General features: G+C 67.8%; 47 protein-coding genes and 1 pseudogene (2 of these 48 cut by a window edge). 29 read left to right on the plus strand and 19 right to left on the minus strand.

Going from position 1 to position 56590, the window contains the following annotated elements:
* The 3 genes in view from G495_RS0115885 to G495_RS0115895 are tightly spaced (at most 5 nt apart) and all read right to left on the minus strand, a layout consistent with a single transcriptional unit that may run on beyond the window.
* Window positions 1–663, minus strand: partial view of an ABC transporter ATP-binding protein gene (locus G495_RS0115885; RefSeq protein ID WP_028588558.1) — the 5' portion only. The gene continues 126 nt to the left of window position 1, outside the view; the window shows 663 of its 789 coding nt (coding positions 1–663); it begins with the start codon at window positions 661–663; its stop codon lies beyond the left edge, outside the window.
* The gene (locus G495_RS0115890) at window positions 660–1733 is read right to left on the minus strand and encodes a FecCD family ABC transporter permease (protein WP_028588559.1); all 1074 of its coding nucleotides are present in this window, start codon (window positions 1731–1733) and stop codon (window positions 660–662) included. The genes G495_RS0115885 and G495_RS0115890 overlap by 4 nt, the downstream gene beginning before the upstream one ends.
* A gap of 5 nt (window positions 1734–1738) precedes the next feature.
* Window positions 1739–2887: an iron ABC transporter substrate-binding protein gene (locus G495_RS0115895; RefSeq protein WP_084458386.1), complete on the minus strand. Its 1149-nt coding sequence runs from the start codon at window positions 2885–2887 to the stop codon at window positions 1739–1741.
* A 186-nt stretch (window positions 2888–3073) separates the two neighbouring features.
* On the opposite strand from G495_RS0115895, the gene G495_RS0115900 reads away from it, so the two are divergent.
* From G495_RS0115900 to G495_RS0115915, 4 genes are all read left to right on the plus strand, one after another.
* Entirely contained in the window at window positions 3074–3847 is a 774-nt protein-coding gene (locus G495_RS0115900) for a substrate-binding periplasmic protein (RefSeq protein ID WP_084458388.1), read from the plus strand.
* Window positions 3848–3922: 75 nt separating this feature from the next.
* Window positions 3923–4693, plus strand: a complete 771-nt coding sequence (locus G495_RS0115905; protein WP_084458390.1) for a substrate-binding periplasmic protein — start codon at window positions 3923–3925, stop codon at window positions 4691–4693.
* A gap of 129 nt (window positions 4694–4822) precedes the next feature.
* Window positions 4823–5761 (plus strand): DMT family transporter, encoded by a 939-nt coding sequence (locus tag G495_RS0115910; protein ID WP_051445474.1) that lies wholly within the window; start codon window positions 4823–4825, stop codon window positions 5759–5761.
* Between the two features lie 46 nt (window positions 5762–5807).
* Window positions 5808–7070, plus strand: coding sequence for a GGDEF domain-containing protein (locus G495_RS0115915; RefSeq protein ID WP_028588564.1), 1263 nt, complete (start codon window positions 5808–5810; stop codon window positions 7068–7070).
* A 100-nt stretch (window positions 7071–7170) separates the two neighbouring features.
* On the opposite strand, the gene G495_RS0115920 is transcribed toward G495_RS0115915, so the two are convergent.
* From G495_RS0115920 to G495_RS19840, 5 genes are all read right to left on the minus strand, one after another.
* The gene (locus G495_RS0115920; RefSeq protein ID WP_156939743.1) at window positions 7171–8106 is read right to left on the minus strand and encodes a hypothetical protein; all 936 of its coding nucleotides are present in this window, start codon (window positions 8104–8106) and stop codon (window positions 7171–7173) included.
* A 93-nt stretch (window positions 8107–8199) separates the two neighbouring features.
* A complete protein-coding gene (locus tag G495_RS19830) occupies window positions 8200–9747 on the minus strand; it encodes a methyl-accepting chemotaxis protein (protein ID WP_051445476.1) in 1548 nt (515 codons plus the stop codon).
* 382 nt (window positions 9748–10129) lie between these two features.
* Entirely contained in the window at window positions 10130–10972 is an 843-nt protein-coding gene (locus tag G495_RS0115930; protein WP_028588566.1) for an AMIN domain-containing protein, read from the minus strand.
* Window positions 10973–10988: 16 nt separating this feature from the next.
* Window positions 10989–12911 carry an ArnT family glycosyltransferase gene (locus G495_RS19835; RefSeq protein WP_051445477.1) on the minus strand — a complete coding sequence of 641 codons (1923 nt, stop codon included), beginning with the start codon at window positions 12909–12911 and terminating at the stop codon, window positions 10989–10991.
* Window positions 12904–13536, minus strand: coding sequence for a phosphatase PAP2 family protein (locus tag G495_RS19840; RefSeq protein WP_051445478.1), 633 nt, complete (start codon window positions 13534–13536; stop codon window positions 12904–12906). The genes G495_RS19835 and G495_RS19840 overlap by 8 nt, the downstream gene beginning before the upstream one ends.
* A gap of 169 nt (window positions 13537–13705) precedes the next feature.
* Between G495_RS19840 and G495_RS21925 the strand changes: the two genes are divergently transcribed.
* Window positions 13706–14350: a 3D domain-containing protein gene (locus G495_RS21925; RefSeq protein ID WP_156939744.1), complete on the plus strand. Its 645-nt coding sequence runs from the start codon at window positions 13706–13708 to the stop codon at window positions 14348–14350.
* Window positions 14351–14611: 261 nt separating this feature from the next.
* Here the strand turns inward: G495_RS21925 and G495_RS21930 are convergent, their stop codons facing one another.
* Window positions 14612–15016 (minus strand): VanZ family protein, encoded by a 405-nt coding sequence (locus tag G495_RS21930; RefSeq protein ID WP_051445480.1) that lies wholly within the window; start codon window positions 15014–15016, stop codon window positions 14612–14614.
* 137 nt (window positions 15017–15153) lie between these two features.
* Entirely contained in the window at window positions 15154–16932 is a 1779-nt protein-coding gene (locus G495_RS0115955; RefSeq protein WP_028588567.1) for a motility associated factor glycosyltransferase family protein, read from the minus strand.
* A 158-nt stretch (window positions 16933–17090) separates the two neighbouring features.
* Between G495_RS0115955 and G495_RS0115960 the strand changes: the two genes are divergently transcribed.
* Window positions 17091–19418: a cysteine synthase gene (locus G495_RS0115960; RefSeq protein WP_028588568.1), complete on the plus strand. Its 2328-nt coding sequence runs from the start codon at window positions 17091–17093 to the stop codon at window positions 19416–19418.
* A gap of 98 nt (window positions 19419–19516) precedes the next feature.
* Window positions 19517–21937, plus strand: a complete 2421-nt coding sequence (locus tag G495_RS0115965; protein WP_169734407.1) for a hypothetical protein — start codon at window positions 19517–19519, stop codon at window positions 21935–21937.
* 105 nt (window positions 21938–22042) lie between these two features.
* Here the strand turns inward: G495_RS0115965 and G495_RS0115970 are convergent, their stop codons facing one another.
* Genes G495_RS0115970 through G495_RS22920 form a run of 4 tightly spaced genes read right to left on the minus strand, consistent with a single transcriptional unit; the run spans window position 22043 to window position 26782 of the window.
* Complete coding sequence (locus G495_RS0115970; protein WP_028588570.1) at window positions 22043–23623, minus strand: sigma-54-dependent Fis family transcriptional regulator; 1581 nt, start codon at window positions 23621–23623, stop codon at window positions 22043–22045.
* Between the two features lie 23 nt (window positions 23624–23646).
* On the minus strand, window positions 23647–24240 hold the full coding sequence (locus G495_RS0115975) for an indolepyruvate oxidoreductase subunit beta (RefSeq protein WP_028588571.1): 594 nt from the start codon (window positions 24238–24240) through the stop codon (window positions 23647–23649).
* Window positions 24240–26084: an indolepyruvate ferredoxin oxidoreductase subunit alpha gene (gene iorA, locus G495_RS0115980; protein WP_028588572.1), complete on the minus strand. Its 1845-nt coding sequence runs from the start codon at window positions 26082–26084 to the stop codon at window positions 24240–24242. The genes G495_RS0115975 and iorA overlap by 1 nt, the downstream gene beginning before the upstream one ends.
* Before the next feature lie 35 nt (window positions 26085–26119).
* Window positions 26120–26782 (minus strand): hypothetical protein, encoded by a 663-nt coding sequence (locus tag G495_RS22920; RefSeq protein WP_028588573.1) that lies wholly within the window; start codon window positions 26780–26782, stop codon window positions 26120–26122.
* A gap of 225 nt (window positions 26783–27007) precedes the next feature.
* On the opposite strand from G495_RS22920, the gene G495_RS0115990 reads away from it, so the two are divergent.
* The 3 genes from G495_RS0115990 to G495_RS0116000 all read left to right on the plus strand — a co-directional run bounded on the left by G495_RS0115990 (window position 27008) and on the right by G495_RS0116000 (window position 29900).
* Window positions 27008–28267, plus strand: coding sequence for a glutamate-5-semialdehyde dehydrogenase (locus G495_RS0115990; protein WP_028588574.1), 1260 nt, complete (start codon window positions 27008–27010; stop codon window positions 28265–28267).
* Window positions 28268–28966, plus strand: coding sequence for a nicotinate (nicotinamide) nucleotide adenylyltransferase (gene nadD, locus G495_RS0115995; RefSeq protein ID WP_051445481.1), 699 nt, complete (start codon window positions 28268–28270; stop codon window positions 28964–28966).
* A gap of 103 nt (window positions 28967–29069) precedes the next feature.
* Window positions 29070–29900 (plus strand): tetratricopeptide repeat protein, encoded by an 831-nt coding sequence (locus tag G495_RS0116000; RefSeq protein WP_028588576.1) that lies wholly within the window; start codon window positions 29070–29072, stop codon window positions 29898–29900.
* A 101-nt stretch (window positions 29901–30001) separates the two neighbouring features.
* Here the strand turns inward: G495_RS0116000 and G495_RS0116005 are convergent, their stop codons facing one another.
* The gene (locus G495_RS0116005; protein ID WP_028588577.1) at window positions 30002–30946 is read right to left on the minus strand and encodes a chromate resistance protein ChrB domain-containing protein; all 945 of its coding nucleotides are present in this window, start codon (window positions 30944–30946) and stop codon (window positions 30002–30004) included.
* Window positions 30947–31066: 120 nt separating this feature from the next.
* On the opposite strand from G495_RS0116005, the gene G495_RS0116010 reads away from it, so the two are divergent.
* From G495_RS0116010 to G495_RS0116020, 3 genes are read left to right on the plus strand one after another with little or no spacing between them, the layout of a single operon-like run.
* Window positions 31067–31615: a DUF2148 domain-containing protein gene (locus G495_RS0116010; RefSeq protein WP_028588578.1), complete on the plus strand. Its 549-nt coding sequence runs from the start codon at window positions 31067–31069 to the stop codon at window positions 31613–31615.
* A 45-nt stretch (window positions 31616–31660) separates the two neighbouring features.
* Window positions 31661–32872 carry an MFS transporter gene (locus G495_RS0116015; protein WP_028588579.1) on the plus strand — a complete coding sequence of 404 codons (1212 nt, stop codon included), beginning with the start codon at window positions 31661–31663 and terminating at the stop codon, window positions 32870–32872.
* Between the two features lie 20 nt (window positions 32873–32892).
* The gene (locus G495_RS0116020; protein WP_028588580.1) at window positions 32893–33453 is read left to right on the plus strand and encodes an HD domain-containing protein; all 561 of its coding nucleotides are present in this window, start codon (window positions 32893–32895) and stop codon (window positions 33451–33453) included.
* An 82-nt stretch (window positions 33454–33535) separates the two neighbouring features.
* Here the strand turns inward: G495_RS0116020 and ettA are convergent, their stop codons facing one another.
* Window positions 33536–35218, minus strand: a complete 1683-nt coding sequence (gene ettA, locus G495_RS0116025) for an energy-dependent translational throttle protein EttA (RefSeq protein WP_028588581.1) — start codon at window positions 35216–35218, stop codon at window positions 33536–33538.
* Window positions 35219–35419: 201 nt separating this feature from the next.
* On the minus strand, window positions 35420–35998 hold the full coding sequence (locus G495_RS0116030) for a manganese efflux pump MntP (RefSeq protein WP_028588582.1): 579 nt from the start codon (window positions 35996–35998) through the stop codon (window positions 35420–35422).
* A 276-nt stretch (window positions 35999–36274) separates the two neighbouring features.
* On the opposite strand from G495_RS0116030, the gene G495_RS0116035 reads away from it, so the two are divergent.
* From G495_RS0116035 to G495_RS22135, 5 genes are all read left to right on the plus strand, one after another.
* A complete protein-coding gene (locus G495_RS0116035) occupies window positions 36275–37786 on the plus strand; it encodes a catalase (protein ID WP_028588583.1) in 1512 nt (503 codons plus the stop codon).
* Window positions 37787–38243: 457 nt separating this feature from the next.
* Window positions 38244–38540: a helix-turn-helix transcriptional regulator gene (locus G495_RS21440; protein ID WP_156939746.1), complete on the plus strand. Its 297-nt coding sequence runs from the start codon at window positions 38244–38246 to the stop codon at window positions 38538–38540.
* A gap of 497 nt (window positions 38541–39037) precedes the next feature.
* Complete coding sequence (locus G495_RS21445; protein WP_084458394.1) at window positions 39038–39289, plus strand: helix-turn-helix domain-containing protein; 252 nt, start codon at window positions 39038–39040, stop codon at window positions 39287–39289.
* Entirely contained in the window at window positions 39282–40493 is a 1212-nt protein-coding gene (locus G495_RS0116040; protein WP_028588584.1) for a type II toxin-antitoxin system HipA family toxin, read from the plus strand. The genes G495_RS21445 and G495_RS0116040 overlap by 8 nt, the downstream gene beginning before the upstream one ends.
* Before the next feature lie 149 nt (window positions 40494–40642).
* Window positions 40643–40825, plus strand: a complete 183-nt coding sequence (locus tag G495_RS22135; RefSeq protein WP_169734408.1) for a hypothetical protein — start codon at window positions 40643–40645, stop codon at window positions 40823–40825.
* A gap of 629 nt (window positions 40826–41454) precedes the next feature.
* Here the strand turns inward: G495_RS22135 and G495_RS0116045 are convergent.
* A complete protein-coding gene (locus G495_RS0116045) occupies window positions 41455–42453 on the minus strand; it encodes a helix-turn-helix transcriptional regulator (protein WP_028588585.1) in 999 nt (332 codons plus the stop codon).
* 172 nt (window positions 42454–42625) lie between these two features.
* Here G495_RS0116045 and G495_RS0116050 point away from each other — a divergent pair, with 172 nt between their 5' ends.
* From G495_RS0116050 to G495_RS22670, 5 genes and pseudogenes are all read left to right on the plus strand, one after another.
* Window positions 42626–43030 carry an HIRAN domain-containing protein gene (locus tag G495_RS0116050; protein ID WP_035252611.1) on the plus strand — a complete coding sequence of 135 codons (405 nt, stop codon included), beginning with the start codon at window positions 42626–42628 and terminating at the stop codon, window positions 43028–43030.
* Window positions 43024–45378, plus strand: coding sequence for a hypothetical protein (locus G495_RS0116055; RefSeq protein ID WP_028588587.1), 2355 nt, complete (start codon window positions 43024–43026; stop codon window positions 45376–45378). Before G495_RS0116050 ends, G495_RS0116055 begins: the two co-directional genes overlap by 7 nt.
* Before the next feature lie 152 nt (window positions 45379–45530).
* A complete protein-coding gene (locus G495_RS21935; protein ID WP_169734409.1) occupies window positions 45531–48674 on the plus strand; it encodes an SNF2-related protein in 3144 nt (1047 codons plus the stop codon).
* Window positions 48675–48687: 13 nt separating this feature from the next.
* The gene (locus tag G495_RS21940) at window positions 48688–50238 is read left to right on the plus strand and encodes a hypothetical protein (RefSeq protein WP_156939748.1); all 1551 of its coding nucleotides are present in this window, start codon (window positions 48688–48690) and stop codon (window positions 50236–50238) included.
* A gap of 81 nt (window positions 50239–50319) precedes the next feature.
* Window positions 50320–50787: pseudogene (locus G495_RS22670) on the plus strand (CRISPR-associated endonuclease Cas3''); the annotation flags it as partial.
* Here the strand turns inward: G495_RS22670 and G495_RS22675 are convergent.
* Window positions 50749–50931 carry a hypothetical protein gene (locus G495_RS22675; protein WP_245588472.1) on the minus strand — a complete coding sequence of 61 codons (183 nt, stop codon included), beginning with the start codon at window positions 50929–50931 and terminating at the stop codon, window positions 50749–50751. The pseudogene G495_RS22670 and the gene G495_RS22675 overlap by 39 nt on opposite strands.
* Window positions 50932–51039: 108 nt before the next feature.
* Here G495_RS22675 and cas3 point away from each other — a divergent pair, with 108 nt between their 5' ends.
* The 6 genes in view from cas3 to cas1c are tightly spaced (at most 26 nt apart) and all read left to right on the plus strand, a layout consistent with a single transcriptional unit that may run on beyond the window.
* The gene (gene cas3, locus G495_RS19865; RefSeq protein ID WP_245588471.1) at window positions 51040–52512 is read left to right on the plus strand and encodes a CRISPR-associated helicase Cas3'; all 1473 of its coding nucleotides are present in this window, start codon (window positions 51040–51042) and stop codon (window positions 52510–52512) included.
* Between the two features lie 26 nt (window positions 52513–52538).
* Window positions 52539–53186 carry a type I-C CRISPR-associated protein Cas5c gene (gene cas5c / locus G495_RS0116065; protein ID WP_028588588.1) on the plus strand — a complete coding sequence of 216 codons (648 nt, stop codon included), beginning with the start codon at window positions 52539–52541 and terminating at the stop codon, window positions 53184–53186.
* Window positions 53183–54955 carry a type I-C CRISPR-associated protein Cas8c/Csd1 gene (gene cas8c, locus G495_RS0116070; RefSeq protein WP_028588589.1) on the plus strand — a complete coding sequence of 591 codons (1773 nt, stop codon included), beginning with the start codon at window positions 53183–53185 and terminating at the stop codon, window positions 54953–54955. Before cas5c ends, cas8c begins: the two co-directional genes overlap by 4 nt.
* Before the next feature lie 3 nt (window positions 54956–54958).
* Window positions 54959–55846 carry a type I-C CRISPR-associated protein Cas7/Csd2 gene (gene cas7c, locus G495_RS0116075; RefSeq protein ID WP_028588590.1) on the plus strand — a complete coding sequence of 296 codons (888 nt, stop codon included), beginning with the start codon at window positions 54959–54961 and terminating at the stop codon, window positions 55844–55846.
* A 3-nt stretch (window positions 55847–55849) separates the two neighbouring features.
* Window positions 55850–56494, plus strand: a complete 645-nt coding sequence (gene cas4, locus G495_RS0116080) for a CRISPR-associated protein Cas4 (protein WP_245588466.1) — start codon at window positions 55850–55852, stop codon at window positions 56492–56494.
* Window positions 56491–56590, plus strand: partial view of a type I-C CRISPR-associated endonuclease Cas1c gene (gene cas1c, locus G495_RS0116085; protein WP_028588592.1) — the beginning only. Its footprint extends 932 nt past the window's final position; 100 of the gene's 1032 nt are visible here — the first part of the coding sequence; its start codon is at window positions 56491–56493; its stop codon lies off the right edge, out of view. The genes cas4 and cas1c overlap by 4 nt, the downstream gene beginning before the upstream one ends.

Raw genomic sequence — 56590 nt, forward strand, 5'->3', positions numbered from 1 at the left:
GTCCCGGCGGCAGTTGGCGAACACTTCGCCGTCCTTGAGGAAAAGGAATCTGTCGCCGAAGCGCAGGGCGGTGTTCAGGTCGTGCATGGTCATGACCACGGCCACGCCGTGGCCGTGCGCCACGTCGCGCACGGTGCGCAGCACCTCGATCTGGTTTTTGAGGTCCAGGGCGCTGGTGGGCTCGTCCAGGAGCATCACCGCCGGTTCCTGGACCAGGGCCCGGGCGATGCAGACCCGTTGCAGCTCGCCGCCGCTCATGCGGTCGATGGGCCGCATGGCCAGGTGCGCCACGCCCACCCGCGCGAGGGCCGCGCCGACCAGACGCAGATCGGCCTCGCCCGCGCGCCAGGTGATGTGCGGCAGCCGCCCCAGGAGCACGGCGTCGAAGGCCGTCATGCGGCAGACCTCGCCGCGCTGGGGCACGTAGCCCAGGGTGCGGGCGATCTTGGCGGCGTCCATGCGCAGCACCTCGGCGCTGTCCACCGTCACCACGCCCCGGGCCGGGCGGTGCACGGCGTTCAGGCAGCGCAGCAGCGTGGTCTTGCCCACGCCGTTGGGCCCGAGCACGGCCAGCACCTCGCCCGCCGCCACGTCGAACTCCACGGCGCGCAGCACCGGGGCGCCGTTGTAGGCGTAATGCAGATCGCGGACGGCGAGTTTCACCGGCGCCTCCTGCGCAGCAACAGCCAGATGAAGCCCGGCGCGCCGATGAAGGCCGTGAGCACCGACACGGGCAGGGCGTGGGGCGCCAGCACCAGCCGCGCGGCGGTGTCCGCCGCCAGGAGCAGCGCCCCGCCCGCGAGGCAGCTGGCGGGCATCAGGTAGCGGTGGTCGTCGCCGATGACCCGGCGCACCATGTGCGGGCAGATCAGGCCCACGAAGCCGATGACGCCCAGCGCCGCGACGATGACCGCCGTGACCAGCGAGGAGACGAGCATCCCCACCATGCGCACGCGCTCCACGCGCACGCCCAGGCCTCGGGCCGTCTCGTCGCCCGCGTCCATGGCGTTGTAGTTCCAGGCGTTGGCCATGAAGAACGCCGCGCCGCCCAGGGCCACGGCGCCCAGGGCCCAGACCTCGCGCCAGCCCGCGCGGGCCACGTCGCCGAAGGTCCAGAAGACCATGGCCGCGAGCTGCACGTCGTCGGCGAAATATTGCAGGACCATGGTCCCCGCCGTGCAGAAAGCGCCCAGGGCCACGCCCGTGAGGACCATGACCTCGGGCGAGGCGCCCCGGTAGCGGGCCATGGCGATGACCAGCCCGGCGGCCAGCAGGGAGCAGGCAAAGGCGCTGGCCGTGGTCAGCAGCGGGTTGGAGATGGTCACGGCGCCCACGCTGGAGCTTTGCATGACCCCCGAGCCGAGGATCATCACCGCGAAGGAGGCCCCCAGGGCCGCGGCCTGGGAGATGCCCAGGGTGAAGGGCGAGCCCAGCGGGTTGCGCAGCACCGACTGCATGGCCGCCCCCGAGGCCGACAGGCCCAGGCCCGCGAACAGCGCCGCCAGGGCGTGGGGCAGGCGGATGTCGAGGATGATCACCGCGTCGCGCGCGGAGGCGGCCTGCCCCGCCAGGGTGCGCACCACGTCCCAGGCCGGAAGGGGCACCGCGCCCAGGGCCACGGCCATGACCAGCAGCGCGGCCACCAGCAGGACCAGCGCCAGCAGGAAAAGCATCTTGCGGGCCAGATAGGCCGTGTATGCCGCGGGGATTTCCCCGTGGGCGAGGTGGCTCATGGCGGCTACCGCAGGGGGATGCGGGCGAAGACCAGCCCGGGGAACCCCTGGCACATCTGCCCGAAAACCGGCTTGCCCACCAGGGCGGTGTAGATGGTGTCGGCCATGGCTGCGGGGTCCATGTCCGCAAAGCGCCCCGGGTGCAGGGTCTTGCCCACGAAATAGGCGTTGGCGAAGATGGAGCCGTAGTTGGCGTTGTAGGAATTGTAGGGCAGCACGCCGTAGACCTCGCCCGCGCGCGCCGCGCGCAGCATGGACAGGGCCGGGTCGTTGCGCAGCTCGTGCAGCCCCCCGGCGCCCTCGCCCAGGGTGGTGGTGGACACATCCAGGAAAACCACCTGCGGGTCCCAGGCCACGATCTGTTCCTTGGGTACGCCCGTGCGCACCTGGTCGCGCCCTTCGCTGGCCTGGGTGTGTGCCACGTTGCGCGCACCGGCCATGCGGAAGGGCGGGTAGGTGGGCTCGGTGGACTGCATGCCGTGGGCGCCCTTCATGGCGATGCCGCCCACATAGCACGGGGGCATGTCCGCCTCGGGGAGGCCCGCCGTGCGCGCGGCCAGGTCCGCCTGCCAGGCCGTGAACAGCCCGATGACCTCCTCGGCGCGCTGCTGGCGGTGGACCACCTCGCCCATGAGCCGCAGGGCGGCGTCCAGGGCGGGCCGCCCGGCGCCCAGGTTGCCGTATTCCAGGACGACCACGGGGATGCCGGTCTTGGCCTGGAGCTGGTCCGGGTCGTAGCTTTCGCCGGCGACCATGACCTTGAGGATGACCTGGGGCGCGGGGTCCAGGGCGACGAGGAGCTCCGGGTTGTCGCGGCCGCGAAACTCCCCGAACAAGGGCAGGCTCTTGAACTGCGGGTTGGCTATGCTGTAGGGCCGGGTTTCGATGACCGTGCCCCGGCGTTCGATGCTGTCCACGGCCACGGCCAGATGCTGGGCCTGGAGGTAGGTCAGCAGGCGCAGGCAGCCCGACCCGGAGCAGACGACCCGCTCCACGCGGTCGGGGATGTCCACGCTGCGCCCGGCCATGTCGGTGACGGTGCGCGCCTGGGCGGGCAGGGCCCAGGCGGCCAGCAGCAGGGCCAGCAGCAGGGCCGCCAGGGCCGGGGCGCCGCCCCCGTGGCCGCGGGGAATGCGAAGTGCCGAGGCAGACATGTATTCTCCAAAAGTGCTTTAATATGAAAATCGTCACACCTTTCGGCTATCGATTTGTAGAGGATTGATGGGCTGTGTCAAGGGTTTTGGGTGGCGCCCCTGGCTGGCCGGGGCGTGGGGGGCGCGGCGGCGGGGCGCGGGGCGATTTGTGTTTGTCCTCTCGGTTCGACCGGGATACGGTGGGGCATGCTCGGAACTGCGTTCTCATTGCTGCGTCTGGTGGCGCTCGTGGCCCTGCTGGCGGCCGTGGGCCGCCACGCGGCGGCGCGCGACGCGCAGCTGCTGGTGGGCACCGACCAGTGGCCCCCCTACGAGTTCGTCCAGGACGACGCGGTGACGGGCCTGTGCACCCGGATCGTGTTCGCCGTGCTTGAGCGCATGGGTGAGCGGGCCGCGCCCCCCAGGGTGTATCCCTGGCAGCGTGGCCTGGAGATGCTCGCCCGGGGCGAGCTCGATATCCTGTATTCCGGGATTTTCGACGCGCAGCGGCTGGCCTTCGCCCGCTACGGCGCCGAGCCGCTGGTGGAGTCGCGCTGGGTGGTTCTGGGCCGCGCCGGGGAGGGCTCCGGGCGGTCCTTCGCCGGGCTGGAGGCGCTGGACGAGGGCCGGGTGGGCATGGTCATCGGCTACTCCTATACCCCGGAGGCCGACGCCTGGGCGGGCTCCAGCCCCCTGGTGCACCGCGTGGCGTCCAACGAGCGGCTGCTGGCCATGCTGGCCCAGGGCCGGGTGGACTATGCCGTGGGCGACGCGTTGAACCTGCGGTATCTCGCTCGGACCCGGGGCCTGGGGCGCGCGTTCGTGGAACTGGGCGCCCTGCCCGGGGGCACCTTCGGGCTCCTGCCCCTGTTCAGCCGCGCCCGCCTGGGCCAGGATTTCGTGGACCGCTTCGACGCGGCCCTGCGCGAGTTCAAGGCCAGCGCGGAATATGGCGCGGTCCTGGCCCGTTTCCTGCGCTGAACCCGCCGCGCCCTTGGCCCCGGCCCCCGGGGCGGCGCATTTGTCCTTTTGCCGAAGCGGGGTTATACAGGACCGATGAAACGACTTCGCCGCGCATGGTTGCCCCTGCTGGGGGCGTTGCTGGCCCTGGCCGCCCTGGGGCCGGTGCCCGACGCCCGGGGCCGCGAACTGCTGGTGGGCATGGACCAGCAGCCGCCCTACGAGTACGTCCAGAGCCGCGTCGCGGCGGGCCCGTGCACCCAGGTGCTGGCCGCCGTGCTCGAACGCATGGGCGAGCGCGCCGCGCCCCCCGCGCGCCATCCGTGGAAGCGCGGGCTGGACCTGCTGGCCCGGGGCCAGCTCGACATTCTCTACTCGGGGGTCCGCGACGAGGGGCTCGCGGAGTTCGTGCGCTACGGCACCGAGCCGCTGGTGGAATCGCGCTGGGTGGCCCTGGCCCGGGCCGGGGAGGCCCCCGAGCCGTTCACTGGCCTGGACACCCTGGCCGGGCACAAGGTCGGCCTGGTGCTCGACCAGACCTACAGCCCGCAGATCGACGCCTGGGCGCGCGCCAACCCCCTGGTGGAGCGCGTGGTGTCCTACGAGATACTGCTGTCCATGCTGCGCCGGGGGCGGGTGGACTACGTGCTGGGCGACGCCCTGGCCATGCGCCATCTGGCCCGGACCCAGGGCCGCGAGCGGGAGTACGTGGAGCTGTCCGCCCCGCCGCTGGAGGCCTTCGGGCTCTACCCCCTGTTCAGCCGCGCCCGCCTGGACCAGGACTTCGTGAACCGCTTCGATGCGGCTCTGCGCGAGTTCAAGGCCGGCACGCGCTACCGGGAAATCCTGGACAGCCTGCCGCACTGAGGCCCGGCCCGCCCCGCCCCGCGAGACGCCGTTTTTTTGGCTTTCCTGCGCCCCCGGGGCGTGATAGGCCGTGCTTCGCCGCCGACAGGCGCCCCGGGCAGCGGGGCGCGCGGCGCGAAGGGGGTGACGGTGCGGGAGCGTTCCGGCGGCCCGGGGCTCCTGCCCCTGGCCGCGCTGCTGGTCACGGTGTGCCTGTGGGCCAGTTCCTTTGCGGTGATGAAGGTCGCCATCGGCACCTTTGGCGCGGGGTTCGTGGTCTGGTCGCGCATGGCCGTGGCCGTGGCCGTGCTGCTGCCCGCAGCCCCGCGCATCCTGGCCCGCGCCGCCTGGCGCCCGGGCGACTGGAAATGGCTGGGCCTCATGGCCCTGCTCCAGCCCTGCCTGTACTTCCTGCTCGAAGCCAACGCCCTGCGCTACACCACCTCGTCCCAGGCGGGGATGATCTCGGCGCTGCTGCCGCTCATGGTCTGCGCCGGGGCCGGGCTGCTGCTGGGCGAGCGGACCACGGCCCGCACCTGGGCGGGTTGTGCCGTCTCGGCCCTGGGCGTGGCCTGGCTGACCTGGCTCTCGGCGCCCAGCGAGACGGCGTCCGACCCCGTGCTGGGCAACCTGCTGGAGGTGGGGGCCATGGCCAGCAGCGCGGGCTTCATGCTCCTGGTGCGCCGCCTCGCCGCACACTACGACGCGGACCTGCTGACTCTGGTGCAGTTCGGCACCGGGGCGCTGTTTTTCCTGCCCGGGGCGCTGGACGCTGCGCCCTGGCGGGCCCTGGCCTCGCCGTGGGCCGCGGCCTCGCTGCTCTACCTGGGGGTGTTCGTGACCCTGGGGGCCTTCGGGCTGTGGAACTGGGCCTCGCGGCGCGTGCCCGCCTCGCGGGCCTCGGCCCTGGTGAACCTGATGCCGGTCATCGCCGTGGGCCTGGGCCTGGGCTTCCTGGATGAGCGCCTGAGCCCCATGCAGGGGCTGGCCTGCGCCGTGGTGGTGGGCGGCGTGCTGATCAGCCAGTGGCGGGGGGCCGGGCCGGAAAAGCCCGCCCGGCAAGGGGTTTCCAGCCCGGCCCGTCCGTGATACGAAGCGGGCACGGCGGCTCCGGACAGCCGCCGGGGAGCCTTGCGTGATCCGATTGCTGTTCTTCGTGGCCGTGCCCCTGGCGGCCCTGGCCCTGGCCTGGGGGGCGCTGGTCTGGCTGCGGGTGGTGCCCTCGGGCGCCGCGCCCTGGGCGGCGTATGGGGCCATGCTCCTGGCCGGGCTGGCCTGCTGGCGTTTCCGGCGCACGCGGGTGGTGGTGCCCCTGGGGCTGCTGGCCCTGGCGCTGTGGGTCTGCGGACTGCTGGGCAGCGGCGGCCCGTCGGGGAGCCTGGGGCGGGTGGTGGCTCCGGCCCTGGCCCTGCTGCTGCCCGTGAACTGGCTGGCCGCCGCCCTGGCCGGAGACCGGGGGCTGCTGGCCCGCGTGCCCCTGACCCTGGCCTTCGTCGTGTCCTCGCAGGCCCTGGTGGTGCTGCTGGTGGCCACGGGCGTGCTCGACGGCTCCGTGCCCGGGCGCCCGGGCACGCTGCACGCCCTGGTGGCCGAGCTGGCCGCGTGGCGGCCCCTGCCGCTGACCCTGCCCACCCGCCTGCCCCAGACCGCGCTGCTGGGCGCGCTGTGCGCCGCGCTGTGGCTGCTGCTGCGCGCCGTGCGCGACGATTCGCCCATGGACGCCGGGCTGGCCGTGGCCCTGGCCGGGGCCATGGGCGCGCTGCATTTCGCCGATTCTCCGCTCCGCTCCGGGGCCCTGGCCGCCGGGGCGGCCCTGGCCTGCGCCGCGCCCCTGGTGCAGGACTCCTACCGCATGGCCTTTCTGGACGAGTTGACCCGCCTGCCCGGGCGCAGGCCGCTGCTGGCGGACATGCAGACCCTGGGCGGGCAGTACGCCATCGCCATGGCCGACGTGGACCACTTCAAGAAGTTCAACGATACCTACGGCCACGACACCGGCGACGAGGTGCTGCGCATGGTGGCGGCGCATCTGGGCCGCGTGGGCGGCGGGGGCCGGGCCTACCGCTACGGCGGGGAGGAGTTCGCCATCGTGTTCCCCCGGCGCTGTCCGCTGGAGGCGCTGGAGCACCTGGACGCCGTGCGCGAGGCCGTGGCCGGGGCGGGGTTCGTGGTCCGCTCGGGCAAGCCCGCGCCCCCCGCCGGGGGCGAGCGCCGCAAGGGCAAAGGCCCCAGGGCGGGCGGGGCCAAGGCCCCGGGCACGGTGTCGGTGACCATCTCCATGGGCGTGGCCGGGCCGGGCAGCGGCGGCGCCGCCAGCCCCGCCGAGGTCCTCAAGCAGGCCGACAAGGCCCTGTACAAGGCCAAGAAGAACGGGCGCAACCGGGTGGAGCGGGGCTGACGGCCCCTGCCCGGCGGCGCCCGCCGCTGTGCATCCTTCCTTCCCGCGCGGCCAGCCCGCCGCCCGTCCCGCAGGCTGGGGGCTTCCCGCACGCCGCGTTTCAGACGAACTGGCCCGTGCCCATCGGCGGGGGCTGCACCCCGGCCAGCCCCTGGAGCGCCGTGAGCAGGTCGGGCGGCAGCAGGACGTGCAGCCCGCCCCGGGGCACGGTGTGCTCCATGATCGGGTTCTCGGTGCTTCCGGTGTCGATGGTCTGTTCGAGCATCATCCACTGCCCCTGCTCGCGGACGAGCATGGCCGACCCCGCGCGGATCCTGCCGTCGCCGCCGCCCTGGGCGATGGTCTGGTAGTCGTTGCCCTGGGTGTAGACCGTTTCCGTGAACGCGTAGCCCGCCACGGTCTGGAGGTTTTCCATGACCATGAGCGCCAGGCCGCTACGCAGGTACTGCTGCGGGTCCTGGCCCTTGAGGTCCGTGACCTCCTGGTGCGGGTGCTGGTCGAGATAGGCGTCCACCAGGGGGGTCAGGGTCTGGTCCGGGTGCTGGGCGCGGATGGCGTCGGCCACGGTCATGAACGGGGCCAGGCGGGTGAGCAGCGGCTGGCCGGGCATCTGCTCCTGGACGTGGAACACCGTGTCCTGGCCGTTGATGGCGAGCATGAAGAAGCTGCACCCCGTGAACGGGTCGGTGAGCACGTAGTTTGTCTGCGGGTCGATGACGGCGTGCCCGTCGGTGGCCACGGCCTGGACGTTGTGCAGCGTCACGTCCGGCTGGGCGGGCAGGGGGGTGCCCTGGGGCACGAATTGGACGTTGAGATCGGTGCCTTGCTGGTTGCCCAGGGTGATGAACGCGCCGCCCTGCGCCGTTTGCCCCTGGAGCTGCTGCACCAGGGGGCGCTCGGCCATCAGCTCCAAAAGCTGCTGGGCCGTGGGGTTGGTGATGGTCTGGGGCTGGCCGCCCTGCTGGTTGGGGATGATCGGCGGCGGGCCGCCGACCGATGAGATGCCGTTGCCCATGGCGTCCTCCGGGGTGCGCATGCCCGGGGGCAGGGCGGGATGCCCCGCCCCCGGCAATGCGAAACGTATAGAGGATGCCCTATCCGGGGGCCGGTGTCGAGCCCGCCCGGGCGCTCAGGCGCCCACGGCGTGGATGACGTCCTTCAGGCGCCGGGCGGCTTCGGCCAGGCCCTGCACGCCCTGGGCCGCAGCGGCCATGTCGGCCTCGGCGCCCTGGGCGCTGGAGCGCACGTCCTCCACCACGGCGCTGATGTGCTCGCTGGTGGCCGACTGCTCCTCGGCGGCGGCGGCGATGGTCCGCACCTGGTCCGAGGTGTTCACGGCCAGCTCGACGATCCCGGCCAGGGCCCGGCCCGAGGCTTCGGCCAGCTCGTGGGCCTGGCCCACGGCGGCGGCGGCCTGGTCCATGCCTGCGGCGCTGGTGCGCGCGCCGTCCTGGATGGCCTTGATGGCCGAAGCGACCTCCTGGGTGGCGCCCATGGTCTTCTCGGCCAGCTTGCGCACCTCGTCGGCCACCACGGCGAAGCCCCGGCCCGCGTCGCCCGCGCGCGCGGCCTCGATGGCGGCGTTGAGCGCCAGGAGGTTGGTCTGGTCGGCGATGTCGGTGATCACGTCCATGATCCGCCCGATGCCCTCGGCCTGGGCGCCCAGGCGGGCCATGTCCTGCGTCACGGCCTGGGCGCGGCGGCTGACCTCGGCGATGGCCGCGGCCGCGTCGCGCACCACCCGGGCGCCGTCCTCGGCCTGCTGGCGGGTCTGCTGGGCGCGGCTGGCGGTGTCTGCCGCGCTTCTGGCCACGTCGAGCACGGCGGCGTTCATCTGCTCCATGGACGAGGCGGCGTCCTGGGCGCGGGCGGCCTGCTCGCGGGCGGCGGCGCTGGCTTCGAGCACCTGGGCCGCCAGTTCCCCGGCGCTGCCCGCCACGGCCTGGGAGATGTCCTCCGAGGTGCGCACGGCCTCGGCGATGCGCGCGTTCTGGGCCTCCAGCTCGGCCTCGCGGGCGCGCAGGGCCGTGCGGTCCTGGTAGATGCACAGCGCGCCCATGAGCGCGCCGTCTAGGTCGTACAGCGGCGAGGCGTGGATGTGGATGATGCGCTTGCCGCCCCGGCGGCCCGTGAGTTCCACCTCCTTGGCCGTGGTCACGCGGTGCTCCAGGCTGTCGCGCAGCACGGTGCGCCGTGAGGCGTCGCCATAGAAGAAATGGGCCACGTTCTGGCCGTAGTGGTCCTCGGGTTTGCCGCTCTGCTCCAGGATTTCGATGAGCCCCGCGTTGGTCATCACCAGGCGTTCCTGGGTGTCCACGACCACGAAGGGCGCCTGGATGCCCGCGAGCACCCCGCGCGCGAAGGACAGCTCGCGCTTGAGCCGGGCGTACATCTGGGCCAGCCCGGCCTCGGCGCGGCCCAGCTCGCAGGTGCCGCGCTCGTCGAAGGCACAGTCGTAGCGGCCCTGGGCCACGCGCCCGGCGGCGGCCTCCAGGCGCGTGGCGCAGCCGCGCACGCGCAGCACGAGCAGCCCCAGGGGCACGGCCCCCAGGGCCAGAAGCCCCAGCCCGGCGCCCCAGGCCGCCAGGGGCGAGGACAGCAGCGCCGCGGCCCCCACAGCCAGCAGCGCACAGCCGCCCTGGGTCGCGGCCAGGGCGGCGGTGGAAAAGGATCTCATGGCAACCTCCGCAAAAAGATGGCTCCGCAGGCATTCCCACCCATGCTACGCCGCGCGGGCCAAACGGCGCAAGGAGGACGCCAGCAAAATGCACACCAATTCCCTACAAATCGGGAAGTGTTTGGATTGTTGCGGATTCGTGGCGAAGGCCGGGAGCGGATGGGGCCGGGCGGCGCGGTGGGCGTCCGGGAAACCGGACGGACGGGGGGTGTGTCCGGAAATGCGGACGCGCAGGGCGGGGGGGGCGGCTCGGGCCGCAAGGGCAGACCTCAAGCCGGGGGCCGGGGGCAGACTGGGAGCCCGGGCCCCAAGGGCAGGTCGCAACCGGGCCGCAGCCGCAGGAGCAGGCCGCAGGCCCAGCCCGCGGAGCCAGGCCGCGCGGTCAGGGCCGCAGGGTCAGCACGGCCTGGCCCGGGGCGACGGTCAGGGCGTGGCGCGGCCCGCTGCGGGGCAGGTCGAGGACCACGCGCACGAAGGCGTCCTCGGGGTGCCAGCCCACGCGGATGCCCGAGGCCAGGGGGCTGTCCACGGCCTGGGCCTTGGGCAGGGCCGCCGGGGGCCGGGCGGCGTCCAGCACGTCGAGAACCACGCGCGGCGGCCCGTCCAGGGTGAACACGCGACAGCGCGGGGCCAGGGGGCCGGGCACGGCCACGCGCACCACCAGGGCCTCGCCCTCGGCGGCCCAGCGCACGGCGGTGACCGTGGCAGGCGCGGGCCGGGTTGCGTCCGCAGGCGGCTGCGGGGCGGGCACGGGCGTGTCCGGGATCGTCGGGGCCGCCTGGGCCGCCGGGGCGGGCGGGGCGGGCGCGGGAGACGCCTGTGCGGGGGCGTTCGGCTCCTTGGGCGCGGGCTCCGGAGCGGCGGGCGCGGCGGCCACCTTGTAGCGGATCTCATGCACGGCGTAGCCGCCTTCGGCCAGCAGGGCGTTGACGTGGCCGAGCTTGAGGCGCGCCTGGGCCAGGCGGCGGTCCAGGTATTCGTGGCTGGCGCCGGGGGTGCCCTGGGGCGCGGCGGGCAGCTCGGCGCGGTGCTCTTCCAGGCTCCTGATCTCGTCGGTCAGGGCCTGGCGCTCGCGCAGCAGCTGCGGCCCGCTCATGGCCTCGGTCCGGGCGCGGTATTCCTGGCCGGGGTCGCTGGTGACGCAGGCCGAGGCCAGCAGGGCGGCGGCCAGCAGGCCCGTGAGCAGGGCGAGGGCGGGGCGGAGCGATGGGGCCGGGCTGCGCATGGGGCGTCCTTGGGGGTCAGATGGTCTGTTCGGTGGCGTTGGCGGGCGCGGGGGCCGGGTCGCTTTCGCCGGGAGCCGTGCCCGTGTCCTTGTCCGGAGCCGGGGCGGGAGCCTGCTCCGGCTGCCCGTGGGGCGCGGCCTGCTGGTCCGGGCCCGGGGCGGCTTCGGGGGCGGGCCCGGGCATGGCCTGGGGCGCGGTTCCGGGCGCCGGGTCCGCGCCGGTGGCGTTGGCCGCAGCGCCCGGGGCCAGGGCGGCCCCGGCGTCGGCCCCGGCGTCCGGAGCCTGGGGCTGCGGCGCCGCAGGGCCGCCCTGCACGGCCAGCACGTAGGGCTGGTCCACGATCCACTGCTCGTGGATCACGTTCAGCGTGGCCGGGCGGTCCGTCCACTGGTCCCAGTAGCGGCGCTGCATCCCGAGCACGACCTTGGGCTCGGCGGCCAGCAGCGCGGCAATGCGCTCCAGGTCCTGGGTCTCCAGCACGTCGTGGCCGCTGTAGTAGGTGTAGACCCCCGAGTAGATCTTGTAGGCCGCCGGAACGTAGCCCTGGTCGGCGTAATCGCCCATGACCTGGGCCTGGGCCCTGGGGCTCATCACCGGGTCCAGGGAGGGCAGGGTCAGCATGGCCAGGGGCTGGACCCAGGCCGTGACCACCAGGGCCGCCAGCAGCAGCCCGGAGGCGGGCCCCAGGGCGCGCGCCGCCCACCACAGGAGCCCTGCGGCCAGGGCCGAGGCCAGGGCCATCCACCACAGCCCGGCCACGGCGAAGTCGGGCCAGGGGTGCAGCATGTTGCCGAAGGGCAGGGCCATGGCCACCACGGCGAACAGGCCGCAGAGCACGAGCCACAGGCGCCGGGTGCGCCGCGCGTCCAGCCCCAGCACGGCCCGGGCCGAGAGCACGGCCAGGGCCGGGAACAGCGGCAGCAGGTAGACGATGATCTTGGTGGACAGGGCCGAGAGCAGCACGAAGCCGGTGAGCACCATGCTCCACAGGTAGGCCTGGCCCTTGCGCTCCTCGTCGCGCCGGGCCTGCCACAGGCCGCGCCAGAAGCCCGCGCGGGCCACGGGGCCCAGGGGCAGGGCCGCCAGCAGCAGCGTCCAGGGCAGCCAGGCGGCGGGCAGGGTGGCCAGGTAGTGCCAGAAGGGCTGCCCGTGGTGCGAGGCGTTCACCGCGCGGCGGTAGATCTGCTTGTAGAAGATGTTTTCCACCAGCTCACGCTCGCCGCCGAGCCACGCCGCCAGCACCCAGGCCCCCAGCAGCCCCAGGCAGACGCCCAGGCCCACGGCCACGTCGCGCCGGAAGAAGCGGCGCAGGTTGCCCGTCCAGGCCAGGTAGGCCACGCTGGCCAGCAGGGGGAAGGCCAGCCCCAGGGGGCCCTTGGTCAGGGTGGCCACCCCGGCCAGGGCGAAGCCCGCCACGGCCCAGCCCATGGCCCGCTCGCGGCCCCAGGCCCGGAACAGGCAGATGTGGGCGGCGGTGATCAGCGTGGCGAAGAGCAGGTCCATGCGCGAGTAGTGCGCCAGTCCGACGACGTAGAAGCACGACACCAGCACCAGCCCCGCGCCCAGGGAGACCTCGCGCCCGGCGCGGGCCACCAGGCGCGACAGGGCCATGGTCGCCGTGAGCAGCAGCAGGGCCGAGAGGGCGGCCCCGGCCATGAACAGCGCGGGCGTGGCCGCCTTGAACACCGGCAGCAGCCCGGCCAGGAACCAGAAGTATACCGGCGGCTTGTCGGGGTAGGGCACGCCGTTCAGGTACATCACCAGCCATTTGCCGCCGTGGACCACGTTCTCGAACACGTTGGCGTAGCGGATTTCGTCGGAGAACCACAGCGCGCGCGAGTCCAGGACCGGGACGGTCTGCGCGGCGAGCAGGGCGGCGGGCAGGAGCAGGGGCGCCCAGGCCAGCAGCCGGTAGAGGCGCGTGAGGAGCTTATCCATGGCCGGGGGGTCCCTCCTTGGAGGTGCCGAAGGTGTAGGCCGCGAAACCGGAAACGGCGCCGAACATCCAGCCGAAGAACACGTCGCTGGGGTAGTGCTGGAACAGGTAGACCCGCGAGAAGCCCATGAGCGCGACGTACAGCCCCAGGGCCAGGGCCCAGCGCGCGCGCCCCAGCCACAGGGCCAGGGCCAGGCAGGAGCCGGTGATCTCCGCCGTGTGCCCCGAGGGCAGCGAGTGGAAGTAGGAGTCTAGGGTCATGGGCCGGTGCAGGGCGGTGAAAGCCTCGGGCCGCGGGCGGCCCAGGGCCATCTTGGTCAGATGCAGCAGGACCAGGCAGACGAGCACCTGGGCCACGACGTAGGCGATGACGAAGCGCCGGGAGCGGCGGTCCCGGTCGCGCAGGGCAAGCCCCAGGATGACCAGGAAGGGCAGGTACATGGCCTGGTTGCCCCAGTCGGTGAACAGGCGCACGGCCTTTTGCAGCACCAGGTGGGTGTTCTTGTGCTCCCGGAAGGCGAGCATGGCCTGGTCCTCGGAGCCGAAGATGCCCAGGACCAGGGCCAGCAGGCCCAGCAGGGGGAGGGAGACCAGCAGGAAATGCCCGGCCAGGGCGTTCGCGCGCATGGGGGGTCTATAGGATATTGGTATCCCCCTGGCAAGGGCGGCGCCCCGGGCGCTTTTTGCGGGCCGAAAACAGGGGCTGCCTTTGCGGGCCGGATGGGCTATGCTGCCCTTGGCGGGCGCCCGCCGCGCGGGGGCGGGGGAGGCGTGTGCGTCCGGCCAGGGAGGATGGATGGTCACAAGGATTCTTGCCGTGGCCCTGGCAGTTGCTGTTTTCTCCGGCCCGCAGGCCGGGGCCGAGCCCGTGGCCGCGCCCCGGGCCGGGCAGAGCGAGGTGCACAGGCCGCAGGGCGAGGAGCGCAAGCCGCAGAACGAGGTGCGCAAACGACGGGACGAGATGCGCAAGCAGAAGGGTGCCTCCGCCAAGGCTGACCGGGGTGTGGAGTGCATGACCAGGGCCCGCCCCGGGGCCCCCGCGCCGGTGACGGCCACGGTCTCGGCCTACAGTGCCGAGGAGACGGGCGGCGCGCGCACGGCCACGGGCCGCAAGCCGCGCCGGGGCATCGTGGCCGTCTCGCCCGACCTCTACGAGGCCGGATGGACCTTCGGGCGCGAGATCTGCGTGTCCGGCCACGGGGTCTTCGTCATCGGCGACCTCATGGGCGCGAAGAAGGCGAAGGCCGTGGACATCTTTATGGACACGCGCGCCAAGGCCGTGCGCTTCGGGCGGCGCCATCTCCAGATCCGCCTGCTGCCCGTGGCCGGCGAGGCGGCTCCTGCCGCGTCTCCCGCGCCTCCCGCCCCCGCCGCCCCCGCAGCTCCGGCCGCCCCTGGCGCCCTCGCCCCTGCCGCCCCCGAGGCCGCCGCCGTTCCCTAGCGGGTCGTCGAAGAGCGCCACCTCCCTGGCTGCGCAACACTGGTGCGCCGCCAGGCGCGAAAAAATCCAAGCCCGCGCGTGACAAGACAGACGCGCGGGCTTGGATTTTTTGAGCAATGCCGTGGTTTGCTTGTGGGGGCGGCCTGCCGGCGGGCTGCCGCAGGGGGTGCGCCCGGCGGCGCGCCAGGGGCCTGGGCCCGGCGCGCGGCGCGGCGGATGCGCGGGCCGTCCGGCGTCCCCCTTGCCGGGGCGGGCCGCCAGCTAGCGGCGGGGCGCTCCCCGCCCCAGGGCCTCGGCCATGCGCCGGTCGTGCTCGCGGATCTTGAGCTGGTGCCCGACCAGCACCCCCAGGCAGACCCCCAGCAGATTCACGCCGATGTCGCCCAGCGACGGCGCGCGCCCGGGCACCAGGGCCTGGGCCACCTCCAGCACCGCACCGTAGAGGATCATGCCCCAGGCCCAGGTGAAGGCCGGGCCGCGTTGCAAAAAGGCCCGCAGGGCCAGGGCCGCCAGCCAGGCGTAGGCCAGGCCCTGGGCCGCCAGGTCCGCCCCGGGCAGGAGCCGGGCCCCGGCCACGGCCTTGGGCCAGGGCAGCAGGGTGGCGGCGGCCACAAAGGCCAGGGAGGCGATCCACAGGGCCAGCAGGGCAGGTCGGACGGTGCGCATGAGCGGGTGGTACTCCTTCCGGCCCCCGGGTGCAAGGCCGGGCCCGGGCGGCGGCCATGGCCGCAAAACGCACCGGCCCGGGGCGCCACCTCGCCCCGGGCCGTGAAGGAAGGAAACCGGGAAAGCGTTTCGGGCCGTCAGGCCGCCCGCAGGGGCACGTCCGCGCCCAGGGCGCGGTCGATCTCGCGGACCTTGGCCAGGGCGCGTTCCAGGATGCGCCGCACCTGGGAGAACTCGCCCGGGGCGTGGCCCGTGCTCAGGCGCGCCAGGCCGGCCAGGTCAATGACTTCGTTGTAGAGATAGGGCGTGTACAGCGGATCCTGTTTGAGGAACAGCAGCACCTGCTCCAGGGTCTGGCGGATGTCGGCCTGCCGGGCGCCCGCCTTGGCGTAGAGCTTGCCCAGGCGCTTTTGCACCGCCCGCAGGGACGCGCCCCACTGCCGGGCCCGGGGCTGGAACACCGGCACGGGCCGGGGGCGGGCGGCGCGGTGCAGGGCGGCCTGGAAGCGCTCCAGGGCCCCGGGCTCGGAGTGCAGCAGCCCGCGCGCGGCCACCTCGTCCGGGCCGAGCACTTCGGCCCCGGCCAGGGGCAGGCCCCCGCCGTAGACGTTGTGCACCGGGATGCCCAGGCGGGCGATGTCGGCCTCCATGTCGCGCTGGGCCGTGATGTAGGACATGGTGGAGATGATTTCCTCGCCCGCGAGGTTCTTCAGGCGCATGTGGCGCTCGGGGTCGAAGGCGCGCACGGGCAGCTGGGCGTGGTGCCCGGCGACGTGCGAGCGCTGGCCGGACCACGCGAAATCCTGGCCGACCAGGGTCACCCGCGCCGCGCCGCACCAGGCCAGCAGGCGCAGCAGCGCCACACTGACGTTGCCGCCCGCGTCCAGCACGGGCTCGCGGTCGCGCATCAAAAAGGTCGCCAGCCCGCCCAGGGTCCACATGGGGATGGCCGGGCCCGGGTAGCGCTCCACCACCTCGGGGCGGACCTTGGTGGAATAGATGAACGGGATATTCGCGGCCCAGTCGCGGTCCAGGCGGTCGAAGACCTGGACGATGCCCGGGCTGTAGTCGATGGCCATGCACAGGTCGGGGGTGATGCCCAGGGCCCGGGCGGCGGGCAGGGTTTGCAGCGCGGTGACGGTCAGCGCGCCCTCGGCCAGGGGCGCCAGGCGCGGCCCCAGCTCGGCCAGGGACGGCCCGGCGCCCACCACCAGCCCGGCCACGCCCAGGGCCGCGCCCTGCAGGGGGGCGATGCTGCCCCGGGCGAAGGCCGCGCGGAAGTTGCCGATCTCGTTGCCGACCATCACATCCTGCATCCGGCGCAGGGTGGCCAGCTCGATGCTCACGTTTTCCACTGTCTTCTGGACGAGGCTGGCCGTGCGCGCGTATTCGGGGCCGAGCTGCTGGCTGGGCATGTCGGCGCGGAAATGGATGGCCCCGTGGATGAAGCGCAGGTCCTGGCGGCCTAGGGCCTCCCAGATGCTCTGGGCGTCGGGGGCCACGAATTCCAGGCGGCCCTGCTCGATGAACGGGCGGTAGTCGGTCATGCCCAGGCACAGGGCGAGCATCTCCGGGCGCGGCTCGACCACGGCCACGGCGTGCAGGGCGGGGTGCGTGGTCAGCACGTGGTTCAGCCCGTAGCCCAGGTTGCAGCCGACGATGACCGTGGCCCCGCGCGCCGGGCGCGCGCCGGGCGCCAGCTGCCAGGAGCGGTAGAACATCTGCGGCGGCACCGCGCCGAACAGCGTGCCCCCGCCGCCGGGCAGGGGCAGGTCGCGCAGGCCGAAGGCATTGACGCGCAGTTGCTTTTCCAGGGCGTTCAGGTCAAGATTCCGCCCGCCGAGCCAGGGCGCGGCGGAGTGCCCGCGCCGGGTCATCGCTTCCAGGTTCGGTCGCAGGAATTGCAGCAGTTCCATGCCGTGCTCCGGGCTGTGGTGGTGGCGTGCCGCCCCGCCTCCGAAGCGGGGCCCGCCGTGGAAATGCAAGGACCCTGCCACCCCGGCCCCGGCGTGCGCCGGGGGTGGGCCCCCGGGGTCGCCATGGCTCCATCTGGTTGCAATCCAAGGGAATCGCCATGATCTATTCGAGCGTTCTTGAGCTGTCCGGCAACACCCCGCTGGTGGCGCTGTCGCGCATCGGGGCCGGAAACGGCGTCAGGATTTTGGCCAAGATCGAGTCCGGCAATCCCGGCGGGTCCATCAAGGACCGCGTGGCCCTGGCCATGATCCGCGCCGCCGAGGCCAGCGGCGAGCTGACCCCGGACAAGACCATCATCGAGGCCACCAGCGGCAACACCGGCATCGGCCTGGCCATGGTCTGCGCCGTGCGCGGCTACCGCTTGAAGCTGCTCATGCCCGACACCGCCTCGCAGGAGCGCAGGCGCATCATGCGCGCCTACGGCGCCGAGATCGTGCTCACCGAGGGCCGCCTGGGCACCGACGGGGCCATCGAGGAGGCCTACCGCCTGGCCCGCGAGGAGCCGCAGCGCTACGTGCTCATGGACCAGTTCAACAACCCCGCCAGCATCCAGGCCCACTACGAGGGCACGGGCCGCGAAATCTGGGAGCAGACCGGCGGGGAAGTGACCCATGTCGTGGTCGCCCTGGGCACCTCGGGCACGGCCATGGGCTGCGTCAAGCGCCTCAAGGAGTGCTCGCGCCAGGTGGAGGTGGTGGCCGTGGAGCCCTATCCGCGCCACAAGATCCAGGGCCTGAAGAACATGCAGGAGTCCTACCCGCCGGGCATCTTCAACAAGCATCTCCTGGACCGCATCGTGCGCGTGGAGGACGAGGCGGCCTTCGCCATGTGCCGCAGGCTGGCCCGCGAGGAGGGCATCCTGGCGGGCATGAGCTCCGGCGCGGCCCTGGCCGGGGCCCTCAAGATCGCCGCCGAGCTGGACCAGGGGCTGGTGGTGGTCATCTTCCCCGACGGCGGCGAGCGCTACCTGTCCACGCCGCTGTTCGCCCCGCCCGCCGAGCGCGGGCCGCACCTGCGCTGCGTCGCGGGCGGCGAGGTGCGCCTGGCGCCCCAGGGCCGGCCCATGGGCCTGTACACCGTCGGCCCCAGCCTGGACCGCTGGGACGACCCCGAATTCTGGCGCCGCCTGGTGCTGCTGGACGTGCTGGGCCGCAGCCTGGAGGCCGATGGCGGGCAGGTGCGCCTGGGCGCCGGGCTGGCGGACATGGACGACCGGACCCTGGCCGGGGCCCGCGCCGCCGGGATGCGCCGGGCGGCCTTTGCCGCCGGGGTGCGCACGGCCATGCTGGCCCGCGCGGCGGACCTGGGCCTGGCCGGGCGCGTGGAGCTGCCCCTGGCCGGGGAGTGCGCCGAGGCCTGCACGGCCCTGGCCGAGCGCCTGCTCTCGCGCGGGCTGGCCTACGAGAAGCTGCGCAGCGTCTACTTCGACGTGCTGCGCGACCCGGACTACGGGCGCATGGGTCAGATGGACATGGACCACCTCTCCCTGGGCAAGACCGTGGACCTGGCCGACTACGTCAAGGCCAACCCCCAGGACTTCACCCTGCTCAAGCGCGCCACCCTGCAGGACATCAAGGAAGGCGAGTTCTGGCCCACGCGCTGGGGCAACGTGCGCCCGAGCTGGTTCATGCAGATGGCTGTGGCCGCCCTGGCCGCAGGGCCGGGCCCGGCGGTGTTCTGGGGCGGCGAGGCGCACCGCTTCCCGCACCTGGAAAACCTGCGGGCCATCTGGGCCAGCGGGGCCGACTGCGCGCCGCTGGCCTGGGTCGTGTCCCAGCCCGTGGGCGGGCCCGAGGGCGGGGCCGAGGGCGGCATCGGCGCGGCCAGCCTGGGCGCGCTGCTGGAGCGGGGCACCCCGGCGGCGGCCCTGCGCCTGTGGCTGTTGTCGGCCAGCTACCACAAGCCCCTGGATTTTTCGCGCGCCACCCTGGACATGTGGGCCCGCAACCAGCGCACGGTGCAGGACCTGGCCGCGTTGCTGGCCGCCCTGCCCGGGGACGCGCCGGGCGAGCCAGGCCCGGCAGTGGCCCAGCTGCTGGTGGAGGTCAAGGGCGCCCTGCGCGAGGCCCTGGACCAGGATCTGGCCCTGTACGCCTTCTGGCCGGTGCTGCTGCGCTTCTGCCGCGAGGTCAAGAAGCTTGCGGCCGCCGGGCGGCTGGCCCCCGCCGAGGCCGCAGCCTGCCGCGCGCGCCTGGACGAACTGGACGCCCGGCTGGGCATCCTCGACCGCGCGGCCCTGCCCCTGGCCCCGCAGCAGTGGCCTGCCGAGGCGGCGGACATGGTCGCCCGGCGCGAGGCCGCGCGGGCCGCGCGCGACTACGCCGGGGCCGACGCCCTGCGCGACGGGCTGGCGGCCCTGGGCTACACGGTGGAGGACGCCCCGGGCGGGCCGAGGCTCTACGCCGCGCCCCGGGCCCGGGGCTGAGGCGCCTCACCGGGGGGCATTGGGGTTCTTGCCCCGCGCCGCGTGCCGTGGGCGCCGCGCGGGGTTTGCCTTGCACGGGCAAGGCGCGTATGGGAAGGATGCGTCACCGCACCGCTGCCGGGGGTTCCATGGTCAAGGACGGATCGCGCGACATCATCAGGGCCCACGCCCTGTCCGATGCCCTGAGGGAGCTGGAGGAGGCCTGCCTTGCCGGAGACCTGGGGCCGGAGGAATTCCTGCACCGGGCCGACGGGGAGCTGACGCGCCTGCGCGAGCTGTTGGCCCAGGCCCCCGCGCCGGGGGCGTCCGGCTCCGGGGAGCGGGTCTGCCGGGCCCAGGCCCGGGAGCTGGACAGCTTCAGGAAGCAGCTGGCCGCCGAACTGGCGGTCATCCGCACCGCCTATGCCGAGGCCCAGCCCCTGCCGCCGCTGGGCGCCGACCCCCTGGCCCCCGGGCCGGACGTGCCGGGCGACGGCTTCGGGTCCGCCGCCGGGCGGCCCACGCGGGGCGCGGCTTCCGGCGGATTGGCGCCGGGCCTGGAGCTGGAAGACGACGACCGCCTGGGCCCCGCTGGGCCCGCAGCCGCGCCGGGGGCCGGGCCTGCCTTCGGCCCTGCCCTGGATTTTTCGCTGGAGCTGGAGCCGGACGCCGCCCCCGGCCCGGCCACGCCGCCCCCGGCCGCGCAACCCGCCCGCAGACTGGACGCCATCCCGGACCTGGGCCTGGAGCTGGAAACCGATCCGGGCGCCCATGCCAAGCCGATCCGCCGGGTCAGCCTGGATGACGACATCCCCGCACCCGCGCCCGCGTCCGCGCCGGGCCGTGCGCCTGAGCCCAGGCCGGAGCCCGGCCTGGGGTTCGGCCTGGAGCCGGACGCCGCCCCCGGGCCCGCGCCGTCACCGGGCGCCGCTGCGGACCGTGGGCCCGGTGCGGGCAGGGTGCCGGATGCGGAGCCGGACGCCTTCCCCGGCCCGGAGTCCCTTGCGGACCGGGAGCCGGAACCCGACCGCGATTTTGCCCCGGAGTTTGCCCCGCCTGCCTTCACCCCCGATTTCGCTCCGGACCTCGCGCCGGAGGCTGGCCCGGACGACGACCAGGACCTCGATCAGGATCTCGGCCCGGCCTTCGGCCTGCCGCCGCTCCCGGCCTGGGCGCCGCCGGAGCATGAGGCCCCTGGGGCCGCCGCGGCCCGGACCCTGGCCCCGGGGCCGCAGCCCGCAAGCCCGGCCTTCGGGTCGTGGGCCGGGGACGATGCGGCCCCCGCGCCCCTGGCGCCCGGCGGGTCCTGCCCGATCCCGGGGCTCAGGGCCGTCCTGGCGGACGACGAACCCGGCGACGACGAGGAGCCCCTGACTCTTGGGGCGCCCGTGGCCGCCGCCCCTGGCCCGGACCCGGACCAGGAGGTCAGCCGCCCGCCCCGGGGCCTGGACCTGCTGTGGGACGCGGACCTGCCGGACGGGCCGGACGGGCCGCAGCCCGGCTCGGTTTCTGGCCCAGCGTTTGGCCCGGACTCCGGCCTGGACGCGGAGGAGGCTTCCGGCCTTGTGCCGCCTTTGGGGCGCCGGGCGGGCGCCCGGCCCGCCGAGCAGGCCCCGGCCCCCGGCGGCACCCTGCCCCAGGGCATCCTGCGCGCCCTGCACCACGCCGGGGCGGAGCCCGGGCCCGCCCCGCAGGGCGGCTCCGGCCTGCTGCGGCCCCGGCCCGCGGGCACGGCGGGGATACCCAGCCTGCGCCGCCCGGCTTCCGAAGGCGCGGCGCCCCCGGCCCCGGGCCGCACGCCCGGCGCGGGCGTGCCCAGCCTGCGCCGTCCGGCCCCTGCGGATGCGGCGCCCCCGGCCCCCAGGCCGTCCGGTGCTCCGGCTCCCGGCCCGGCCAAGGGCCCGGCCACGAGCCCGGCCACAGGCCCGGCCAAGGGCCCGGCCAAAGGCCTGCGCCTGCCGCAGGACGACGCGCCCCCGCCCGCCCGGCGTGCGGCGCCGCTGGTCAAGGCCCCGGTCAAGTCCCGGGTCATCGTCACGGGCTCCGCCACCTGGGAGACCACCGACGACGACATGGCCCTGCAGATGTTCGTGCCCGGCAGCCAGCTGGACATGGCCCGGCCCGCCAGTGCGGCGGAGCAGCTGCTGGGCGCCGTGGGGCGGACCCCCGAGGGTGAGGTGGCCCGCCAACGCCTGGCGCGCATGACCCGCGACGCCCGCCAGCCGCGCAAGAGCCCCGGCGGGGCGGCGGTCATTTCGCTGTTCATGGCCGGGGCGGGGCTGCTCTATACGGGCAGCACCGTGCTGGGCGTGCTTTTGTCCCTGGTGCATGTGGTCTGCGCGGCGGTGGTCTTCCTGACCCAGAGCCCCCTGGCCGTGGGCGGCATGGGCGCCTCCAGCCTGCTGGGGGCCTGGCTGGCCTGGTGCCAGGCCCGGGAGCTCAACGCCCAGGAGCTGGCCCGGCGCGAGGCCGAGAGCCTGGCCCCGGTCATGGGCGCCTCCCGCGAGACCAGCCTCACCGAACGCGACCTGCACCTGTAGCCGGGCGTGTGGCCCAACGCGCGGGGCCCCGGGGGAATCGCTTCCCCCGGGGCCCCCTGGCGTCGGGCTCCTGGCCCGGCGCGCAGCCGCCGGCACCCGGCGCGGCTACTGGCCGTAGGGCCGCTTCTTGGCCCGGGCCACGGCGTACTTGCGCGAGTCGATGCGGTACTTCTTCACCTTGTAGTTGACGATGCGGTAGCTGGCCTTGAGGTCGCGCGCGGCCTGGAGCATATTGCCGCGCGACTTCTTCAGGGCGTCCACCAGCAGCTCCTGCTCGAAGCGGGCCACGGCCTCGCCGAAGGACAGGCTGGTGTCCGTGGCCGAGCTTTCGGCGGTTTGCAGGCTGGGCGGCAGGTGGTAGGTGCGGATGACCTCCTCGTCGCAGACCAGCACCGCGCGCTCCATGCAGTTGCCCAGCTCGCGGACGTTGCCGGGCCAGTGGTACTGGGCCAGCAGGTCGATGGCCGGGGTGGAGATGCGCTTGACGCTCTTGCCGTACTCCCCGGCGAAGTGGTCCATGAAATGCTCGGCCAGGGGCAGGATGTCCTGCCTGCGCTCGCGCAGCGGGGGGATGAAGATGGGAAACACGTTGATGCGGTAGAAGAGGTCTTCGCGGAAGGTGCCGTCCTCGAGCATCTTTTCCAGGGAGCGGTTGGTGGCGCAGATCAGCCGCACGTCCACGTTGATGACCTGCTCGCTGCCCAGGCGCTGGATCTCGCGCTCCTGCACGGCGCGCAGCACCTTGGCCTGGGCGTCCAGGGACAGCTCGCCGATTTCGTCCAGGAACAGCGTGCCCCCGTGGGCCAGCTCGAACATGCCCTTCTTGTTGGCCACCGCGCCGGTGAAGGCGCCCTTCTGGTGGCCGAAGAGTTCGGATTCCACGAGGTCGGCGGGCAGGGCCGCGCAGTTGAGCTTGATGAGCGGCTTGCCCGTGCGCGGGCTCACGCTGTGGATGGCCTCGGCCAGCAGCTCCTTGCCGGTGCCGGACTCGCCGCGCAAGAGCACCGTGGCCCGGCTGGGGCCCACCTGCGACACCTGCTGGAGCACCATGCGCATGGGCTTGGAGGCGGCCACGATGTTCGGGTGGGCGTAGCCGTCGCCACCCCCGCCGGGGGTCATGCCCTGGGCCAGCAGGTGGCGTTGCAGGGCCATTTCCTCCTGGAGGGAGGCGGCCTCCTTGGCGACCATGGCGGCCACCACCTCCAGGAAGTTCAGGTCCGGGAGCAGCTCCTCCTCGGGCCCGGCGGGCAGGTCCACCGACAGGGTGCCCAGGATTTCCTTGCCGCCCTCGGCCTCGTTCATCACCGGCACGCAGATGAAGCCCAGGCGGGCCATCTCCTCCTTGGTGCGCCCGAAGGCCAGGTTGAGGAAGGACTCGTGGTCCTTCATCACGGGCACCACCACGGGCTTGCCCGAGTCCATGACCTTGCCGGTGACGCCCTGGCCCGGGGTGTAGGACACCTGGGCGTACTTCTGGGAGCCGTGGGTCACCGACAGGCGCAGGGAGTTGGTCTCGGGGTCGAAGATGGTCAGCAGTGCCCGCTTGTACCCATGGTTTTCGCACAGGGTGCGCAGCAGGGCCTTGAGGCCCGTCTGCATGGCGCCCCTGGGGGCCATTTCCCTGGTCACCTGCTTCAAGGTGGCGAAATAGCCGACCAGGGCGTCGGTGGGGATGGTACGCGTCATGATCTGGGCTCCCGCTGTCCCGCTTATGCCGGGCGGACTTCCGCCACGCCGTATTCCACGGCCTTGAGGTTCATGTCCACGAGCTTGGGCTTCAGGGCCTTGCGCACGCTGGCCGCGAGGTCGGCGGGAGTCATGGGCACGGCCCCGGTGGCGCACAGCGCGCCGAGCAGGGCCAGGTTGCCGCATTGCAGGGCCCCGGCCCGCATACCCAGGGTCTGGCAGGGCAAAAACACGCTGCGCCCGGCGCAGGCCTGCACCCGGGCGCGGATCTCGTCCAGCCCGGGGGCGGTCTCGCGGCCCATGGTCACGCCGATGGCCGGGATGGACTCGGAGTTGCTGATCACCACCCCGCCCGGGGCGAGGTAGGGCAGGGCGCGCAGGGTTTCCAGGGGCTCGAAGCCGAGCAGGATGTCGGCCTCGCCCTTGGCGATGCGCGGGCTCTTGAACCCGCCGATGAGCAGGGTGGATTCCACCACGCCGCCGCGCTGGGCCATGCCGTGGACCTCTCCGGCGGTGACGGCCAGGCCCTTGTCCATGGCCGCCCGGGCCAGCATGATGGTCGCGGTGAGCGTTCCCTGGCCGCCGACGCCGGTAAGGAAGATGCGGACCTTGGGCATTACTCGCTCCTCTTGCGGGCCTTGATGTCCTTGCAGATCTGCAGGCAGAACATGCAACCCGTGCACTGGTGTTCGTTGATGCGCACCTGTCCGGCGGCGTCCACGGCGAAAGCCGGGCAGGCCAGGGTCGCCAGGCACTGGCGCACGGCCTCGCCCTGGCGGGCCACGGTGGCCACCATGGGCATGGTCTTTTTCATGGTGCGCTTGGCGAAGAGCACGCAGGGCTCCTCGGCGATGAGCACGCGCACGCCGGACTGGCCCTTCATCTCCTCGATGGCCGCTGCCGTGGCCTTGTAGTTGTAGGGCGTGACCTTCTTGACGTTGCACACGCCGCAGCCGCGCACGATGGTTTCGATGTCCACCTGGCAGGGGTTCTCGCCGTGGATGGTCAGCGAAACGCCGGGGTGCGGCTGGTGGCCGGTCATGGCCGTGGTGCGGTTGTCCAGCACCACCAGCAGGATGTCGTGGCGGTTGAACACGGCGTTGACCAGCCCGGTGATGCCCGAGTGGAAGAAGGTCGAATCGCCGATGAAGGCGACCACGGGCTTGGTCTGTGCCTTGGCGAAGCCCGACCCGGAGGAGACGGACGAGCCCATGCACAGCAGGAAATCCGCCGCCGACAGGGGCGGCAGGATGCCCAGGGTGTAGCAGCCGATGTCCGAGGAGTAGACGGCCTCGTCGCCGTAGGCCTGGCGCACGGCGTAGTACAGGGCGCGGTGCGAGCAGCCCGCGCACAGGTTCGGCGGGCGCATGGGCAGCGGCCCGGGGGCCTCGCAGGTCTTCGCCGCCGGGGGCCGCTTGCCCAGCACGCGGAACATGGCCGCGCGGACCTCGGCGGTGGAGTATTCGCCAAGGCGGGTCAGGTCGGGGCCCTTGCCGTGCACGGCCAGGGTCAGGTCCTTGTCGTGGGCCAGGGCGCGCACGGCCTGCTCCACCAGCGGCTCGCCCTCTTCGATGACCAGGACCTTGGTCAGGCCCTTGAGGAAGCGGGCGATCTTCTTTTCGGGCAGGGGGTAGGTCATGCCCAGGGCCAGCACCTTGAACTTGCCCTTGAAGGGCGCCTCGGCCAGCACGTCGGACACATAGGCCCGGGCCATGCCCGAGACGATGATGCCGACCTCGCCGCGCCCGCGCACGGTGTTCCAGGGCGACTTCTCGACCTCCAGGGCGATCTCGTCCATGGCCTTGAGCAGCGCGGCGTGGCGCACGCGGGCCACCGCCGGGATGGGCACGAAGCGCAGGGGATTCTTCTTGAACTCGGGGCCGTGCTGGGCGCCGGGCCGGTCGCCGAAGGCCACCGGGCCGCGCACGTGGGACACGCGGGTGGTGGTGCGCAGCATCACCGGCTGGCCGAAGCGCCGCGACAGCGCGAAGGCGTCGCGGGTCATGTCCTTGGCCTCCTGCGTGGTGCAGGGCTCGAACACGGGCAGCCCGCCCAGGCGGGCGTAGTAGCGGTTGTCCTGCTCGTTCTGGCTGGAGTGGCAGCCGGGGTCGTCCGCCGAGAGCAGCACCAGCCCGCCGGGGGTGCCGACATAGGTCATGGTCATCAGCGGGTCGGCCGCGACGTTGACGCCCACGTGCTTCATGGTCACCAGGGTCGGGGCCCCGGCCAGGGCGGCGCCGCCGCCCACTTCCAGGGCCACCTTCTCGTTGGTGGAATACTCGAAGTGGAAGTCGCCGTCGGGCGCGATGCGGAAGAACGTGTCGGGCACCTCGGAGGAGGGGGTGCCGGGGTAGCAGGAGACGAAGGCCACACCGGCCTCCAGGGCGCCGCGCACGATGGCTTCGTTGCCCAGGAGCAGGTGTGTTTCGCCGCCCTTATGGTCCAGCAGCGGATGGGCCATGATGTGTTTCTCCAGTCTTGCCGTGGTTGCGGGTGCTAGGAAGCGGGCTGCGCGGCCCGCAGGTCCTTGATCTTCGCGGTGATGAAGGCGGAGCTGCCGCCCTGGTTCTCGGCGAGCAGGGCCTCCCAGGCGGCGATGGCCGCGTTCGTGTCGCCCGCCTGTTCGGCCTCGTAGGCCAGGCGTTCGAGCAGCAGCATCTGGTAGGCCTTGGGCAGGCTCTGGCGCATCCCTTCCAGGACGGCCTGGGCCTCGGCGTGCTTGCCCGCGCGCGACAGCTCGGCGGCCTGGCCGAAGCCGGGCACGGCGCCCAGGTGGGCGGCGTCCATGGCGGCCCAGGCGGCGGCGGCCTCCTCGTGGCGCCCGGCGGCGGACAGGCTGGCGGCCAGCTCGAGTTGCGCCGTGGGGCGCAGGGTTTCGGGGGCCTTGGCGGCGAAGGCCGCCAGGGCCTCGGCGCGCGCCGCGGGGTCGGCCTCGGCCAGCAGGGCGGTCAGCTCGGCGCGCCGGTCGGCCAGGCGCGACTGCGACACGGCCTTGTAGGCGGCCAGCGAGCCGACGAGCAGCAGCAGGGCGGCGACGACGCCGACGATGAGCTTGATGTTCGCGACGATCCACTGCAGGGCGGGGTGCAGGGATTCCTCCACCCCGGCGCCCAGGGCGTCCAGCGGGGATTGCGGTTGGGCGGCGGTTTTCTCGGTCATTGCCAGGGCGACCTCCATGGTGGCGAGTTGACTTCGGGCGGAGTTTCCGCAACAAAAAACGGACCCCCGCAGGGGCTCCCTTCATGTACCCATACTTTACAGAAATGTCAAAAGAACTTTTGCCCCGGGAAAGGCTGGCGGCAGGGTCTTCATTTCTGTAAAAGACCGTCTTGTCATGCACGAGAAACGCGCCGCGCACAACCCCCCAGCGCGGCAGGAGGACGCATGGATTTCCACAAGGAGATGACCGCCCTGGGCCAGCGGGCCAAGGCCGCCGCGCGCGTCATGGCCGGGGCCGACACCCGGGCCAAGGACGCGGCCCTGCTGGCCCTGGCCGGGCTGCTGGAGGCCGAGGGCGCGACCATCGCCGCCGCCAACGCCCGCGACCTGGAGGCCGCCCAGGCCGCCGGGATGGACGCCCCGCGCCTGGACCGTCTGCGCCTGACGGACAAGGTCGTGGCCGCCATGGCCCAGGCCTGCCGCGAGATCGCCGCCCAGAACGACCCCGTGGGCGGCATCGACTCCATGTGGCGCCGCCCCAACGGGCTGCTGGTGGGCCGCATGCGCATCCCCCTGGGCGTCATCGCCATGATCTACGAGTCGCGGCCCAACGTCACCGTGGACTCGGGCGTGCTCTGCCTCAAGGCGGGCAACGCGGTCATCCTGCGCGGAGGCAGCGAGGCTTTTCACTCCAACCAGTGCCTGGCCGGGCTCATCCACCGCGCCCTGGCCGGGGCGGGCCTGCCCGCAGACGCCGTGCAGCTCGTGCCGACCACCGACCGCGCCGCCGTGTCGGCCATGCTCAAGCTCGACCAGTACATCGACGTGATCATCCCGCGCGGCGGCGAGGGGCTGATCCGCGCCGTGGTGGCCGAGGCGACCATGCCCGTGCTCAAGCACTACAAGGGCGTGTGCCACGCCTATGTGGACGCCGGGGCGGACCTGGAGCAGGCCCTGGAGGTGGTCTTCAACGCCAAGGTCCAGCGCCCGGGCGTGTGCAACGCCCTGGAGGGGCTGCTGGTCCACGCCGCCGAGGCTGCGGCCTTCCTGCCCCTGGTCGGCGCGCGCCTGGGCGGGGCGGGGGTGGAGCTGCGGGCCTGCCCCCGGGCCCTGCCGCTCTTGGGCGCCACGGCCACGCCCGCTGGGCCGGGCGACTTCGGCCAGGAATTCCACGCCCTGATCCTGGCCGTGCGCGTGGTGGACTCCATGGCCCAGGCCCTGGACCACATCGCCGAGTACGGCTCCAACCACACCGAGATCATCCTGACCCGCGACCATGGCCGGGCCATGCGCTTCCTGCGCGAGGCCGACGCCTCCATGGTCGCGGTCAACGCCTCGTCGCGCTTCAACGACGGCGGCGAACTGGGCCTGGGCGCGGAGATCGGCATCAGCACCTCCAAGCTGCACTCCTACGGGCCCATGGGCGCCCTGGAGCTGACCAGCACCAAGTTCGTGGTCTTCGGCGACGGGCAGGTGCGCGGCTAGATGGACGCGGCGGCGCAGGCGGCCCCCGGCGCGGGCGCGGCTTCGGGCCGGGGCGTGGGCATCCTGGGCGGGTGCTTCAACCCCGTGCACAACGGGCACCTGCGCCTGGCCATCGAGGTCCGCGAGCAGCTCGGCCTGGCGCGCGTGGAGCTGATGCCCGCGCACGTGCCGCCGCACAAGCCCGGCGAGGGCATGCTGCCCTTTGCCCTGCGCGCGGCCCTGGCCGAGGCCGCCGTGGCCGGGGTGCCGGGGCTTGCGGTGTCGCGCCTGGAAGCCGCGCGCCCCGGGCCGTCGTACACCGTGGACACCCTGGCCGCCCTGGGCGCGGCGTGGCCCGGGGTGCCGTTGTGGTTCATCCTGGGCGCGGGCGACCTGGCGGGGCTGCCCGGCTGGCACCGCGGCCTGGAGATTCCCGAATTGTGCAACCTGGCCGTGGCCGGGCGCGGCGGGGCCGGGCCCGAGGCCGTGGCCGCCTTCGTGGCCGCCCACTGGCCCGTGGCCGGGCCCGACGGCGCCGGGGGCTGGCGCCTGCCCGGGGGCAACTGCCTGCGCCCCGTGGCCCTGCAACGCCTGGACATCAGCGCCTCGGACGTGCGCGCGCGCTGGCTGGCCGGGCGCTGCCTGGCCGCCCTGGTGCCCCGCGAGGTGGAGCGCGCCCTGGGCGCCGGGGCCGACGCGGTGCGCGCGGCCTGGGCCTGAGCCGCCCGCAGGCCCGGGCCGGATTGAACACCCCGCCTGTTTGTGCCATAGTGGCACGGCAGAATCACCAAGAGCCCGCCCTGCGGGCCGGGACGCAGCCGCCATGTTCGAAACGCCAGCCAAGAAGATCCGCGAGAACCTCGCCCGGGCCAAGGCCGCCCTGCACAAGGGCGAGCTGACGCGCTCCATCGCCTGCGCCATTGAGGCTGCGCGCGACCTGGACGGCGCGCAGATCTTCGGGCGCGAGAAGTTCGAGGTGGAGGTGCATCTGCAGGAGTACCTCAAGGAGTTCAACCGCCACCCGGACGTGAAGAGCCATTTTTCCGCCAAGAACGTCCACGTCACGCCATACGTGAAGTACAAGCGCGGGGGCGAGGCCGAACTGACCCGGGCCCTGGGCGGGCTGCTGGACGAGCTGGAACACAAGGGCCGCACGCAGGAGCAGCACGCCGACGCGCAGCGCGCACGGCGCAAGGAGGACATGCTGGCCGGGGCCCAGGCCTCCCTGGACGCCAGGGAGCTGCCCAAGGCCAAGGCCCTGCTGCGCCGCGTGGCCGAGGAGTTCGGCCGCGAGCCCGGCGTGCTGGCCGACTGCGGGCAGCGCCTGTTGCAGGCCGAATTGTTCTATGAGGCCGGGGAATACCTGGAACAGGCCGTGGCGCTGGACCCGCGCGACAGCCGCGCCCTGGCCGGGGCCGTGCAGGCCTACACCGGCGCCCGCGAGTTCCCCAAGGTCGAGGCGCTTTACAAGCAGGCCCTGCAGACCTTCGGCATGCACCCGCGCACCCTGCTGCACATGGCCCGCATGTACCTGGACTGGCGCAAGAACGACGAGGCCTACGACTGCGCGCGCAAGGCCTTCGAGCTGGACCCGGCTCTGGACGAGGCCCAGGCCATCATGGAGCAGACGGGCAAGCGCATCTTCACCCGCTAAGGCCCGCCTCACCCCCCCCGCGCGCGGCGCGGAAAAGCAACAAGGCCCCGGACTCGTCCGGGGCCTTGTTGCGTCATGCCGTCCGCCGCTTCCCGCGCGCCTTACCGCCCGATCCGGAAGCGCTCGTACAGCAGGTTGAAGAGGACCGCCCCCTGTTCGACGCGTTGCGCGTCCTGCGGGACGGTCAGGGCCAGGGCCTCCAGGGCGGCTTGCAGCCCTGCGGTTTCCGGATGGGCGTAGCGCTCCTCCTTGAGGTCGATGTCGTGGACCATCTCGGCCAGCTTGCGCAGCGCCGGATCGTCGGCGCCCAGGCGTCCGGCGAGCACCTCGAAGGTGCACTTGTCGCCCTCATGGGTGAATTCGCCGCTGAACATGTCGAAGCGGAGTTCGTCCGGCTGGTGGGCATAGCTGGTTTCGTCCACGAACCGCAGCCGCGCGTCGGGGTCGATGAACCGGCGGATGAGCCAGGCCGAGGCGATGCGGTCCACATGCACGCAGCGGCGGGTGACCCAGGTCCGGCCGCGCAGGGTGGCCAGCGCGTCCGGCCGGGCGGGGTCGGCGGGCGGGCCGTCGTGCAGCCGCGCGCGCAATCCGGCGAGCAGGCCCTCGATGGTTTCGCGGCTGGGGGCGCCAAAATAGTCCAGCGCCAGGGCGGCGTTGAACTCCTTGGTGAAGGCGTCCAGGGCGGCCTGGAGGCGGTCATGGTCGTGGGGCGGCGGAGCGTCCAGCACGGGGCGCATGGCGGCGGCCAGGCGGGCGTATTCCCGCTCGCTGGCCGCGACGAACAGCGCACGCACCTGGGCGTCGTCCAGCCCGGCGACGAACGCCGCGTGGCAGACGAACGCCCGCCCGCCGCTGTCCTCGATCTCCCTGGCCAGCCAGGCCAGGTCTTCCTGCCGGGAGTCGCCCCCGGGCAGGGCGTAGACGGCGTTCTTGATGGCGACGGCCCCCAGGGCGGCCAGCCTGCGGCCCGCCTTGGCTCGCAGGTAGCCGGGCTTGGGCGGGATGTGGTGCACGAAGAGCAGCCAGGAAAGTTTTGCGGCCATGGTTCCTCCCGGTTTTGTTTCAGTTGACAGTTTAACGATCTTCTGTTGTATGTCAATTGACATACAAACGGGCAGCCTTATTCTTGTCCAGGACACCCGCCCAACGCAAGGAGGACGACCATGAAGGACGCCGCAATCACCGCCGCCCGGCTGCTGGCCGGGAGCATGCGCACCGCGCCCAAGGCCGGGGGCAAGGATTTTCTGGAAATCGTCGTCGTGGAGGATGACGCCACCCTGGCCAGGATTGCCGGGGCCATGCGCGAGTACGCCCCCCGGAGCACCAACGAGGCCTTCTGGCTGCGCGACGCGGACAACATCGCCAAAACCCAGGCCCTGGTCCTGGTGGGCCTCGCGGAGCCCAACCTCGCGGGCTACGACTGCGGGGCCTGCGGGTACGCCACCTGCAAGGATATGGCCGGGCAGCGGAAGCTGACGGCCCGGGAGATGGGCTACGGCGGCCCGCACTGCGTGATGCGCATGATCGACATCGGCAGCGCCCTGGCCTCTGCGGCCAAGACGGCGGCGCTGCTCAGCATCGACAGCCGCGTGCAGCAGCGGGTGGGCGCTGCGGCCCGCGCCCTGGGGGTCATCGATGCCGATGTCGTCATGGGCCTGCCCGTGGGCTACTACGGCAAGAGCATCTACCACGACCGCCAGGCCCGGAAATAGCGCCCGGGGGCGGGCGGCCTTGGCCGCCCGCAAAGGAGACAGGCGATGCAGACGACCGCACCCTTCACGCTGCTGTGCTCCGTGGGCTTTCTGGCCCGGTTTTCCTACGCCCTGGCCCGCAACCCCGTGCTGCCGCTGTTCGCCCTGGCCCTGGGCGCAGGGCCGCAGGCCATCGGCCTGGCCGTGGGCATCTCCACGGTCACGGGCATCCTCTTCAAGCTGCCCGCCGGGGCCCTTTCGGACATCGTCGGGCGCAGGCGGACCATGCTCGCCGGGCTGGTGGTCTTCGGGCTTGCCCCCCTGGCCTATTTGTTCGTCACCGACTACGGGCAGCTGGTGGCCGTGCGCTTCCTGCACGGGTTCGCCACGGCCATCTACGGGCCGGTGGCCATGGCCGTGGTGGCCGATGTCGCTGGGGCCCGCAAGGGGGAGCTGCTTTCCTGGTTCTCGTCGGTGGGCATCATCGGCGGGCTGCTGGGGGCGCCTGTGGGCGGGCTGGCGCTGTCGCTGGCGGCCCTGCCCGGGGGCGGCTACGCGCCCTGGGCGTTTCCGGCGGTCTACGGCCTGTGCGCCCTGACGGGCCTGGCCGCGCTGCTTCTGGGCCTGCGCACGCTGTTCGTGGACGAGGTCGCGCAGCAGGGCAGCTTCCGGGAGCGCCTGCGGACGTTTTGGTCCGGCATCCGCGAGGTGATTTCCGACCGGCGGGTGGTGGCGGTCTCCGCCGCCGAGGGCGTGCAGAACATGGCCATGGGCGCGCTGGAAGCCTTCCTGCCCATCTACGCGGTGACCGTGGCCGGATTGTCCGCCTTCCAGGCCGGCCTGCTCTGGGCGGCGCAGATCGTGGTGACCGTCCTGGCCAAGCCGTTGATGGGCAGGCTCTCCGACCGCATTGGCCGCCGGGTGCTTATCGTCGCGGGGCTGCTGTGCTGCGCGTTGCCCTTCGCCGCCATCCCCTGGCTCGCGGGGTTCACGGCGCTCATGGCCGCCTGCCTGGTCTTCGGCCTTGGCGAGGCGCTGGTGACCAGCTCCTCGGCGGCCATGGTCGCCGATCTGTGCAAGGCCCGCCGCTTCGGCACGGCCATGGGCGTGTTCGGAACCATCTTCGACGTGGGGCACGCGGCGGGGCCCATTGTTTCCGGCCTGCTCGTCGCTGCCCTGGGCTACGGGGCCGCCTTTGCCATCATTGCCGCCCTGCTGCTGCTGGCCGTGCCCTGGTTCCTGGCCGCAACGCGCCCGGGCGGGGCCCCGGCGGCATGACAAACCACAGGAGGGAAACCATGCGTTACGAAATCGCACCCCGGGATATCGCCCTGCTGCGGGCCAGCGGCCTGCCGCAGGAGGACGTGGGGCACAGCGTAGGCGTCGCCCGCATCGTCGCAACCCTGCTGGAGGAGATGCCTCCCGCCGCCCTGGCCGGGCTTGACGGGGAGCTGGCCGTGCGCGCCGCCCTGTTCCACGACCTGGGCAAGACCGTGACGACCGGCATCCTGCACGGCGAGGAAGGCGCGCGCATCGGCCGGGGCCTGGGGCTGCCGGAGGGAGTGCTGGCCGTCATGGTCAAGCATGTGCGCGCGGGTGTTCCTGCACAGCAGGCCGCGAGCTATGGCCTGCCCCCCGGCGACCGCCGGGTGACCCGCCTGGAGGAGGCCCTGGCCATCTACGCGGACAAGCTCGCGGACATTGTGGAGGAGCCCGGGCTGGCGGCGGGGCTGGCCGATGCGCGGCGCCGTTTCGCGGACATCCTGGCCACCCGGGCGGACCTGGCCAAGGACGCCGCCACCCGCGAGCGCTATCTGGCCCTGGCGCAAACCGTGGAGACGGCCATCCGGCCGGGGTAAGCCCCCGGGCGCGGCGCGGAAACGCAACAAGGCCCCGGACTGGTCCGGGGCCTTGTGCGTTGAAGCCTTGCGCGGGGCGCGCCTAGCGGGTCAGGCGGCGGTACTTCACGCGGTGGGGCTGGTCGGCCTCCTTGCCCAGGCGGCGCTTGCGGTCTTCCTCGTAGTCCGAGTAGTTGCCGTCGAACCAGACCACCTGGCTGTCGCCCTCGAAGGCCAGCATATGCGTGGCGATGCGGTCCAGGAACCAGCGGTCGTGGCTGATGACCATGGCGCAGCCGCCGAAGTTCAGCAGGGCCTCTTCCAGGGCGCGCAGGGTGTTCACGTCCAGGTCGTTGGTCGGCTCGTCCAGCAAGAGGACGTTGCCGCCCTCCTTGAGCATCCGCGCCAGGTGCACGCGGTTGCGCTCGCCGCCGGAGAGCACGCCGACCTTCTTCTGCTGGTCCGCGCCCGTCAGGTTGAAGCGCCCGATGTAGGCCCGGGAGTTGACCTCGCGCCCGCCCAGGTCGATGAGGTCGCGCCCGTCGGCGATGACCTCGAAGACGGTCTTGTCCGCGTCCAGGGCGTCGCGGCTCTGGTCCACGTAGGACAGCTTGACGCTCTCGCCGAGCTTCACGCTGCCCGCGTCGGGCTGCTCCTGGCCGGTGATCATGCGGAACAGGGTCGTCTTGCCCGCGCCGTTGCCACCGATGACGCCGACGATGGCGCCCGGGGGCACGGCCAGGGTCAGGCCGTCCATGAGCAGGCGGTCGCCGAAGCTCTTGGTCACGCCGTCCAGCTCGATGACGCTCTTGCCCAGGCGCGGCCCGGCGGGGATGTAGATTTCCAGGTCCTTGGCCAGCTTCTGGCGCTCCTGGGAGACCAGCTCGTCATAGCGGGCCACGCGGGCCTTGCTCTTGGCGTGGCGACCCTTGGGCGCGGTGCGGATCCACTCCAGCTCCTTTTGCAGGGTCTTGCGGCGCTGGTCCTCGCTTTTTTCCTCGTTGGCCAGGCGCTTTTCCTTCTGCTCCAGCCAGGAGGTGTAGTTGCCCTTCCAGGGGATACCCCGGCCGCGGTCCAGCTCCAGGATCCACCCGGCCACGTTGTCCAGGAAGTAGCGGTCGTGGGTCACGGCGATGACCGTGCCCGCGTAGCGCTGCAGGTGCTGCTCCAGCCAGGCCACGGACTCGGCGTCCAGGTGGTTGGTGGGCTCGTCCAGCAGCAGGATGTCCGGCGCGCGCAGCAACAGGCGGCACAGGGCCACGCGGCGCCGCTCGCCGCCGGAGATCACGCCCACGGGCGTGTCGGGTGGGGGGCAGCGCAGGGCGTCCATGGCCTGGTCCAGGCGCGAGTCCAGGTCCCACGCGCCGCAGGCGTCGAGCTTGTCCTGCACGGCGGCCTGCTTGTCCAGCAGCTTCTGCATCTGGTCGTCGTCCATGGGCTCGGCGAAGCGGGCGTTGATGGCCTCGAACTCGGCCAGCAGGTCCACGATCTCCTGCACGCCCTCGCGCACGACCTCAATGACGGTCTTGTCCTCGCCCACCAGGGGCTCCTGCTCCAGGTAGCCGATGGTGTAGCCGGGGACGATGTCGGTCTTGCCCTCGAAGTCCCTGTCCACCCCGGCCAGGATCTTGAGCAGCGAGCTCTTGCCCGAGCCGTTCAGGCCGAGCACGCCGATCTTGGCGCCGTAGAAGTAGGACAGGGAGATGTCCTTGAGCACGGGCCGCTGCTGGTGGTGCTTGCTGACCCGGTACATGGAATAGATGATCTTGTCAGGTGCGTCGCTCATGGTCTCGTGCCTCGCCGGGGGGCGGGTTCTGGTTTCTTATGGTGTATTGGGCGGGCGGCGCGCCCGCGAGGCCCTTATACCTCAGGTCCGGGCACAGTCAATGCCGGGGGCGGCGCCGCGAGCCGCGGCGCCCGGAGGGGCTGCGGCGGGGCCGGGCCGGAAGAAGGGCCGGGCCGGAAGAAGGCGGCCGGAAGAAGGCGGCTAGAAAAAGGGCAGGGCGCCGTGGTCGGCCAGGATCTTGACCCCGATGCCCACCAGGACCACCCCGCCGAGCACCTCGGCCAGCTGGCCGATGCTGCGCGCGCGGGCCACGGTCCGCCCCAGGCGCATGCCCAGGGCTGTGAAGGCCAGGGCCACCGCGCCGATAACCAGCGCCGGCCACCATACGGAGATGCCCAGCACCGACAGCGACAGACCCACGGCCAGGGCGTCGATGCTCGTGGCCACCGAGAGCAGGACCAGGGTCAGGCCCCGGGTGGGGTCGCAGGCGGCGCGGTCGTCGCCCTGGTCGCGCAGGGCCTCGACGATCATCTTCGAGCCGATGTAGGCCAAAAGCCCGAAGGCCAGCCAGTGCGCCCAGGCCTCGACCCAGTGGCGCACCGTGGCGCCCAGCAGCCAGCCGCAGATGGGCATCAGCGCCTGGAACAGCCCGAAGTGCCAGGCCAGGCGCAGGGTCTGGCGCAGGCTGGCGCAGCGCAGGGCCACCCCGGTGGCGATGGCCACGGCAAAGGCGTCCATGGCCAGGGCGATGGCGGTGAGCAGCAGTTCCAGGGGTTGCATGGCGGCGGTGCGGTCCGGTTGCGGGTGGCTGGGCGCGGGGGCGAGGGCCCTGTCTACCCCCGGGCGGGGCAGCTTGTCCAGCCCGGGGGGGCACAGGGCGCGGCCGGGCGGGGAGGGGCGGGATTTCCCGGTTGTGCTTCCCAAGGCTTCGCGCATGTGCTATGGGGAAGCCAGGATGAGGACCAGACCCCAACGCCAGGTGGCGGGGCGGAACGCGCGGACCGGCAGGCAGCCAGGGCGCGCGCGGGCCGCCGCCAGCCCCCCAAGGAGACCGCAATGACCAAGAAGGGCAAGACGCTTACGGGCGCCTTCGGAAGGCCCGTGGCCAACGATCTCAATTCCGAAACCGCCGGTGCCAAGGGCCCGGTGCTGATGCAGGACGTGCATCTGCTGGAAAAACTCTCGCACTTCGACCGCGAGCGCATCCCCGAGCGCGTGGTCCACGCCAAGGGTGCCGGGGCCTACGGGTACTTCGAGGTCACCGCCGACGTGACGCCGTATACCCGGGCGGCGTTCCTCTCCAAGGTCGGCAAGCGCACCGAGGTCTTCGCGCGCTTTTCCACCGTGGGCGGCGAGAAGGGCTCCGCCGACGCCGAGCGCGACCCGCGCGGCTTCGCCGTGAAGTTCTACACCGAGCAAGGCAACTACGACATGGTGGGCAACAACACCCCCGTGTTCTTCATCCGCGATCCGCTCAAATTCCCGGACTTCATCCACACCCAGAAGCGCAACCCCGGCACCAACCTCAAGGACCCTGACATGTTCTGGGACTTCCTGTCCCTGACGCCGGAGTCCATCCACCAGGTGACCATCCTGTTCTCCGACCGGGGCACCCCGGCCACCTACCGGCATATGAACGGCTATTCCAGCCACACCTACCGCTGGTACAACGCCAAGGGCGAGACCTTCTGGGTCCAGTACCACTTCAAGACCGACCAGGGCATCCGCAACCTGACCGGGCCCGAGGCCCACGCCATGTGCGGGGCCGACCCCGACCACGCCACCCGCGACCTGCACGCGGCCATCGCGCGCGGCGAGTTCCCCTCCTGGACCCTGGAAATGCAGATCCTGACCCCGGCCCAGGCCCGCGACCTGCGCTGGGACATCTTCGACATCACCAAGGTCTGGCCCCATGGCGAGGTGCCGCCCATGACCGTGGGCAAGCTGGTGCTCGACCGCAACCCGGTGAACTACTTCGCCGAGGTGGAGCAGGCGGCCTTCAACCCCAGCAACTTCGTGCCCGGCATCGGCCCCTCGCCGGACAAGATGCTCCAGGGCCGCCTGTTCTCGTACCACGACACGCACCTGCACCGCCTGGGGGGCAACTACCACCTCATCCCCGTGAACGCACCGAAGGCCGCACCCGAGGCCAGCTACCAGCGCGACGGCGCCATGCGCACCGACAACGGCGGCGGCGCGGGCCCCAACTACTGGCCCAACAGCTTCGGCGCCCCGGCGCCGGACCCGGCCATGGCCGAGCCGCCCCTGCCCATCGAGGGCCCGGCGGCGCGCCACGCCTACGAGCTGACGGATGACGACTTCGTCCAGGCGGGCACGCTGTACGCCACGGTCATGACCGAGGCGGACCGCGCGAGCCTCGTGGCCAATATCGTCGGCCACCTGGGCGGCGCCCAGAAGCGCCTGCAACTGCGCCAGGCCGCCCTGTTCCTCAAGGCCAACGAGGACTACGGCACCCGCGTGGCCAAGGGCCTGGGCCTGGACCTGGCCCAGGTGCGCAAGCTGGCCGCCATGACCCAGGACAAGCGCGTGGCCGCCACGGCCTCCTGACCCCCCGCGCCCCCGGCGGGCGGCTGACGCGACGAACCGGACACCAGGGCCGGGCCCCCAGGGGCCCGGCCTTTTGCATGGCGGACGCAAAAAAAGGACCCCGGCGGAACCGGAAGTCCTTGTATTTCTTGATGGCGCGCCAGCCAGGATTCGAACCCGGGGCCGTCGGCTTAGAAGGCGGTTGTTTTTCAGCCAATTTCTAAAATGTATTTTATAATAACTCATAAAATTAGATACTTAATGTGCAACAATTTCCCGGTGAACTTCGAAAATGGTCATCAATTTCCCACCGAGGTTCCCAAAATGTTCCCAAATCTTACCCATTACCCTCCATCTAGGGGCATCCGCGTTAGTTATTAACCCCCAAATAGCTAACACACCAACAAGATTTATAAAAATCGTTGACCAGCGATGAGCGGATGGTATGATGTCCTCAATTTCTCAGGAGGTGCATACCATGACCGCAACCACCCAGTGTATCAGCCCGCGAGATCTCGCTTCGATGCTCCAGGTGCCGCTCGGCACCGTGTATCGGCTGATCAAATCCGACGCCATGCGAGACGGCAAACTCCCACAAGGAATTCGAATAGGCCGCAGATGGGTCTGGAGGCTCTCGGACGTAGAGTCCTGGCTGGACTCTCGCGTCAAAGACCAAGATCGCCCCCGGGTGTATCAAAAGCGCAAGGGCTCCACCGATGGAAAGCGCACAGGACGCCCACGCAAGGCCGATCAGATTCGACAACGCGCGAACTAACTGGCCCGGCAGGATGCCTAAATCGCGCCAAACCAGTCATTAGGCGAGGAGCAGGTAACGCAAGGGGCATCCGTGTCCAACTCAGGTAAAAGAGACATTGGACTCTGAAAATGTGGCTCGCCGATTCAAAAACCAGGCTGGAGATCTTCTTGAACAGGGCGCAGTTCAATCTGCCAGAGCGCCCGTCATACGAGTAGTTGGAGACTTATACCCCGCCCCTCTACCGTTTCCCCGGCAGCCCCCTGCTTGCCGCTCCTCAGGAAAGCCCATGTCACCCTTGAGGCCTGGGCTCGAGGCCTGGCATAATCACACGACAACATGGCACTCTGGCCGAACGAAGCAGTCCTTTCCAATCGTACGATTTCCTTCTCTGTTTCCCTCTATGGCCTGGGCCAAGGTGTATCGTTGGCACTTTTTTCTCCCATTTGCACATGGAATTTTGCGTTAAATATAATTCAAATCTTGACTATGGCTAGAAATTGAGTGAAATATAACTCATGAAGGAAATCGGAGAAACTGTCGCCCGATTGCGGCGCGCTAAAAAATGGAGCCAGAGCGAACTCGCCGAGCGGGCGCAGGTTTCGCGTTCGTTTTTGAGCACCCTGGAGCGAGGCGTGGCGACCGATGCCGGGGTGCGAAAAGTCGATCGGATACTTGGGTTGTTCGGCTATTGCCTCGTGGCGAAGCCTCAGGCTGCACCTCCAACGTTGGAGGACTTGCAACGCGCCCAGGAGGACGAACATGCTTGAAGTTCGTAGCGCTGGGCGTTCTGCTGGCCGACTGAATCGGACGGCGCAGCAGAAGTTTGCGTTCACGTATCTGGCGGACGCCCCTGCCGAGGCCGCAGTGTCTCTCACAATGCCGGTGCGCCCCGAAAGCTGGCTTTCCATGTGGGGCATTCATCCCATTTTCCAAATGAACCTTCCCGAGGGTGCGTTGCGGCTTCACCTTGCAACACTCCTGGCGAAGGCTCTCCCAGATTTTGATGATCTGGAGCTTCTGCGTGTGACCGGCTGGTCTCAGATCGGCCGACTGAGCTACGGAACCCCAGGAGACAGCCCTGGAGAAGCCCCCCGGCCCGTCAGCGTGGAGGAGATTTTGACCTACGACGGGGCTGAAGATCTTTTTCGCGAACTGCTGGAGCGGTTTGCGCCCACATCAGGGATTTCTGGCGTGCAACCCAAGGTGCTTATTCGTTCAGAGGAGGGCCGAAAGCTCTCGCCGGATCACAAGGTGTCGCTGCTGGCACCTTCGCATGTGGTCAAGACATGGGACGCGACCTATCCCGAATTGGCGCTCAATGAACATTTCTGCCTTCTGGCCGCCGCTCACGCAGGCTTGGCGGTCCCGATCTGGGAGGTTTCGGAGAACAGTCGTTTCCTGGTCGTGGAGCGCTTCGATCTGGATGATGCGGGCAACTATTTGGGCTTCGAAGACCTCTGTGTGCTCAGTGGTGTCGGTACGGACGGGAAGTACAAAGGGAGCTATGAGCAAATCGCGAAGACCTTGAAGGATTTCATCGAGCCTGGGGCCCAGGGCCAAGCCTTGCGAGATTTTTTCAAGATGGTCGCCCTGGCGGTCGGGCTTCGTAACGGAGATGCCCACAGGAAGAATTTTGGATTGCTCTACGCCTCTCCAATCTCGCGGCAAGGAGTACTCGCACCGGCATTCGACCAGGTGACGACAACGGCGTACCTCCCCAACGACGTCATGGCCCTGACCCTGAAAGGATCGAAGAAATGGCCGAACCGTAAGTCCTTGATCGGCTTTGCCGTTGAGGCTTGCGGTCTGGCGCCTTCAATGGCTGTAAAGGCGCTGGAAGAAGTCGAGAATGGGATTCTGCATGCCCGTGAGGCCCTGCGCGAGAAGGTCCAGGCCGGAGATTCCTTTTCAACAGTCGGCCACTTGATGCTGGCGGCCTGGGACCAGGGGCTGGCAGCGCTGGCCGACTGACCTCGGACGGGGACCGCTTCTTTTACCTTGCCTCTGCGGATCCCCTAGATATCCGAAAATGTGCCCGGCGAAGCGTGGCGCATTTCCTTGCGGCCTACTCATTCTGCGTCGCGCTACAACTTATCTGCCTTCTGCAGCACTTCCAGGATATGCTCGAGCAACTCGCCGGGCTTGAATATCCTGGCCTGCCAACGTCTCGCCTGAACGACGACCACTTCCGCAGCAACGAGATGGCAACGTTAACACCTCACTCTCCCTGGAGCATGATGTATCAAAACCATATATTGCTAGGGAAAGGCTGTGCAACCGGTGCAGGATACCGCTTGCCCTGATGATTATTGCCAAAGAATCGCATTGGCCTTCGGGTGATATCCATCTGGTATTACAATGGTTTTTCAAGGCGTTTCTATGACGGTATGCATAGATTATCAGGGAGGGGGTCATAGTGTTTTTCAGAGGTCATCATAGCCTTGTTCATAGCCGTTCATAGCCGTGTTCATAGCCATATTCATAGGCGTTTTCAGAGATTGGCCGTAATTTTCTCCTGTATTTCTGTGCTGTTGCCAAACCTGTGTTCAGACTTGCGGGGATCACTATTCTTCACAGTGGGGTTCTCAATCGCCTCCCGCTACCGAGCGTTACAAACAATTCGAATGGAGGGGTTGTAACGCGGGGGTATCACTCAAAAGCCTTTTCAAGACATCACAAAAAAGCCCCTCATGCCGTTTACAATCCTCATGTTTTTTCGTCACGATTTCCGCAACTCGCTCAAAGCAATCCACCAAGACAACGCAACACCATTCCCAACCGACACAAGCCGTGTTTGGCCCTTAGATTTTGGGCTGAAGGACGACTCCGCGCGCCCTCCCGGGCTAGCCGATCCGACATCGCCCCTTGCCGCCATACCTCCCTCCTGACGGTGCGGCAGATCAGCATCTCCAGGATATGCCGCAAAGGCCTCTCATTCGTAAGTCTTGCCGAGTTCGCGAACCTCCTCGGTCACTTGGGCCACCAATTCCCTAGGGGCCAATGCCTTTGCCTTGGAACCGAAACTGAGCACCCAGGAGACCACTTCGGGCATGCTACGGGCGGTAAACTCCAACAACACCCTCCCGTTCTTGTATTTCGTAATCGCCTGATCCTCGCTCCACAGACGCTCCAATACGTAGGCGGCCACATCCTTCTCGAATTTCACCTTGCTCCGAAACGGCTCCTGTACCATCAGCCCGAACAATTCCGCCTTGCTCTCGGCATCGGGTTCGATGTCGAAAGCCCTGTTCTGCACCCGGACGCCCTGCAGCCGATGCACGGCGAGCATGATCGAACGCAGGGGATCGGCGGCGCCCCTGTCCGCTACACGCCATCCTGTCACATACAGGGCCTCCCGATACGAAACGAGCTGTCGCGGGGCGAAGGCGTAGGTTCTCGGCTCCGGGTTGTTTGGTGCGTGGTACGTGATTTCGCACGTCCGCTTGTCCTGGATGCCCCTTATGAGCGCCGTGATGTGCTCCTGATGCGGAGTGTAGTCGATGCGCCCCTTGAACTCAGCGACGGCCAAGGGGGTGAAGGCCTTGTCCCGTTCGTCCCGATCGGCGAGCAGGGTCGAAGCCTTGGCCACGGCACGGCGGACCTGTTCGCCAATCCCTTCCGGCAGGAGGTGCAGCACCATCGTCCGGCAGAGCTCCAACTGCTGGATCTCCTCGGCGCTGAGGGTCGTCCTGGGCGATGCCTTGGGATTCGGCATCCAGTAGATCCTTTTGCCTTTTTCGAGGCCGCTTTGTACTTCCCCACCGAAACTGCGGTCTATCTGCTCGACCATCCGCATGACGGTCTGTTTCGAGCAATGCAGCTCCCGCGAAAGCTGCGGCAGCGTGAACCTTCTGCCCGTGAACATCAGCAGGCAGTAGAGACCGAGGACCTTTTGCGAAGGGGAGCTGTACGGAGCGAGTTTGGCTGGCATGGGCGTCACTCTTCCTATGGGGCTGAATTTTCATATCCAATTTTATTTTCCTATATTCCGAAATATGGAACATCTGTCAAATAGTCTGGCTCTCCCAACAAAAAATGCACGCTGAAATCGCCACCGGAACCACGCGGGTCCATATCGACGCGGCGCATGAAAGGAGGACACCATGAACATCTCAAGACGCCGCTTCCTCAGGACGATACCGGCCCTTGCCCTGCTTCTTGGGGGCGCGCCCGCACAGGGAGAGGCCCGGGAAACCATCATCAACCGTTTCTCCGTGGCCGGCTTCCAGTATTATCAGGGCCAGACGGTCCTGCCCTGGATGCGACCCGGCGAGACCCTGCGCCTGATCCCCGAACCGGGCAATCCGCACGACCGGTACGCCGTGGAGATATACCGGGGCGGCACCAAGCTGGGGTATGTGCCCCGCAGCGATAACAGGCACATCTCCCGGTTGCTGCGGGACGGCGTCGGCCTTGTCTGCAGAGTGGAAGACGTCGGCGCTGGTGAGTCGCCCTGGAACGCCGTCAGGGTCACGGTATCGCTCCTGCAGGGAGGTCCGCCATGCTGAGGGAGACCGTCCGCAAACTGCTGGAACGCAACTGCTCGGCAGTCACGCCCCTGTTTCGCCTGCGCAGGGAGTTATGCGGCGCGCTGTTCAATCGGGCACAACTGCGGGAGCTGGGCTGGAAATTTTCGTACGGCAAGAACGGATCTGTCTGGTATGAAAAGGGGTTTCAGGAAGGCGCCCAGGACTGGACAGTGCGCCTCTTCCTGCACAGGGAAGGATTCCTGCGCGACATCCAGGTCTTCACCGTGCATCCTGAGGCGGCCATCAACGCCATCTGGCGGGAGGAAAGCGACTTGCTACCCTGCGAAGAGCAGGTACGGGAAGAGTTTCTTTGCGGCATCCAGCGACATGCGCCCGCATCAGCCGAACATGAGATATTCGCCATCTCCGAAGGATGGACCGCAGATGGCAGCGAGGGACTTTCCGAACGCGGAAAAAGATCGCGGGTCGTCGTCGGCCGGACCGAGGCGCTTGCCGAGGACGATCCCGGAACCGCTCGGCGCTACGTGGTCGGCGTCAGCCGCTGGTCGCCGTGCCTCGAACCTGTAACCCTCGAAGCGTCGTTGGCGCATCAGGGGGCGCTCCTGGGTCTGCGCCAAGAGGCGAGCATTCTGCTCCTGTCAGCCCTCGACTCGGATGCCGACACCGCCGATCTCTGGAATCTGGCCGGATGTGTTCTGGATTCCCTCGCTGAAAAGGCATTGGCCTTCGAGTGCTTCAAGCTGGCCACCCAGCGGGACCTCGACCATCCGAGCGCCCCCGGCAACACCTGGCTCCTGGGAATGCCTTTCTTGGAGCGGCGCCTCAAGTCCCGGGATTTCCGCGCCGCTCTGGATGTCGCGGACGACCTTCTCTCTTGCCCCGCTCCCGAATCGGACACGGACAAGCAAAAGGCCCTGGAGGCTTCAGCGCTTTGCTGCGAGGGCCTGGGCCTTCCCGACGAGGCCCGGGACCGTTTCACGTCCCTTCTTGGGGAATACCCGGACGGCCTGGTGGCCCAGCTCGGCCTCAATCGGCTCACGGAAAGGGACGGCGCGCTCCGCAAGACGGCCTTCGAACAGCAGTTGGCGGCCTTCCCCCGCATTCCCCAGGAGGTGGAAGGACCGGACTCCTTGGCCGTCGATTTCATCGCTGGATGCGATCATGGCGATCACTGGGCGTCGCTCGTTCCGGACGTCGGGGGATTCATCGATTCCTATCTTGAAACCATCGTGCAGGCCATGAAAGTCACCGCCGAGGCCGACTTCCCGGCGGCCATGCGTGTCCGGGGCAACTGCGACAAGGCTTTCGCCGGGTTCTACCCCGAAGACGCCTCGTTATTCTGCCTGGCTTTGTGCACGCACGCGCCCGAGGAGCGGCGTCTCGATTTCGCATCCATGTATCCCTGCGCGACCTGGGGAGCCAGTATCGACCTGGAGCCTCTTTCCTTCGAAGAATGGGAGCGGGGAGTGGAAGGCTCCGTCGTCCTGGCAACGCCCGAAGGATTGCCGCTGACGGCATTCGTCCCGCTCTATCTCCGGAACCGCCGGGAGCTCAGGCCGGAGCACAAGTATCCGTTCATCATTTCGGGATTCGCGATGTCCGTCTACCCCGCGGAAGATCATGATTTCGAAATTTCGCAAGGCCCGCTCACGTTCGACGAGGACGGCAACGACATGGGGCCGCAGACCATCACCATGGGCACGGACCGGTCCACCCTGTTCCCTTCCTTCGAATATCCCAGTGAGTACCACTACATCCTTCCCGTCCTGAGCGTCGACTGGGTGGACTTCATGGGCAACCGGGTCTGCCGGATCACGACGCGGCACGACACAGAGGGGGGCGCCATCCCCATGACTCTCTACGCGGGCGAACATCTGCTGGGAGACTATCTTCCGCGCAAGGGAGACGCCATCGAAGGCGCTTTGTGTCTCCAGGCCTATCTCGCATCCGGGCAGGGGGTGCCGGTCGATAGGCAGGAGAAGGAGGGGAAAAGGCTGCAACCGGGCAGGATCACCTTCTCCAGACCCGGCCAGGACCTGTTCGGGCTGATGCGGGATCCCGGGGAGCACGCGCTCAACGCGGCGAGCGGGATCAAGCGATACTCCGCCATCCCCCTGAGACTGGACAATCAACCGCAGTTCGTCGCCGAAAGAACGAACGGGGAACGCTGTTTCGTCTACGTGTCCGAGTTCCTCCTGGACGATCGGGATTGGGATGCGGCGCACAGGGCGGCCCAAGCCCGCCTGGAAACCAGGATCACCCACCGTGAGTACCCGCTTCACATCGTCGGCGTGGGCAAGAGGCCGGTCGGAAACGGTTATTCCTTCTCGTATTACGGTTGGGATGTCTTGGATGACATGCCATGAACGGACGTTTGAAAAAGATCCCTCTGGACGCAGTCCACAGTTGCTCATGGGCTTTTTGATGCAGTTGTTCCTGGTTGAAATAAAAGATATAGGACAATCCAAGAATCAAGCTCACCCCCTAAAAATGTCGAACAAAAATGATGGGCGTATCAATGGGTTGCACAGAGCAAAACGGAATCCCTTTTTCTAAAGGCCAACTGGTAGTCGACAAGAATAACCCAAGCCAGCAGGGGATATACACGGGGCGATGCACCAGGGCAGGCTCGCAAATCATGGTCGAAGTGCAATACCCCAATGGTAATACCGGATTTCGCCCATTAGGCGTTTTGGAAGCTCTTGAGCCAGACAAAGTCAAAACGTTGCGCGAGCAGTTTTTTGACGGAAGATTTGGAAAGCTTTCGGACCTTAAGCGCCTTATTACTTATGAAAAACTCAAAGGCACACTTCATGAGGTGATCTACTCCATGGAGGCAGCCCAGATTGATTTCTATCCATACCAGTTCAAACCCGTCCTGAAATTCATCAATTCCCCGACCGAGCGTCTTATTTTGGCAGATGAGGTCGGTTTGGGGAAAACGATTGAATCCGGCCTCATCTGGATGGAGATGCAAGCCCGCTACCAGTCCAACAGGCTGCTTGTGATCTGCCCTAAAATTCTCGCTGAGAAATGGCATGAAGAGCTGCGGAACAAATTCCTGCTCGATGCGCGTATTATTGATTTCAAGGGATTTCGTGACGAAATCAAAGAACTCAAAAAGAATGGTCCCGACTATCCCTTCATCCTCATCGGCACTTATTCAGGCCTTCGCCCGCCAAAAGACTCGAGGGAAAGCCTCAATCAGCCTCCTGAAGATAAGCCGTCGGAGTATCCTAAGGCTGAACTCTTAAGGGAGCTCAGGTTTTGGGATGAGGATTACCCTCCCCTGGACATGGTTATCTTTGATGAAGCGCACTATATGCGCAACCAGGCGACAACGACCTTCCATCTTGGCGAAAATATCTCGGCCAGCGCCAGGGCCGTCCTTTGCGTTTCGGCAACGCCGGTTAACAACAGCAACATTGACCTGCATAGCTTGCTGCGCCTTATTGATGAGGACTTTTTCGCCACCCAGGCCAGCTTCGAGGATTTAGTGGCCATGAACCGACCTGCCGTCCACGCGGGCAACGCACTGGCGCAAGCCCCTGTGGATGTCGAGACGCTCATGACCTCAGTACAGGGAATGGCCAAAAGCAGATACATCAAAGAAAACAGGCTATTCGACCAGTTCATAAAGCATTTGGAATCACTCTCGCACTCGGGATTCAAAGATGTGTCTCTACTGGCTAAGTGCCAGGATATTGCAGAGAAATTAAATCTTCTTGGTGCATACATCAATCGAACACGCCGTGTGCAGGTCAAGGAAGAGCGGGCTGTGAGGAAGCCTCATGTTGTTGCCTTGGAGTATACTCCAGAAGAGATGGAGTTGTACCAAGCAATCCTCAAGGTTGTCCGACTAAGGTGTAAAAAGAACAAGAAACCATTTCACGTTTTTCAGGTGATGGGATTGCAGCTTATGACTGCGAGTTGCCTGCCTGCATTCTCTCATCGAATTCTTTCGGATGAGCTATTTGCCGACGAAAATTTGCATCAAGAGGCATTTGGAGGAGAAGGATTTGAGAAGAGCTCTGCAGCGTCCATCAGCGGCGAGGACATAAGTAGAATTAGGCAGCTCCTCTCCTACGATTTTGAAAAGAATGACAGTAAGTTCAAGGCACTTGTAGATGTTCTTCGCAAGGAGCCTAAAGAAAAAATAATAATCTTCGCCTATTATCGCCCGACATTAGCCTACCTCCGCAGGCGGCTGGTGGCCCTGGGCGAAAGCGTAACCATCATCCATGGCGGAATACCCATCGAAAATCGCTGGGAAGAGCTGGATCGTTTCAAGGATCCGAACGGTCCTCGAATCCTTCTCGCCTCGGAAGTGGGGAGCGAAGGCATAGACCTCCAGTTTTGCCGGATACTAGTCAACTATGATCTCCCATGGAATCCGATGCGGGTTGAGCAGCGAATTGGCCGTATCGACCGCGTGGGCCAGAAGGCGAAAAGCCTTTCCATTGTTCACTTCAAAGTAAGCAACACAATCGAGGAGCGAATTCACGAGCGACTACACGAAAAACTTGAAGCTTTCAGCAGCAGCTTGGGCGACCTCGATGATGTCATTGGAGAAGAAGTAAAGCAGCTAACTATAGATTTGCTCAGCAATGAACTGACCCCGGAAGAGGAACGAAATAAAATATCTCAAACTCAAACAGCGATAGAAAACCGTCTCGTACTGATCAAGACTCTAGAAGAGTCAGGTGATGCCTTGGTTGCTCTTTCTGATTACGTACAGAAGAAAGTTGAGGAAGACCGAGGCAAAGGGCGATTCGTGCAAGCTGATGAACTCGAAAACTATGTTGCTGATTTCTTCGGCAGGTATTTTAAGGGCACTGAAGTAAATTACAATACCCCTTTCCCTGGTTGCCTCTTAATCAGGTTCTCTGAGGAGGCCCGAGCATCATTAGGCGATTTCATTCAAGGGGACAGGTCGCTCAGCGCGCGTCCTCTACGGCAGAAAGAATTAGCGCTTTCTTTCAGCAGGGAAGTTCTTCAAAGACTATCCCAAAAGCAAAAGAGAAATATTAATTTCGTGAACCATCTTTCTCCAATGATTCGCTGGATCACGAAAATCAACAAAGATAAGGAACATGATTTATACAAACTGGCGGCAGTGACCGTTCTCAAAGCCAGCATTCCTAACGGAGTGTATCTCTATCGTATTGAACGCTGGGTTATGAAAGGACTTTCTAGCGTTGAGAAACTGTCTTATGCCATGATCTGCCTAAAAACAGGAGCACTCTATTCCATCAATGAAACAGAGAAAATATTTCAAGAAGTATTGACCTCTGGAGATGACTGGCCATATCGCGATTACGACAGAGATTTGATGATGATGCGATTTGATTCTCTTGAGTCATACATGCAGAAAATGTTTAGCGAAGAAGTGACTCAGTTTGAAATTGAGAACGAAAGTGTTCTGCAAATCAAGACACAGCGCGTTACTGGGATTTTTGACCGAAGGATAGAGCAAGATAAACGACGTCTGCAGACATTGGTAGAGTCAGGAAGAGAAGAGCGTGTGATTCGCATGGCTCAAGGTCGGCTCAATAAGGCGCAGGAGAACAAGGCGAAGCGGCTCAATTCTCTGCGGGCAAGCGCTGAAATCTTGCCCGATACCGAGCCTGTCGCCGTTGGGTTGGTTCAGGTCGGAGCATGAGGGAGGGTATCAAATGGGTAAGATATCTGATTTTTTCGGCAAGCTAAGGGATGAGCTTTTTGGCGACTCGAAGGCCGATGTTGGTAAAAAGCCTATTGACTCAGACGCTCACCAGATAGTCGACAGTTCTACTGACCCATTAGCGACCTCCCGAAGGGATTCGAGCGAACTGCTTCGGCCTCAAAGAGAACCGTACTTCATCCAAATTGGATATGATTTCGGGACATCTTTCTCCAAGTGTGTCTACCGAGAGGTATACAAAGATAAAGCGTGGGTCTTTTGTCCTGGATGCTACAACGACAAGGAAAAGCCATTCTTAATCCCCAGCGCGGTCCTATTCCAAAATGGAGAGTTGGCCCGGCATACCGACTCGCAAATCCAATACCCCAATAACGGTTTATACCATCTCAAATTTGCCATTGAAAAGATAGCCAGTGGAGATATTAATGCGCCAGTCCTCAACCCTTACAGGTCTGCCTTGAACGGCATGGGGGGCTTGCATCTCGCTGAGTTTGTTGAAAAATGCGCAGTTTTTTTCCTAGGTTCGTCATTAGGAGAAATTCAGCAAGACGCGAAAAGCAGGTTTCCAGATTTTGGCGATAATCCCGCTGATCAATTTGCAGTTAACCTCGCAATACCTGTCGCTGATGCAAGCGTTCCAAAGATCCAAGGAACTTACGAACGGATTCTGAAAAAGGCTTGGTCTATTGCCCCGTCCTTGACCAGAGAAGCAAGAGTAAAGCTGCACCACATTGACGAAATGCTAGAGGACGCTTCGAGATCCATAGATATTTGCATGCTAGATGATCTTTGCTTCGTTTATCCAGAAGTAAGCGCGAACGTTCAAGCTTTTATCCGCTCACCAGCCTCTAGTCCAGACCCACGAACTATTTATTTTTTCTCGGACACTGGCGCAGGAACTGTTGACCAAAGCGTTTTCACGTATACCAAACAATTAAACTACTTTTCAGCTAATGTTTTCCCGATTGGATCTAGCCATATAGAGAGATTGGCCTGTGGCTCTAACGTTTCAACCAAACAGCTTGATTATTGGAGAAGCAAAAAGGAAACCGGGGACGGCAGTCCCAACCTCACTCAGGCTAAGAATGCTATAGAAAACAAACTTTCTCATTATTCACATTCCCAGACCATCAAGGAAACTCAACGGCATTTGCCTAAAGGAAACGGCGTTGCTCCAGTTCCTACCATGAAGAAGCATATCCGTATTATATTTGGTGGAGGTGGACACCAAGACAATCCATATAAAAAAGGAGTTGTTGGCGCATTCTCTGATTTCTTTCATCCTGAACAGCACCAACCGAGAATTACAGCGATTCAGACTCCAGGGGATCTCGAGCTGGCGGTACACCAGCAAAGCTGGATTTCCAGGCTTTATGTCGCATACGGACTATCATTCTTGAAGGCGGATCTCGTTGGGAATAGATATCCTAAACAAACAGCGTTGAAACAAAAGAGCACAAAAAAGGATATGGTTATGTGCTCATGTCGGGGTATTAGCCCGGACTGCCCGAGATGCTCTGGTCTTGGTATGTATCGTGAGTAGCGAGAAACGGTATTGTGGATATGCCCGAAACGCCGGAAAGGGGCTTCTCCAACGTAACACGATGACGATGCTGGAGGGAGTGTGCGTTACGGGCACAGCAGAGATGGAGCTGGCGGAGAGCTCGAATACCAATCCATCGAAGAGCATTTGGAGGGTACCGCACGCTTGGCTGGCGATTTTGCGGCATCCTTTGGCGCGCCGGGTTGGGGCAGGCTGTGCGGACTGTGGCATGACCTGGGCAAATTTTCCGATGCGTTCCAGGAACGAATCACCGGGAAATTAACGGGCCGGGTCGACCATTCCACGTTCGGGGCTCGACATGCCCATGAGCGGCTGGGGATTCCCGGACTGCTCGCCGCCTATGCCATCGCCGGGCATCATGGCGGATTGCCGAACGGAAAGGACGGGTCCGCAAGCGATCTGGCGTCCCGCCTGGCTCGGACGGGGCTTTCTGAACCGCAGGACATCCCGGAATACCTCCTGGAAAGCGAAAAGCCCGGGGAGTTGCCGCTACGAATCGCCGCGGACAAAACCCGAATGGCCTTCCAGGTGTCCTTTTTCGTTCGCTTGTTGTTCTCCTGCCTTGTGGATGCGGATTTTTTGGACACCGAACGCTTCATGGATCCAAAGCGCCATGCCTTGCGCGTCCCCGGCCCGGAATTGCCGGAACTGGAGGCGAGGCTCGGCGCGCATCTGGCGAGTATCCGTAGCGCATCCACCAGGGTCAACGCCAAGCGCGCGGAAATCCTGGACGCCTGCCTGCTCGCGGCCCTGTCTCCTCCGGGGCTTTTTTCCCTTACCGTGCCTACCGGCGGAGGCAAGACCTTGTCCTCTCTGGCCTTCGCCCTGCGCCATGCCGCGCTGTACGGGCTGCGGCGGGTCATTTACGTAATCCCCTACATGTCCATCATCGAGCAAAACGCCCGCGTCTTCCGCGAAGTGCTGGGCGACGAGGCCGTGGTGGAGCACCACAGCACCTTCACGCCCGGCTCCCTGGGCCAAGCGATGGACGAAGATTCGCCCTCCTACCGCCGCGCCCGGCTGGCGTCCGAGAACTGGGACGCCCCGGTGGTGGTCACGACCAACGTGCAGTTCTTCGAGTCGCTGTTCGCCGACCGCTCCTCGCGGTGCCGCAAGCTGCACAACGTGGCGGGCAGCGTCGTCGTCCTGGACGAGGCCCAGATGCTTCCCGTGGAGTACCTGCGCCCGTGCCTGGAGGCCTTGCGGGAACTCACCGCCAACTACGGCACGAGCGTCGTGCTCTGCACGGCCACCCAACCCGCCCTGTCCACGTCCCCGTCCTTCCCCGACGGTCTCGATGGGGTCCGCGAGATCGTGACCGGCCTGGACGGGATCGAAGAGGCTTTCGACCGGGTCGAGCTGGAGGACGCGGGCACCCTGTCCACCGAGGCCCTGGCGCAGGCCCTGGCCGGGGAGCGTCAGACCCTGTGCATCGTGAACACCCGCAGCCGGGCGGCGGAACTGTTCGCCTTGCTTCGCGAACGCCCCGGTGCGCGCCACCTTTCGGCCCGCATGTGCCCGGCCCACCGGTCCCTGGTGCTGGACGGCATCCGGGCCGATCTGGCGGCGGGGCGGCCCTGCCTGACGGTCAGTACGCAGCTCGTGGAGGCCGGGGTGGACGTCGATTTTCCCCTGGTCTACCGGGAGCTGGCGGGCCTGGATTCCATCGCCCAGGCCGCCGGGCGCTGCAACCGCGAAGGGCTGCTGGGCGAGGGGCGGCGCGGCCTGACGCGGGTCTTTCGCCACGAGGCGGGCCTGCCCCGGATGTTCCGCCCGGCTGCGGATTCGGCGCAGTCCACCCTGCGCCGTTTCGAGGATGCGCCGTTTTCGGCCCGGGCCGTGCGGGACTATTTCGCCAACTACTACTGGCGGCGGGTCGAACGCCTGGACAGCAAGGGCATCCTGGCCGCCCTGTCCGCCGACGTGGACCGCCTCAATTTCCCTTTCCGGGACGTGGCCCAGGCGTTCCGGCTCATCGAAAACGACATGCTGCCGGTCATCGTGCCCTGGGGGGACGCCGGGGAAGCCCTGGTGGAAGAACTGCGCCACGTCCAATTCCCGGGTTCGGTGCTCCGGCGGCTGCAGCGCTTCACGGTCCAGGTCTATCGTCACGAGTTCCGGCAACTGGATGCGCAGGGCGCCTTGGAAATCGTGGACGAGAGTTATGCCGTACTCGTTCGACCGGAGTCGTACCGGGACGATTTAGGCCTCGTGGTCGATACCGGCCAGGAGGCGGCGAACTACATTTTGTAGCTGAAAACAGACACAAGGAGGGGCCTATGGAATTCGGCGTCAAACTTAGGGTTTGGGGCGACTACGCCTGTTTCACGCGGCCGGAGATGAAGGCCGAGCGTGTGAGCTACGACGTGATGACGCCGTCCGCGGCGCGGGGCATCCTGGAAGCGATCCATTGGAAACCGGCCATCCGCTGGGTCGTGGACCGCATCCACGTGCTCAGGCCCGTGCGTTTCGACAACGTGCGCCGCAACGAACTGGGGGGCAAGCTCTCCGCCGCCGTGGTCAACCAGGCCATTCGCGCCGACGGCAAGCGGGTGGTGACGTTCATCGAGGACGACCGCCAGCAGCGCGCCGCCATGGTCCTGCGCGACGTGGAGTACGTCATCGAGGCCCATTTCGAAATGACCGACCGGGCCGGGCCGGGGGACAACGAGGGCAAGCACCACGAAATCTTCCGCCGCCGGGCCGCGAAGGGGCAGTGCTATCACCGGCCCTATCTCGGCTGCCGGGAATTCGCGGCCCGCTTCGAACTGTTGGAGGACGATCCGCCGCCGTCGGCGCTGTCCGGCGAGAGGGACCTGGGTTGGATGCTCCACGACATCGACTACTCGGGCGGTATGACCCCGCGCTTCTTCCGGCCCGTGATGCGCGATGGCGTCTTCGATTGCGGCCAGGAGGTGAAGCCATGATTCTTCAGGCGCTGAGCGGGTATTATGACCGCTTGCGGGCCGAGTCTCACGCGGTTGTCCCGGAATATGGGTTCAGCGTTCAGGGTGCGACTCATGCCCTCGTTTTGGACGGCGATGGCACATTGCTCGGGTTCGAGGATTTGCGGCACCACGAAGGCGCGAAGCCATTTGCCAGGTCGGTGGTCGTTCCCAAGCCCATGGGAAAGCGGTCCGGACAAAAGCCACCGCCGTATTTTACCTGGGACAATTCGAAGTATGTCCTGGGGATTACGTTCGATAACAAGGAATACACCCTGGTTCCGGACCGGCATGAGGAGTTCAAGGCAGTCAATTTGCGGCTGCTACGAGGTATGGACGATCCGGCAGCCAGGGCGTTTGTCTCATTTCTGGAATCTTGGGAGCCTGAAAAAGCGCAGGACATGGAAGACCATGAGGATGCACTTGCTGGAGGTTTCCTTGTCGTCCGCCTGGATGGGGAACAGGAATTCCTGCACGAGAAGAACGCCATCAAGACAGCGTGGCTGGAGGAAATGGAGGCTCTCCCTTCCGGAGGCACGGGACAATGCCTCGTGTCCGGCATCAAGAATGCCAGGCTCACGAGGCTGCACCCGGAAATAAAGGGGGTTCCCGGAGGGCAGCCTTCCGGTGCCCCTCTCGTCAGCTTCAACGACACAGCATACGACTCCCACGGGCATAGATACAACGCGAATTGTCCGGTGGGTGAACAGGCCGCCTTCGGCTACACCACGGCCCTCAACCATCTGCTCCGCCAGCGCGGGCGCAGGGTGCAGGTCGGCGACACCACGGTGGTCTTCTGGACCGAAAAGCCGACCACGGCGGAATCGTATCTGCCAGGGCTCATCGCCGGGTGGGACGCGCCGCAGGACATCGAGGACAAGGCCGTGGCCCGCGACCTGGGCCTGTTCCTGGAGGCCGTGAAACAGGGGCGCGCGCCCACGGATATTCAGGACGCCGGGACCGCGTTCTACGTGCTCGGCCTGGCGCCCAACGCGGCCCGCCTCGCCGTGCGCTTCTGGCACGTCGGCACCGTGGGCGAGATGGCCGAGCGCGTGGGCCGGCACTTCCGGGACCTGGCCGTGGTCAAGCAGTACGACAACCAGCCGGATCATCCCGGTGTGCGGCACCTGGCGCGCGAACTGGCGGCCTTGGGCGACATGAAAAACTTCCCGGCGATCCTGGCCGGAGGGCTGCTGCGTGCCATGCTGACGGGCGGGCGATATCCCGAGGCCCTGCTGGTTCAGGTTCTGGAGCGAATCCGGGTCGAGAAGTCCCGTAAGGACAAGAACGGGAAGCCCATCAACAGCGTGTCCTACCTGCGCGCCGCCATGCTCAGGGCGTGTCTCATCCGCAACCACAACAAGGAGATTCCCATGGCTCTCGACACCGCGCGCACCGACGCGCCCTACCTGCTCGGCAGGCTGTTCGCTGTGTTGGAGCGGGCCCAGCAGGAGGCCGTCCCCGGGGCCAACGCCACCATCCGGGACCGCTTCATCGGCGCGGCCTCGGCCACCCCGGCTCGGGTCTTCCCCGTGCTGCTCAAAGGGGCCGACAACCACCTCGCCAAACTGCGCAAGCTGAAGGAAAAGGAAGGGACTTCCCACTGGCTGGACAGGCAGGTCCAGGATATCTGCGCGGAGATTGCCGATTTCCCGCTCACGCTGCCCACGCCGGAACAGGGCGTGTTCCAGCTCGGCTACTACCACCAGCGCAAGGATTTCTTCACCAAGAAAGACGAAAAGGAGAACTAGACCATGGCCGCCATCAGCAATCGCTACGAGTTCGTGTACCTGTTCGACGTCGAAAACGGCAATCCCAACGGCGACCCCGATGCCGGGAACATGCCGCGCATCGACACGGAGACCGGTTACGGCCTGGTCACGGACGTGTGCCTCAAGCGCAAGGTGCGCAACTACGTGGACCTGGCGCGCGACACCGGGGCCGTCCCGGCGCAGGGCTACAACGTCTACGTTCGCGAAAAGGCCGTGCTCAACGAGCAGCACGAGCTGGCCTACAAGGCCCTGGACCTCAAGCCCGAGGCCAAGAAATTGCCCAAGAAGGAGCAGGAGGCCCACGCCCTGACCCGTTGGATGTGCGACAACTTCTTCGACGTGCGCACCTTCGGCGCGGTGATGACCACCGAGGTCAATTGCGGCCAGGTGCGCGGGCCGGTGCAGTTGGCCTTCGCCCGCAGCGTGGAGCCGATCATCCCGCAGGAGGTGAGCATCACGCGCATGGCCGTGACCAACGCAAAGGACCTGGAAAAGGAGCGCACCATGGGCCGCAAGCACATCGTGCCCTACGCCCTTTACCGGGCCGAGGGTTTCGTGTCGGCGCCGCTGGCCATGGGTGAGCGTGGGACCGGGTTTTCCGAGGACGACCTGAAGCTATTGTGGGAGGCCCTGGCCAACATGTTCGACCACGACCGCTCAGCCGCTCGGGGCAAGATGGCGGCCCGGGGGCTGGTGGTCTTCAAGCACGACGCCGCCCTGGGCAATGCCCAGGCCCAGGCGTTGTTCGATCTGGTCACGGTGTCCCGGGCGGACGGTTCCCAGGGGCCCGCGCGCGCCTTCGCGGACTACCGCGTCGCCGTGGACGAGTCCGGCGTGCCCCAGGGCGTGAGCTGCGAGGTGAAGTTCTAGGCCATGGACGCCGCCATGTATGCGGAGGACGAGCTGCTGCCGATTTCGGCCTTGCAGCACTACCTCTACTGCCCCCGGCAGTGTGCGTTGATCCACCTGGAGCGCGTCTGGGCGGAGAACCGCTACACTGCCGAGGGGCGCATCCTGCATGCCGTGGCCGACTCGGGCCGGGTGCGCGGGCGCGGCGGCGTACGCGCTCGCGGCGGCATGCCCGTGCGCAGCCTGCGCCTGGGGCTGACCGGCGTGGCGGACGTGGTGGAATTCGGAGCCGTGCCGGGCGCGCCGCAGGTGCCGTATCCGGTTGAGTACAAGCGCGGGCGCCCCAAGGACCAGGACTGGGACCGGGTGCAGTTGTGCGCCCAGGCCCTGTGCCTGGAGGAGATGCTCGACGTTTCGGTACCCGAGGGCGCGTTGTTCTATGGGCAGCGCAAGCGCCGGGAGGTGGTGATCTTCGACGACGCCTTGCGCGCGAAGACCACGGAAACGGCGGCCCGTGTCCACGCCCTGCTGGGCGATGGGGCCACACCGGCCCCGGGGTCAGCAGGGCGGTGCCGCAACTGTTCCCTGCGTCCGCTGTGCCGCCCGGAGGCGATCCGGCGGCGCGGCGGCGTGCGCCACTATGTGGCCGAGGCATTGAAGGACCTATGAAGACGCATTGCAACACGCTGTACGTGACCAGCCAGGGGGCCTACCTGTCCAAGGACGGGGAGTGTGTCCTGGTGCGCCTGGAGGACGGAACCAAGG

The sequence above is a fragment of the Desulfocurvus vexinensis DSM 17965 genome, assembly GCF_000519125.1.
Classification (GTDB): Bacteria; Desulfobacterota; Desulfovibrionia; order Desulfovibrionales; family Desulfovibrionaceae; genus Desulfocurvus; species Desulfocurvus vexinensis.

What these genes read in the sequence shown, in the direction of transcription:
- G495_RS0115900 (WP_084458388.1), top strand. Translation starts at nt 3,074, where the DNA reads ATGCTCGGAACTGCGTTCTCATTGCTGCGTCTGGTGGCGCTCGTGGCC.
- G495_RS19835 (WP_051445477.1), bottom strand. Translation starts at nt 12,911, where the DNA reads ATGGATAAGCTCCTCACGCGCCTCTACCGGCTGCTGGCCTGGGCGCCC.
- G495_RS21440 (WP_156939746.1), top strand. Translation starts at nt 38,244, where the DNA reads ATGACCGCAACCACCCAGTGTATCAGCCCGCGAGATCTCGCTTCGATG.
- G495_RS0116040 (WP_028588584.1), top strand. Translation starts at nt 39,282, where the DNA reads ATGCTTGAAGTTCGTAGCGCTGGGCGTTCTGCTGGCCGACTGAATCGG.
- cas5c (WP_028588588.1), top strand. Translation starts at nt 52,539, where the DNA reads ATGGAATTCGGCGTCAAACTTAGGGTTTGGGGCGACTACGCCTGTTTC.
- G495_RS0116030 (WP_028588582.1), bottom strand. Translation starts at nt 35,998, where the DNA reads ATGCAACCCCTGGAACTGCTGCTCACCGCCATCGCCCTGGCCATGGAC.
- G495_RS0116055 (WP_028588587.1), top strand. Translation starts at nt 43,024, where the DNA reads ATGCTGAGGGAGACCGTCCGCAAACTGCTGGAACGCAACTGCTCGGCA.
- G495_RS0116000 (WP_028588576.1), top strand. Translation starts at nt 29,070, where the DNA reads ATGTTCGAAACGCCAGCCAAGAAGATCCGCGAGAACCTCGCCCGGGCC.
- G495_RS0115970 (WP_028588570.1), bottom strand. Translation starts at nt 23,623, where the DNA reads ATGACGCGTACCATCCCCACCGACGCCCTGGTCGGCTATTTCGCCACC.
- G495_RS22675 (WP_245588472.1), bottom strand. Translation starts at nt 50,931, where the DNA reads ATGCGCGCCGAGCCTCGCCTCCAGTTCCGGCAATTCCGGGCCGGGGAC.
- G495_RS0115920 (WP_156939743.1), bottom strand. Translation starts at nt 8,106, where the DNA reads ATGCGCACCCCGGAGGACGCCATGGGCAACGGCATCTCATCGGTCGGC.
- G495_RS0116045 (WP_028588585.1), bottom strand. Translation starts at nt 42,453, where the DNA reads ATGCCAGCCAAACTCGCTCCGTACAGCTCCCCTTCGCAAAAGGTCCTC.
- G495_RS0116005 (WP_028588577.1), bottom strand. Translation starts at nt 30,946, where the DNA reads ATGGCCGCAAAACTTTCCTGGCTGCTCTTCGTGCACCACATCCCGCCC.
- G495_RS21445 (WP_084458394.1), top strand. Translation starts at nt 39,038, where the DNA reads ATGAAGGAAATCGGAGAAACTGTCGCCCGATTGCGGCGCGCTAAAAAA.
- G495_RS0115890 (WP_028588559.1), bottom strand. Translation starts at nt 1,733, where the DNA reads ATGAGCCACCTCGCCCACGGGGAAATCCCCGCGGCATACACGGCCTAT.
- G495_RS0115905 (WP_084458390.1), top strand. Translation starts at nt 3,923, where the DNA reads ATGAAACGACTTCGCCGCGCATGGTTGCCCCTGCTGGGGGCGTTGCTG.
- G495_RS0116020 (WP_028588580.1), top strand. Translation starts at nt 32,893, where the DNA reads ATGCGTTACGAAATCGCACCCCGGGATATCGCCCTGCTGCGGGCCAGC.
- G495_RS0116010 (WP_028588578.1), top strand. Translation starts at nt 31,067, where the DNA reads ATGAAGGACGCCGCAATCACCGCCGCCCGGCTGCTGGCCGGGAGCATG.
- G495_RS0115990 (WP_028588574.1), top strand. Translation starts at nt 27,008, where the DNA reads ATGGATTTCCACAAGGAGATGACCGCCCTGGGCCAGCGGGCCAAGGCC.
- cas4 (WP_245588466.1), top strand. Translation starts at nt 55,850, where the DNA reads ATGGACGCCGCCATGTATGCGGAGGACGAGCTGCTGCCGATTTCGGCC.
- ettA (WP_028588581.1), bottom strand. Translation starts at nt 35,218, where the DNA reads ATGAGCGACGCACCTGACAAGATCATCTATTCCATGTACCGGGTCAGC.
- G495_RS22920 (WP_028588573.1), bottom strand. Translation starts at nt 26,782, where the DNA reads ATGACCGAGAAAACCGCCGCCCAACCGCAATCCCCGCTGGACGCCCTG.
- nadD (WP_051445481.1), top strand. Translation starts at nt 28,268, where the DNA reads ATGGACGCGGCGGCGCAGGCGGCCCCCGGCGCGGGCGCGGCTTCGGGC.
- G495_RS0115965 (WP_169734407.1), top strand. Translation starts at nt 19,517, where the DNA reads ATGCGTCACCGCACCGCTGCCGGGGGTTCCATGGTCAAGGACGGATCG.
- cas7c (WP_028588590.1), top strand. Translation starts at nt 54,959, where the DNA reads ATGGCCGCCATCAGCAATCGCTACGAGTTCGTGTACCTGTTCGACGTC.
- G495_RS0115975 (WP_028588571.1), bottom strand. Translation starts at nt 24,240, where the DNA reads ATGCCCAAGGTCCGCATCTTCCTTACCGGCGTCGGCGGCCAGGGAACG.
- iorA (WP_028588572.1), bottom strand. Translation starts at nt 26,084, where the DNA reads ATGGCCCATCCGCTGCTGGACCATAAGGGCGGCGAAACACACCTGCTC.
- G495_RS21930 (WP_051445480.1), bottom strand. Translation starts at nt 15,016, where the DNA reads ATGCGCACCGTCCGACCTGCCCTGCTGGCCCTGTGGATCGCCTCCCTG.
- G495_RS21935 (WP_169734409.1), top strand. Translation starts at nt 45,531, where the DNA reads ATGGGTTGCACAGAGCAAAACGGAATCCCTTTTTCTAAAGGCCAACTG.
- G495_RS22135 (WP_169734408.1), top strand. Translation starts at nt 40,643, where the DNA reads ATGCTCGAGCAACTCGCCGGGCTTGAATATCCTGGCCTGCCAACGTCT.
- G495_RS0115960 (WP_028588568.1), top strand. Translation starts at nt 17,091, where the DNA reads ATGATCTATTCGAGCGTTCTTGAGCTGTCCGGCAACACCCCGCTGGTG.
- G495_RS0116050 (WP_035252611.1), top strand. Translation starts at nt 42,626, where the DNA reads ATGAACATCTCAAGACGCCGCTTCCTCAGGACGATACCGGCCCTTGCC.
- G495_RS19840 (WP_051445478.1), bottom strand. Translation starts at nt 13,536, where the DNA reads ATGCGCGCGAACGCCCTGGCCGGGCATTTCCTGCTGGTCTCCCTCCCC.
- G495_RS0115955 (WP_028588567.1), bottom strand. Translation starts at nt 16,932, where the DNA reads ATGGAACTGCTGCAATTCCTGCGACCGAACCTGGAAGCGATGACCCGG.
- G495_RS0116035 (WP_028588583.1), top strand. Translation starts at nt 36,275, where the DNA reads ATGACCAAGAAGGGCAAGACGCTTACGGGCGCCTTCGGAAGGCCCGTG.
- cas8c (WP_028588589.1), top strand. Translation starts at nt 53,183, where the DNA reads ATGATTCTTCAGGCGCTGAGCGGGTATTATGACCGCTTGCGGGCCGAG.
- G495_RS21940 (WP_156939748.1), top strand. Translation starts at nt 48,688, where the DNA reads ATGGGTAAGATATCTGATTTTTTCGGCAAGCTAAGGGATGAGCTTTTT.
- G495_RS0115895 (WP_084458386.1), bottom strand. Translation starts at nt 2,887, where the DNA reads ATGTCTGCCTCGGCACTTCGCATTCCCCGCGGCCACGGGGGCGGCGCC.
- G495_RS21925 (WP_156939744.1), top strand. Translation starts at nt 13,706, where the DNA reads ATGGTCACAAGGATTCTTGCCGTGGCCCTGGCAGTTGCTGTTTTCTCC.
- G495_RS0115930 (WP_028588566.1), bottom strand. Translation starts at nt 10,972, where the DNA reads ATGCGCAGCCCGGCCCCATCGCTCCGCCCCGCCCTCGCCCTGCTCACG.
- G495_RS19830 (WP_051445476.1), bottom strand. Translation starts at nt 9,747, where the DNA reads ATGAGATCCTTTTCCACCGCCGCCCTGGCCGCGACCCAGGGCGGCTGT.
- G495_RS0116015 (WP_028588579.1), top strand. Translation starts at nt 31,661, where the DNA reads ATGCAGACGACCGCACCCTTCACGCTGCTGTGCTCCGTGGGCTTTCTG.